Source organism: Salipiger sp. ABF4_146 (assembly GCF_056161345.1).
The window spans coordinates 1-52,001 of the sequence record NZ_JBSWYX010000022.1 but is presented as its reverse complement, the minus strand read 5'-3'; the positions used below and the strand labels follow the sequence as shown (position 1 = coordinate 52,001).

Here is a 52,001-nt window from a genome sequence, read left to right as displayed (position 1 = left end):
AGGCGGAGGCGCTTCCAACGGCGGGCCCGATGTGGGTTCCGGGTAGAGCAACCAATTGCGACATGATGATTGCCTGCGGCACGCGCCGCACGTGAAGAGCCCGGTTCGAGACCAGTGCCGGGTGACGCGATCTCCTGCCATCTACGATCGCCGGCATTGTGCACAGTGGAGTCATGCCAGGATCGCCAGTGCTCCATGATTTCCGTTTGCATTCAGACTGTTACTTCATCGTTTGGTATAACCAGTCGTTAAGGTAGGACAAATTTCTACTGGCGTGCGCCAACTTCATGCCTCCCTCTGCCATCTCCTTGCGCTGCGCAGCGCGCACATACGTCAGCGCTTCCCGTGTGGTCTTGTGGCCAAGGGAATCCATGATCTGCAACTCATTCTCGCCATTGTTGGTAAGCGGCGTAGCGCCACGCTGGCGCAGGCCGTGGGCGCGGCATTTCTCAGGCCGTGAATAGTTTTTCGGTCTTCCAAGCCCAGTTCATCACAAGCTGCCCGAGTGGCAGCTTGTGGATTAGGCGGTCTGTCGGGAAAATACTGTCGAAATCCAGAACGTAGTCACCGGCACGCAGCGTGTTTTCCTCGCCTTGCCCAGCCTTCCAAAAAAACACTGCGCTGTCGGAGAGCGTTTCAAGGTCTAGGCCGTGAGGGTGCTGCGCAAATTTAACTCCCATAATGCAGTTGCCGATGGCGCTGGCGTTGAGCAACCCGATGTCTGAAAGGCTTCTCATAAGTCCGATACCGATAAGGCCGTCGCGGGTTACGAAGTAGCGCCCGGCTAACTTGATGGGCGGCGCGGGAAGGATGTCTCGCTGGCGCCAGTTGGCAATCTCTTGCATGGACGCCCCCGTGACCTCCGCCGCAACTGGTACGGGAATGGTGTACGAAGTCCGGCCCAGAAAGTTGTTAACAATCTCCTTTCTTTCTGGTTCCATTGTATTGCCTTTGAAATGTTGCAGAAGATGTTGGCTGTTACGGAAACAGTTAGGCACAACGCCGCGTGCGTTGCAAGTATTCCTTTTTTGCCTTGCCTAGTTCCGCGCCGCGCCCACGCTTTAACGGAGGAATTCAGGACCGCGCGGTGTCGAATTGCACCGGCTGCCCCAGCTTCTGGGTGGCTACTTCTGCAATCATTGAGGCAATCGGCTGTAGGCCCCACTGCGCCAGATGGCGCTGGGGCTCCCGTGCAAGTGGCCCGGCCGTCTTAGGTGAAGATAGGTCGGGCAGGATGCCAAATGCTGTGTCGATCGCATTGCGGTTTCGCAGGCCATACTCCGTGAAAGGTCCGTCATAAAGTCATGGGGCTTCCAGTCCTGCCAGAAAGCGGATGCGCTCGAAGAACTCGAGCTAGGCGTTCTCATCTGGCGCGACCTTCTGGATCTCGGCGAAAGTGATGTTGTCAGGAGCTTTGCGACCTGAGCAGTGAGACGTGGCCAAGTAATCTTGGCTGAGGTCTCAGATCGAGAAACGAAAACACTAGATTTTGTGGCGCGGGATAGTCTTGACCTGCTTTGACTTTCAGCGATTTCCGGAAGGGGCGCTCCTTCGTTGGCAGAGGCTCGGTAGCATAATGTCGCCGAGCAGGACCAAGTGTCGAAATGACAATTCATGAATCAAAAATGTCGGTTAGGCTAATTGGAGATGCGAGCGCGCTCTCCGGGGTGATGTGGGAGGAGGGAAGAGTTACTTGGATGGAATCATGAAGACGCCTAGAGAGTGTGACCGTTGCAGGGTAGGAGCGCGGACCTTGTGCAAAATTGCGTGCACTGGTGGCAGGCGCTGGAAGCCTCATGAGCGCGGGATCCGGTCAATTCCCGACGACGGGACAATCGTCCACCAGGGGGGGGAGGGCTCTCTGGTGGTATGCATTGGGGGGGGGGTTGCGGCAAGCGTTGCGAGCCTGAAGGGAGGTCGAGCTCAAATCGTGGCACTTCATTTCCCTGGAGACATCGTCGGGGGCTCCCGAAAAGGCATGTCGATGACTGAGCTGCGAGCTGTAAAGGGCTGCCAAGTCTGCATATTCGATGCGGCTGTATTTGCGGGGATGGTCGAGAGCAACGTTGAACTGAGATCAATGTACATCGAGCGCGCAAGCGACGACCTTCGTGCCATGCGCCAGTGGATGACGGTCTTAGGGAAAAGGAGCGCTCGCGAACGTGTGGCAAGCCCAGCTTGAGCGCAGCGCTGATCGAAATGCGCGAACTCATTGAACAAGCAAAGAAGCAATGCGATCCAGAGTGGCCATCCTGGATGGAGGACCTCGCCATCTATGAGGCTCCGCCTGATGCGGAGGACCCGATCGAAGATGGGAGGCAGCTCTACACGACCAAGGCTGTGAACGTGCGCGCAGCACCCGAGGGGAGCGGTTGTGACTATTTCTGCGACTACGTACCGGGGGTGATGCGCGGATGATGAAACTTTTTGAATTCGAGCGCTGGGCACGGATCGTGAAAACTCTTCGGTTCGGCGTCCTTCTGATCCCTTTCACATTGGGCGTCTACCTGGGAGAACCACACGGCATTATTGGCCAGGCAGCCCTCTTCGCGCTGGGCGGGTGGTTCGCCATATGCGCGCTGATCTTCATGGGGTGGCCACAACGCACTGACAGAAGCCCTTCTCCGACAGTCGTCTACCGTCGTCTGCCCGAGCAAAAAACGCACCTGGCGATCGAGGACAAGCGTGAGAGCTTCGCGGATAGGTTCCGACGTACGCACGAGGGAACCGCCACGATCCAATAAAGGATTGAAGGGTTGCGAGTTATTCTTTTTCATGCCATCATTTGAGCAAGTAAAAGGATAGCTTCATGTCTGGTGATTTTAAGAAACGCGCCCTCTCACTTGAAGGCCACGTGGCCTCTTTTCGAGATGCTTGGGCAGATGAGCCCTCTATCGCGCCGCACATGGAAAGCGCGCCGGGAATGACCACGGGAGGGGTGCTCTATGTTTTCTCCGAAGGCTTGGCGCTCGTAAACGACCTGCTATCCGAACTCGACACCGCTCATGCGGAATCCCAGCGCTGGGCGAACCTTCTCGGTCCGGCGGACGACATGATCGCTGCGCTGGGAACAGTGCTTGTGGAAGCCGGGCACATGCATGCGGGAAATATCACCGGCACGGCAGAGGAAAGCACGACAAAGGATTATCAAGCGGCTTGCGCCAATGTCCTCGCTGGCGTTTCCAAGGCGCTCAATGAGAACGCTCTTCTCAAAGATGCGTCGCAAGCTCCGCTCGATGTCGCCAAGCGCATTGTGGCAGACGCAGCCTCCGTGATCGCAGCCGAAGAATGGGACAGCGAAATCGACGACGCTGACGATGTGGCTCAGTGGGCTCATCTGTCTCAGCGCAATCGCGACCGGATCATGAAGAACGTGCTCGGCGCGATGTTCAGCGACATGGACTCCTCCGTCCACCGAGCCAAAGAAGCCGAGGTTCCGCCCGCAAAGGTCTTCTCGCCCGATGACGTTGTGAAACTCGGGAAGAGCCAGGTAGATGGCAAATATCATCCCTACACCTGCGCGAACCGCGGTGATGGAAAGCACGGTACCGTTTATGGTGATCTCGGGGCCCTCATTCCCACCGTGAACGGGTGGATTTGCCCGTTCTGCGACTACAAGCAGGGCTGGGCACATGGCGTCGCAAATCCTGAGCAGGAGGATAGTCAGCACGTGACGCAGTCCGTCGTCGATAACGGGGATGGGACCAGTGATGTGACGATGAGTCTGCCTCGCGTAGCACAACCGAAGACGAGCCAGCCAATGCGGCATGATATCGAACACGCGGCAGAGATCGTGGCTCTCCATAACCGCGCGTCGACCTCCTTCGTTCAGATGCGGATGAAGTGCTCCAATGCGTATGCGCGCCTTCTCATTGAGGCCCTCGAGAAGGAGGGCATCATCGCTGCGCCGAACCATGTCGGAAAGCGCGAGGTGCTCGATTTCAGCCCTCTAACGAAGGCGGGTGGCTTTCGTGCGGTGAGCAATCTGTAAAGATCACGGAAGTACGAGATCCCCATGAGCATTGTGCAATCTGCCCAGCGCAGTTGGTCGAGCTACGTTGTCGCTGTCGAAGCGGAAGCTTTCGAGACGCTGAAGAAGGCTGAGCAAAGATTCAGGATCCGCTCTGAAGACAGCCTTCACGCGCGCCTCGAGGGTGGCGGACCGGCTGGAGGTACCCGAGAGGTCGCGGGGGTCTTTGACGTCGACTACAGCGGCCATTCAGGGCCCGAGATCCACTACAGCGTAGACGCAAAAAACGACACCGACGCACTGCACGTTGCTGTCGAGGGGATCATTCAGAGCCAACTTGATAGGGCCAAAAGCCTGCCCAAGTCGGTTCTCCCATGGCGCCGCAAGCAGAGCGTCGCAGCATCCTGAAAATGCGAGAGACACCGCTTACCAGAAATTCAGGGACTTGGTTCCCGATCCCAAACGAGAGGACATCCGAATGACCTACAAGCTCCACTACCCCATGCTGCTCCCGATCAAAGGCATGATCGACGAGGGCGGTGTTGGCTTCACTGCTGAAAAGGCGTCTGCAGCCCTGCGTGCCATGGCCGATCGCCTGGAGGCAGACCCGAGCATGCTGCAAGAGACATTTGGGCGCCAACCGGTTGCCAGTGACCGTGAAAACCGCTGGATCCTTCGATCAACCACGAAGCCGAATGTGGTGCGCAAGGCAGACCGGAGCTGGGTTGAGGTCGCCCCCAAGGATATCGATCTGGCCGATACCCTGAATGCCGACGAGGTCGCAAACCTGAAATTCGGTTTCTACCAGGCCGACGAGCACAGTGTCTGGGTGCGCCCAGAGGATATTGGTGGCTTGCCGGTTCTCGCAACACTACTCGGAGAGCAGGGCGAGTTTCTCGGACAGGTCGACCTGCGCAGTTGGCTTGCGTGGGAAGAGGAGGAGAACATCGAGGTCTCCATCGCTGCGGGATGGGATTTCACGGAAGCCGTCGAGGAATCCCAGTGTGACGAGGCTGACCCGTTCTACGATGATGCGAACCTCGTGAGTTTGGTGCGCCGAGACCTCTCCTTCACAGCTCGTGTGCAGGAAGACATGATCCCACGCGCCATCGCTTACCTCGATGAGTTGCGCCCTGGCTTCATTGACCTGATCGGCGCGCGTCCGGCGGATGGAGGTCGCCCGAAATGAGCACGAGCGACCTTTATATCGTCAACGGAAAATCTCTGACCCATCTGGCCGAGTTCGACAACGGCTGGGGGTCGGGCCCGGCCTGCTGGGACCATCTCTCTGAAAAGTACCTTGGGGACCGTGCCCCCCTGGGAGGAAAGCGTTCCGAGAGGCTCTGGGACCTCTTCGATGAAGGGCGCCTCGAGGTGCAAGAGATGATCGCCCTCATGATGACCCGGGAGCTGTCCTACATTCCGCTGGGAAACCTCGAGGATGCTGCTCAAGCTTGTGCAGAGTTTGGCGATGAGTGCCAGCGGGAGGGCGAGGTAAACCACTGGCCTGCGATCGCCGAGGAGCTGCGGAAGGCTGCCACGCTCAAGCACAGCAAGCACGCCCGTGGCATCTGCCTTATCTGTACATCATCAGGGTCGGATTGGGAGGACGATCCCAAAGCCTTCGAGAAGGCATGGCCCATTTTTAAAGAAGAGACCGCAGCATGAATCAGTATAAATTTTTCAGAACGTTGCACGATGCTGGTGGTCTCCCCGCCGTTGCGTGGGCCGGCTATTTCCTTGTAAAGATCGGAGCGGGGGCGCTATCGATCCTCATGGTCGGTCTTGCACTTTGGATTTGCATTGCCTGGTATCATGAAGTCGTCCTTGCAGATGACCCTAAAGCAGATGTCGGGACTGATGCGGTCTACCGCTATGTGGAGGCCGTGCTCTTCACTGGTATCTTTGTGTTCGCCCTTTTTCAGGGAATTTTTCTGCTCGCTGGTATGATGGTGCTTGCAATCTTTGGGGCTGCTGGACTCGGCTGGTTGGGTGGCGGAGCGAGTCACATGAAAACTGTTCTTAAAAAGTCAGAATAGAATGTTAACCTTTGCTGGTGGAGTGCGTATTCAGGCAAGGAAAGACGAGCTTCGTGCCTTGATCTTGTAAGAATTCAGAAAGGAATACTTATGTCTACCCTCGTCAAAGTCGCCGCCGGCATCGCTGCCCTGGCGGCTGTGATCGGCCTCACTGTCGGGCTCTGCCGCCAATACTGCGGGCCACCTCGTCGCAATAGCTGCCGACCCGTCCCGGGATGGACGCCCAGCGCGAGTTCAGACCATTTTCCTGCGCCCCGCGCGGCTCTCTCATTGCTCAAAGGCCAGAGCTTTCCAGCCCGATCCCGTCCGGTTGTTCACAGGCCCGCACCTGCGTTCCCGAGGTCGTTCTGGCCCGGCGCTCGCCAAAATATTGAGCGTTGTCAGGTAATATGCCGTCAAAAAACTTGACTCACATGCAGTCCGGCATCATATTCGTCCGTGAAGGCTTTGGAACGGTGACGTTGCATTGCCTTTTTTTTATTTCGCCATCGCTATGCTAGCTCCTAGCTCGCGCGGTCTGAGGTCCTGCTGAATGCAGCCCTCAAGGATCACGTAGCTGCCACCCACGCTGTCTGCGACCATTTCACAGTATCCCACCGCATCATATCGCGGGACCGATTGAGCATGCGCTGGCGAGAGTGCCAAGCCAAATCCGGCAGTGACGACGAGACCAAATATGCGTTTCAAAGTGGCTACCCTCCAACGAACCTGTCACAGGAATGCCACTTTACGTGCTCTACGCAAGCCCAGGCACTATCGTCTTCCGCCAGCTGTGTTCATAGAGACGCGTGGTGCACGTTCCCTCGTGCGCTGAGGCCGACCTTTTCCCCAGATTGCTCGGTCGCCCGGGTGCCTACACCGTCCCGTGAGGCGCCCGGGCTTAGCTTCTGGCGAGGCAGCCTGAACCGGAAGGGCTCTGCTTTCGCCAAGCCGCAGACGTGCAGGCCATTCATGAGGCGGCCCCTGGAGGACGTGTGATGGTGTCCGTGAACGATCATCTTCGCCCCCATGTCGTCCGCCAACTGGTCTAGGGCCATGAAGCCGAATTTCGTCATGTTTGAAGGTGCTTCGTGCGTCAGAAGAATGTCCGCACCCAGGTTGCGGATGCGTTCGGCATCAGACGGGAAGATCGAGCTCCAGTGGCGGAGTGGAAGGTCGCCTCTCCACCGGGTCTCCGTTTCCGACATGAAATGCTCTGGGCTGTCGTACCGAGCTGCATCCTCGTAATCCATCTCCGGAAACCAGATGGCCCCGCGGAACACCCCGCCCAGCGCGCCCACGCGCAGTGATGAGCCCTTGAGCGTGCGGACGTCGCCGTGCAGATGGCCCTCCGGGTAGCTTCCGAAAGTGGCATCGAAGATTTCTTCGGAGTCTGTGTCGTGGTTGCCGTGGGTCCAGATGACCTCGACACCATCACGCACCAGCGGGTGTCAACGCCGTCTTAATTTTCCCCAAAAGCGCCGAAGTAAAATTCCCCACTACGGCGGTCGCTGCGATCAGCCGGCTTCAGAGATCGGCGCCTCCGTTGTGATGCTTTGGAGGACGCCCGCGACGCTTGGGGGGTGGCGGCGGAGCGATGGGTGCGTTTGCCCTGACATGCTCTGGAATGAGCTCGGCATGGGCGCGTAGCCGATAGCTGGCCCCTTCGATCTGGATAACGACCGCATGATGCAGGAGGCGATCCAGCAGGGCTGTCGCGACGACCGGATCTCCGAACACCTCGCCCCATTCGGCGAAGCCACGGTTGGAGGTCAGGATCATGGCGCCCTTTTCGTATCGGGCATTGACGAGCTGGAAGAACAGATTGGCGCCGCCGGTGGTGATCGGCAGATAGCCGATCTCGTCGACGATGAGCAGCGCAGCCCGGGCATAGAACCGGATTTTCTCAGCCAGTCGTCCCTCGCGTTCGGCCTGGCTCAGCGCGGCGATCAGCTCTGCGAGGGTGGCGCGATATACGCTTTGCCCGGCCTTGACGGCCGCGACGCCGAGAGCGGTGGCGAGATGGCTCTTGCCGGTGCCCGGCGGCCCGAGGAAGTGAACGACCTCGGCGCGCCGGATGAAGTCGAGCTGGGCCAGTGCCGCGATCCGCTCCCGATCGAGCGAAGGCTGGAAGCGGAAGTCGAAGCCTTCGAGCGTCTTGACCGGCAGCAGCTTGGCCGTGCGTAGCGCGACGTCGATCCGGCGCGTCTCGCGGGTGGCGTACTCCTCGCTAAGAAGCCCGTCGATCGCTTCGATCGCGGTGATCTCGCCCGCCTCGAGCTGCCGCACCGTGTGATCGAGTGCCTCCAGCGCACGCGGCATCTTCAGGCCGACGAGGGCGCCGCGGATGCGGTCCAGAAGATCGCTCATGATTGCGACCCCGCAGCGGCCAGGCGTCGGCCTACCGCATCATAGAAGTCGAGCGGGCGCCGAAGCCCTTGCGATGACGGCGGTGGAGCGGGTCTCCTCGGCGGCGCCTTGCGATGAGCGGGGTCAATACGACGGCGAGCCTTGCCTTCCAAGATCGGGTGGCGCGCAATTAGCTGCCCGTCCTCGAAGATCCGAAGCTCTTCGGAGTGATGCTGGACCTCGAGTGTCCGGCGGCGGGTGGTGTCGGGCACGGAATAGAAGTTGCCGCCGACCGAGATCATCCCCTCCTTGCTCACCCGCCGCTCGACCGTCAGCACGGCGCTGTAAGGGATCGCCGGGAGCGGCTTCAGGCTTGGCTGCTCGTCGGCGAAGGCCGCGTCCACCACGCGTCGGGTCGTGGCATGAACCCGGGAATTGGCGACCTCGGTCCGCCAGGCCTCGAACTGGGTGTTGAGATCGTCGATGTTGCGGAATGTGCGAGCCAGGAAGAAGTCCTGCCGGATGTAGCGGAAGGGCCGCTCGACCTTGCCCTTGGTCTTGGCCCGATACGGCTGGCAAGCCCGCGGCACCGCGCCGTAGTGGTTCAACAACGCGACCAGCGCGGCGTTATAGGTGACCACTCCGGCCTCGTCTTCGCCGATCACCGCAGTCTTCATCCGGTCATAGAGGATCTCCTCCGGCACGCCGCCGAGCGCTGCGAAGGCCGCGATATGGCAGCGCAGCACCGATTGCAGGTTCTGGCTGGCGACGAACCGGCCCCAGAGCCAGCGGCTGTGCCCCAGCACCAGCGAGAACAACCAGACCTTGCGCACCACGCCCGGCTCGTCGGTGAACTCCACCGTGAACTCCGCGAAGTCGACCTGGGCCTGCTTGCCGGGTGGGGTCTCGAACCGCCGCTCGAACGGGGTGTGCCGCGTCGGGCGCACCTCGCGCAGGAAGTCCGTCACCGCGGTGTAGGCGCCCTCATAACCCAGTTCCCGGATCTCGCGCAGAAGCCGTGCGCCGCTGAGATCGGGAAAGGCCTGAACGCGTTCCTGGAGATAGCGCTCATAGGGTTCGATCACTCGGGCCCGTGGCTGCCGCGGCCCATAAACCGGAGCTTCCAGCCCCAGCTCGAGATATTTCCGCACCGTCTTCCGGTCGCAGCCAACCTTCCGCGCGATCGCGGTGATGCTGAGACCCTGGTTCTTCAAATCCTGGATCAAGACAATCTCCCTCAGTCCCTTCACCTGCCTGCCCCTGTCGTTCTCCGTTCGGAGCATCAGGCCTGTGTCCCGCGACAGAGCCAATTCCGAATAGATGAAGTTCGGAATTGGCCCTGACGCTCTCGTCTGGGGAAAATTCAAACGGCGGTTTCGGGGAGATTACGTCCGGCGGTTACAGCGGGTCGATCGCTTCCCGAATGGGGACGATGCGGTCGGGCCCATCCTTGGGGCCGGTCATGTCACCGGCAATCAGAACTGTATCGGGTCGCTCTTCCAGGCAGGCGGTGATCAGAGGGGCGTAGTTGCCGTGCGGGTCTCCGTAGAACAGGATGTTGTGGTCGTCATTCTTCATATTCTTGAGCTTTCCTAGTGCTCAGGAAGATGACACAGCGAAGTAAATTTCTGATTTCGCACGCAGTTTGATTGGGGAAGGCAGTCCTGGAACTTCTCATCAGGCAACGCATATGCTCGAGCAGAGACAGAGAGGCCACATGAGCAACGTGAACACCGCAGAAGATATTCTCCAGGCGATCGAGGCGCGCCTGCGTGGCGATTGGGACAATCCGAAGCTTGCGCAGTTTGGTCCCCACATGGCCGATACGATGGCTGACATCCGCGATTTGATTGATCAGCCCCGGGTCACTGAGGCGGAAGTGGCCGGCGCGCGCGAGGGGGTGGCTCAGGTCTTCATCGTCAATACATCGGACCGCAACGACGAAGAAACCATGAGAGCCTTCGACGATCGCCACAGCATGGTTGTCTATGTGGCCAACACGTTCGCCTACGACGGAGATGCCGAGCTCGACACGGGGGAGTTCTGGGATGAGATCTCAGAAAACTACGACCTTGGCGAATGGAAAGCGTTCCACATCGGCGTGATGGACCCGAAGACTCTGAAAATCGAGACCTTCCAGCAGCCGACGGCCTTGCGCTTCGCGGCCGGCATGTGACGCGTCTAAGCCTTCATCAGCCTGAGGGATGCGCGTAGACATTTCCTGGAGAGAGAGCCTGAAAACGACCCCGAGGGATGCCTGCAGCCTCTAGGCTTTGCGCGAGCAACTCAGCTGGCTCATCCCGCGGCTCATCGGTGAGCTGGAACGTCCCCCAGTGGAAGCCAAGTGCCTGGCCAGCACCGATGTCATTGAAGATCTGCACGGACTCTTCGGGAGCAACATGCTGGGGGGCCATGAACCACCGCGGCTCGTATGCGCCGATCGGGATAAGGGCGATTTCCGGAGAGCCGTAGCGGCTGCGCAGACTCTGAAAAATGGAGCCATCCCCGTAGCCGGTGTCCCCGGCAAACCAGATGCGTTCTTGCGGGGTCTCAATCCAGAAGCCGCTCCACAGCGCCATGCGGCGATCGCCTAGGCCGCGGGCCGACCAGTGGTTTGCGGGAGTGAGGGCCACGGTGACACCATTGCCGATCTCGAATTGGTCGTGCCAGTCGCCGGTACTGATCTTGGCGCCTCGCACCGCACGGCCGACGGTAACGTCCGTCCCGAGTGGCATCACCATCTGCGGGCTGTGGCGGACCTGCAGACGCTTCAGGGTGGCGACATCCAGGTGATCATAGTGGTTGTGGCTGACCAGGATGACATCGATTGGAGGCAGCTTGTCGAAGTCGATCCCGGGTGCAGTGACCCGCTTGGGACCAATGAAGCTGAAGGGGCTGGCACGATCTGACCAGACAGGGTCCGTCAGGATGTTCAGGCCGGCAACCTGGATGAGCACCGAAGCGTGGCCGATCATCGTGATCCGTGGCGCTTGGCTGCGCTCCACAGGGATGGCCGGCGTGATTGAGACATGCGTCGGCCACTTTGCCCGCTGCCCACTCCGGTGCCATTTCAGAAGGTCCTTGAAAGAGCGATCGGTGCGGTGAGCTGGTGTCTGGAACCTCTTCCCATCAAAGTGGGCGCTGACGGGGCCGGAGTAATAGCGATTGCGGGGCATGAGGATCCTGAATTTTGGTACCTCATTCATGTGGTAGCCTGGCAGGGCCGCGCAAGTGGGGAGGTCAGATGACCTCGCCCGCGGTCAAAATCCTGAAAACACCATGTCCAACGCGCCACGGATCTCATAGTCCCACCCGGTAAGGTCGGTGACGGCGGGTCCTTGGATCAGGGCTGCCGGGATTGCGGTCATCTCCCCAGTGTGTAGGACGTAGCGCTTCCCCTCGACTTCCAACACGGGCTCAAGCCGCGTGAAGGCTTTCGGCCCCTCTCCCTCAAGAACGAGCGGGGCTACTATGCGAGCGGCGGTCTCGATGAGATCAGATTGCAGGTCCAACACAAGAGCACCACCCGGAAGGCGATAGACATGAAACTGCACTACTCGGTCTTGAATACTTGGTATTTGGCCAGAGGCATCCCGTTTTTGTCGATCCATTTGCGGCGCTCGTCCAAAGCTTCGGCGTTCTCCTGTTTCCAGGACGTCGCATTGGTCTCCCGCACGGCGCAAGCTAACGCAGCTTCACTAATGGCAGAAACGTTCAACTTCAGCGCGCGTGCTGCGGAAAGAGTATGTGCATCGACCGAAATGTTGGTGCGCGTTTTCTCAGTGGGACGGTGCATCCGAATACCTCCTTGTTCACTCGCACGATACACACGTTGAATGTGCCTAGCAATGCGCACGTTGTGATGCCTACGAGTGATGTCAGTGTATCTCCCTCGACGACAGCTTGTCCATTTCACGCACACGCCTGACCTAGGAACTCACAGTCTAAATGGAGAAGGCGTCGCGCTTATCGACCCATCTCCTGAGACGCCCGAGCCCTGGCCGCCACAAGGAGGACACCGCCATGGTCGATTTCCGCAAGATGATCTCGGCGAAATCCCGTGCCAAGTACGATGCCGCCCGCGAACAGATTGCGGCTTTCCAAGACCTGGACCTCGCCGGTATGGCGCAGGCTCTGCTGGAGGCGCGCGACACGCTGGTGAGCAGCGGCACTCTGAAAGCTGAGACCGATTGGAGCTACGACGAATGGGCCCTCCATGCCTGTGTGCCGGCCCTCGCGAAGCGCCTCGATCCATCTCTGGGGCTCCAGCTGCGTGAGGACTTGATTTCCGCACGGGACGATGAGGATCTGGTGCACTCGATTCAGCTGGTCTTGCCGCACACCCGTTTCACGCAGGCCACGGAATCCTCGGATGAAGCTAAGGCCGCCGTCGAGTTCCTCTTTGGTGGACGCATCCACGGTGGAGCTCTCGCTCTCGCGCTGGATACCATCGTGCCAGGATACCACCCAGGCCGGGTCAAGGTTGACTCGCGCGCGCCGTTCTCCGGCGTGCAACTGATTGGATCCTACGGGGATCACGACCGGGTTCTGTGCTATGCGGAAAGCGAAGAAAAACTCGATGATCTCTACCAGGCGGCTGCGGCTAAGCGCCAGTGCGAGGACCTATCTGGTGAAGAGGAGGCGCTTCTGCGCGAGCTTCGCTGCTGGCCGGAGCGGCTGGATTTCGATACCCTCAGCATTCAGACCTTCAATGGCACCGTGCTCCGCGAGCAGAACTTCCTGCGTCAAGAGTTTAGCGTGCCGTATATGTGATCAGAGGTATGGCCAGCGGTGCTGATGGTGCTAGTGATGTGTGTCGCCGGAGGCATGGCGGAGTTCTGCCTGCGTAAAAGAGTGACCTCAAATGTCTCTTGCTGCACTGCAGCGCAGTGAGCACACTCATTCGAGACTACCCATCCAGATTGAGGAGCTCGTCATGGGTACTGCTACTGATTTCACCAAAGCCTTTTCCAGCCTTCCCAACGTCTACGATAGTGATGCCTTCAAGGGCGCATTCGCTTCGTTTTCAGACTTTCAGGGGAAGTTCTCGGAGATAGCTATCGCTTCGGCGTCGAAGTCCACGGATGTACTTCTGAAGGGAACGAAAGATGCCTTGGAAAATGTCAGGACGCTCACCAAGGCGCGTGATCGATCCGACTACGCCCAAGCTTTTTCAGATTTTATGCAGGCCCAGGCAAAAGTCGCGCAGGACACTGCGGCGTCCCTTTCCGAGATAATGAAAGGAAGCGGCACGGAGATCGGTGAACTCTCTACTGAAGCTGTTGAGGAAACGTCTGAGGTTTTGACCGAAGCTCTCGAGGGGTCGGTTGAGGCGACGGCGAAAGCGCACGACGTAGTCGAAAAGCCTGAGCCTGAGGGTGACCATACCGTGAAGTCGACGCCGGTCTAAGAGGTCGCCGCGAGGGCTCCATAGCTCCGCGGCGCTCAAAACGAATTCAGGAAGTTGCCCTCAGGTGGTTGAAATGCTGCGCTGCAGCATCCAGGTTTTGGCGTGACTTGAGCAAACCACGAGGAGGTAACCAATGACTGCACAACCCGATTTCACCAAGTTCTTCAGCGCGATCCCCAATGTTTGCAACCCGGATGCTGCCAAGGGCGGTATGGCCTCGGTTGCCGAACTCAACGCAAAGGTTGGCACCGTCGCATTCGACGCAGCGGAGAAATCGACCGATGTGATGACGTCCTCGACGAAGGAAGCGCTGGGCAACATGCGTGAGCTGGCAGAGGTGCGTGAACCGGCAGCATATGGCGAGGCCTTCACTGGCTTCATGCAGGCCCAGATGCAGCTTGCACAAAGCACGGCCGCCGCTCTCTTTGAGGTCGCGCAGGGTGCCGGCGAACAGATGGGATCTGTTGGGAGCAACGCAGTAGATAAGGCGACGACGACAGCCAAGAAGACTACCGGGACATCGTCGACACGGAAGACGTCTGCTACGGCCGCATAAGGCTGTTTCAGAGCAGTTTTACTGGGGGCACGTCCGCGCTGGGCGTGCCCTTTTGGATTCGACCCTCAAGGTTCCGGTTCAAGCCTCACTTTGACAGTGGTGTTCCCGAGGTACAGTGTCAGAGATCGATTTCGGAAAGGACCGCGAGATGAGTGCCAAGCTGTCGATTTCTCTTACGGATGAGCAGGCGGCATACGTGAACTGGCTCGTAGAGGCGGGGCACTTCCCCAGCTTGAACTCAGTGATGCAGGAAGCGGTCGAACTGATGCGACAGCAGAACGAGATTGCAGACACCCTCAGTCAGCTCCTCGAGGAGCGCCGTGCCGGAGAGTTCATCGAGAGTGACGAGGGTAGGCCGCAGAGCGAAGAGATGATCAAACAAAATCGGGCGGAAAGAGATCAGGGGAAATCCTGATAATCAGAGAGGTTCGTAGCTTCCCGCAGGCGGTTCATTCCTCAGAAGCCGTGAAGGATGCCAGGGGCACGCCACTTGCATTCGTCAGCTCGAGTTCGGTGCCCGACAGCTGGTAGCCTTCCGCCTCGCCCATCACGTCGACCATGTCTTGTTCCAGTTGGGTGCGCCAATCTTCGAAGCAGAGTTTTCGAGTGCTCGCCATGGGGCCATCTAGCATGAACGTTGTCTCTCCGATCACGGCTTTGCCGTGATGGGTATTGCAGCCGGCGAACATCGAGAAGCTGCCGTCGTCTTGGAATTGGACGGTCGGAGGCTGCCCAACCTTCAGCTCGTTTCCTTCCACCTTTGTGGCGATCCAGGTTGTCCTGGAGAGCGAGAGCTCGTCAGTCCCCGGGGTGCAGGTCGCACCTGAGAGGGTCGTCACGGCCATCGACAAGAACGCCACGACTCTGAAAATCTCGGCCATCTCTGCTTTCTCCTCCTACCGCATTCTCTCCTAGATCTTCAGATGGACACCCACTCCTCTACGTCAATGCATCGCTCGCCATGATGGGCGGCTGCAAGAGCCTAGCACGGTAAGGGCCAGCAGCCTATGTAGAGAATAGGAGCTCACCAATGCCGGACGCAAACGCCCACATCGAAAATTCTGTCAGAAGCCGCACGGTAGCCGCTGTCATTGCCCGGTTCTGCCGCCAAAAGAGCTTCGTCTCTGAGGCCACCTACGGACATGTCTTCGCGAAGAAAGTATCCGAGCTGTCGGGGGACGATGTCGAACTGGACGAGACAGAAGAGGTCCTCGTCACCTTGAAGCGAGGTAAGGTGATCACCGGGCGCCGGATGGTCTCCCTCCTTGGTCAGCACCAGCGCGAAGTTCGAGAGCACCGCAGATGAGCAGGCATCACTCGGGGAACGCTGAGCGGCATTGAGCGACCTGCGCCTGATAGGTCACCTGCTCTTGGGCAAAGGCCTCTCGGAGTTGCTCTAGCTTGGCGCGCTCTTCGTTGACGTTGATCGCCACGGCCTGCTCGCGTGGTCCGTTGTCAGTGCCGATGCACGTCGAGATGCCGATGTTACCGTGGTAACCGCGGCCGTATCCGTTCCCGGTACAGAAGCCCACGGAGGCTCTGGGCTCCTCTGAGACGTGGATCGCATATCCGCGGGAGATGTTACCCTCAGCGGTCTCAATGCGCTCCTGGATGGCGTTCAGGCGCTCTCCTGCGCGATCGATGCAGACCTCTTGCGTAGAGGCACAGGCGCCCAGCGCGAGCATGAGGGGGAGAGCGAAGTACTTCATGGTTTCACCTTCGGAGCCCGTTCACGCACTTCTTGGAGCAGGTCCCCATCTTCAGTTTCCGCGTGCCGATAGATTTGTATCGCCTTCCAGCCGGTTACCAGGCAACCCCACCTTTGAAGGCTAACTTTGCTTCCTAGGTACTCGACTTTGGCGTCTTCAACAATCATAGCCTCGCTATTAGGATGGTTCCTGATGCGAAGCGTTTGTCCTTCTGATAGAAGCCCTAACTTAATCATGTCCGGTACACGTATATCGGAACGTTCGGTTTTGCCTCGACGCCGAGAAGGTTTCGGGGCAGATTTGGAATGGGATTGCGCTTCGTCGGCCAGATTGGCTTCGAGGCTGGAGCACCCATCTCTCTGTACTTCTTGAGCTAGGCCTATCGCTGGGAAGAGGTCGCTATCACTCCGCCAGTCAGCTCGAAGTCTCAATCGTCTCAGTGCTGACTTGACCTCGCCTTCTGATAGGTTTCCACCGGATGCCTTTGCCATTGCCCGGACCGCACTGCGGTTCTCGGGCAGCTCGTCGATGATGCGCCGCATTTCGTGGTCAATCGATGTCTCGCGCCAGAGCTGGTCTAGGGCTCGAGTTGGGGACATGCGATCCCGACCGAGCATGGACATCCGTCGTGCCGCCGCAATCGCGTTGCCTGTTATGTCCACTGTGAAGAAGAGCTTTTCTTCAGCCTCGGCCTTGTGGTGAACATTGTACACCCTCCACTCGCGACCGTTGGTGAGTGCCGCCCACTCAACGTTGCAGACGTTTGCATAATTCAGGGTTTGAACGATCCACTTTCGGTCATCGAGATCCTTGTCGAGTGACTTCACTTCGACGAATAAGTTGGGAGTCCCATCGATCAGTAGAGCGAAGTCTACTGGGTTATCTGAGGACTTGTGGCGATACTCACTCTGAACCTCGTCCAAGTCGTGTATTGGCCAGCCCAAAGCTTCGATCATGGGTGTTACCAAAGCCCTGATCGTATTGGACTCGTTCACCGTTCCTGGTCGGGAAGCGTAGGAAGCTATAAGGGAGCTAATTCTCTCGATTTGGATAACCAGATTGCCGTCTGGTGCCTTAGGATGGGCCATTCTGTCTTTCTTCACCATCACTACACGATGGTCGCAATCAGTTAACTGGGGATTTCTCGTGCCAATAGACCGATCTAGCGATCCCTATACAAGGGTATGGTGCGTAAAAAGTTCTGGCAAAGCGTGTTACGACGACTCTAGCCGCTAGAAGGTTCTGAACTGAGCAAGCTGCAGGCCTTCGCGAGCCACCTCATCGGCGTAGGCCTCTAACGCCTCACGGTTCTCCTCGCGCCATCTTCGGTTTAACTCGAGCTTCGATGATCGCCGCTTCGGATATCCTCGACATGTTCAATCCTAGATCTCGCGCGGCCGCGGCTACGTCAGTATCGAGCGTTAGATCTACCTTATTGCGTGCCATCGAGACCTCACGGTGCATTCGTATGAAGCAGGATCATATGCTATGGCGCCAACCGAGCAAGTCCAGGTCCAGAGCGTCTCGTGGTCAAGGTGAGGGGGCAGCCGGCGCGGCAGTAAGATCGCGCGCCTTTTCGATCTGATCACGGATGATTTCGCGGACCTGCTCGTGAAGTTCCGGCGTGTCGTCCTCGTCATCGACAGCGTAGAAGATCGCTGGGCCGAAGTGACCGTCGTACTCGACACTGTGGACGTGTTTGACCTCAGCCTCTTTGGCAGTGCCATCGCCCTGGAGTCTGAAAACGAGGTGGTCGTGATAGTCGAGGAGGAAGTCGAACTCGGCCTTCAGGATGGCTCGCATGTCGGAGACGTCAATATCGACGCAATAGGACCTCTTCTGAACCTCTGGCTGCCCGATCTGAATATCAGATGTCATAGCTGCGGCCTCCCTTGGCATAGTGAGCCCGCAGCTCCGCCGGGGTCGGAACCTTGCTTTTCTCGGGATCTCGTTTCTCTAGGCGGAAGGCACCAGACCAGGACCGTGTCGCGCGGTATTGGAACCGTTTGGTTGCGTTTTCGAATTGAACACCTTGCGCCAACCGGTATCGCGCTGGGCGCCTGGCAGTCATTGCGATGGTGACGCCGTTGCGGGCGGCACGGGTGGTGTCGAACAAGGTCTGCAAAGAGAGGTCCGCACTCATCAGAACCAGCTTGTGGCAATCGCCTTGGGATCGTTTCTCGCGAGCGCAGAGAGAGTTGAGTGCCGAGGCCTGGTAGCGATCACCTCTGAAATCAATGAGCTCCCAGGGGCGATCGTCATCATGCTTGCTGGCGACTGCGTCCAGCAGGGCAGTTTTGGCGCCCTTGAAGCACAGGTCCGGTGGCCGCACGAGGATGTGCTGACCAACCATGCCTGTTTGCTGATGCCGGCGGAGAGGATTCAGAAGACTCTGAAAAATCATGCGGCGGTCCGGACCTTGTGCGCGTCGTAGCCCTCCCGGTCGATGCTGATTTCTTCTTCTCGCGGGACGTGCACGCTGAAGTATTCGGCGGAAGCGCTATGGGAGATGTGCGCGTATAAGATGCCTTGTGCGAGTTCGAGCAGAACTTGCCGACCGTCATCCAGCTTGAGCTCGAGTCCTGTGTCCAGAAGGTGCAGCTCAGCGCCCACTTCAGAGGGGATGCCGGCGGAGGGCTCTTCGTCTTTGACGGTAACTTTAGCTACGTAGGACATGGGTTCCTTTCTTTGGATCTTGGGTGGTTTCAGAATTTTTCAGGTTCGTTCCCATTCAGGGCGCTGGGCCAGCTGACGCCTCGAGTTCGGGCGCGGTCACATCAACGTCCAGAACGACGGTGTCCTCGCTGAAGGAGATCGGTTCCGGGGACACAATCAGCGACCGCCCACAATGGGGGAGGTCCGCCTTGAGGCCACTGCGTTCACAGGCGACGTCGAATTGGTCGATGCTGCGGCCGTGGGGGAGGTAGAGGTGGACGCGCTCGGGAAGACCCTCGAAGCGGAAGGCGTCGGCGTATTGTCCTTCAGATGCCTCTTTCAAGATCGCCTGTGCGTCCTCACGGCTCACGTCCTTCTGCGAACAGACGAGATTGAGAAGGTGTTCTTCAGAGGCGATCGTGAGGCGCTCCAGCCCGGAGCCATCCAAAATCTCGAAACGGGAGTCTTCAGGCAATAGGTAACCGCGTAAAAGGTCTTTGTCGCCCTCAGCCTCAAGCTTGCTCGCCTCGTCGGCACTGACGACCTCGCCGTAGTTGAGTAGCATGACGCGGCCGGTTGCTTTCTCGCGCACGGGCTTCGGGAAGTAATCCCCAAACGAAATCCTCATCACGCCAGTCTGCTCATAGGTCTGGATCGACCACTCGAGAGCGCCCACGTCAGCATTGAACCTAACGGGAAGGTCCATGTCTTTGACATGTGCCGCATGGAGCGCTTCGGTGAAGGCCTCCATGTCTGAGGCCGACAGAAGGTAGAATGCCGACCCCGCTTCGATCTCCATGTGAACCACTTCGGGGAAGCGCTTATGGAGTTCCAGCGGTCGGCGCTCAAAATTGTCCTCTGACCGGGTGGTGTAGAATTTCAGATTCCAGTCCTCGAAGTCGGCATCCAGGTGCTCGCCGGCTTTGAAGTCCCAGTATCCGCCATGGCTGGTGGTGATCTTGTGAAGTTTGTCGCTCGGCATCTGCCCGGTCGAGATGCAGAAGTTCGTATGCGCCGTAATGCCAGGTAGCTCGTCTTCAGAGAGTTCTTTGAGCTTGAAGGACGTTGATGCCGCCTCAACAGCACCCCTCACGATCGGGATGAGCTCACTTGAGAGCAGGCCGGTCTCAACGAACGTGTTCCAGCTTTCCACGGCGCGAATGCGCCCCGGATCGACGCCTTCAACCTTGGAAAGCTTCCCCTCGGCTTGGCGGCACATCAGCTCACCGAGAGCGGTCGCCATCTCCGGGCACTCTCCAAGATCTTCACTGTGAGGCACTCTGCGGAAAGAGAACTCGCCGACCCAGTGAGTGAGGTCTTCAGGCGTGAGTGTGCGGCGAACCGGCGGGACTGAAGCGAGGAGATCGGTGTAGTTGGGGCCGAGCTTCCAAACACCTTCAATTTCGATGAAGGCTCCTTCTTCGACCAAGGCGTCGAACATAGCGCGAGCGCGTTTGCCGTCGCCATGTTCACCAAAGAGGAGGGCCTCCAGGTTCTGCAGCGCCATGCCGAGATAGATGCTGCGCGCACCTTCTTTCCCGAATTCTTGGGCGCCCCATAGAAGCATCTGTCGACGTGCGATCGCGTTTTTGTCCATATTCTATTCCTGCTTGATGTTTTGTGGGGCGCGGGTCGGGATCACGGCGTCGGGAGGGCAAAATCTTCTGTGGGGCTGTGGTCTTCGCTCACGGGTCCCAGCGTGTAGATGTCGTGGAGGAAGCGATCAATTTGAATGCCTCCCTCAGCGGGGACCTCAAGGATCAACGGAACTTCCCTGGTCGCGTTGAAGGCTTGAACTCGAACATGGCTCACTACCAGATCGAGTGCGACAATTCGACTTTCACCGATCCGAACGACCAACAAGTCATCGTGGCTTTGGGAAAGCTCGACATTTATCGCCTTAGAATGAGGAACCCGTTCGTCGGACAGCGTAAACGGTCCTTTATTCTCGGCATGGTAGGGCCCTTGGTAAAGGGTTCCGGCCGCATCGATGAGACCACCATATTCTTGACCATGACGGTATTCAGGAACTCTAATAGCCCAAGGGGATACCGGGGTGATGTCGCCCTCAAGGTCGTACTCGTTTCTATCGACACGAATATCCCCATCGACAGGGACATCTAGCGTCATGGGAGCGTCTTTTGTTGAGTTGAAGGCGTGAATGCGGACATTGTCACGGTCCATTTCGAGCCGGACAGCGCGGCTGCTTCCGATGCGGAGCAAAAGCGTGCCTTCAGTTTCCTGAGAAGCCTCGACGTTCAAAACGTCAAGGGGTGCATCTTCAGAAAGTTCCTTAAGTTTGAACTGGTTATCTGTGGTCATCGTAATCCCCTCATCTTCATTCGGTAATTTTTGTAGTAGATGTCACCGCATATGCAGTAAGCAACGTGGCTTTACAGCTTGGGCGCTGCGGCCGGCTCGGCGTGGATGTCGTAGTCGTGCCGGTCGATCTGGATCTCGCCCTCAAGCGGGATCTCGAGGTTCATCGGCGCATCGTTCGATTGGTTGTAGGCGTGAACACGCAGCGTTCCGTTCTGGAGCTCGACCCACACTGAGCGACCATCGTCGGTATGCACTTCGATTGCGTCGTCTTTTAGAGACAGATCGACATCGAGGCTCTTTGGGGCACCTTCGGCGGTGCGTCCCTCAGCCTTGTTGTCCTGAAGCCGTAGTTTCGCTGCTGTAGTCATCGTTGAATTCCTGTTCTTTGAAAAAGATAGGCGAGGTCTCGCCTCTGTGGATGTAACCGAAAATATGAATTGAAGAGCGTCAGGGCGCGGGAGAGGGGGCTGGTGTGCGTGTGAGGACAATGGGCTCGACGAAGCTCTTGGTGTAGGCGCTATGGTCGGCGTTGTTCCAGACCTCTTTCCCGTGAGCTTTCCAGTGCTCTGTAATCTCTGAGTTGGACATCAACATGCCCTTGACGAGTTCGGGCTCTTCTTCACGCCAGCTCGCTGGCTGCGATCCGTTCCACGAGCGAGTTGACCGCCAGCATTCGGACGATCTGATATCTGAAGGCGAGGATGTCAGTGCCCTCGCGATTCTGAATTTCAACGATACCAGAGTCCACGGAAGTGCTTTCCTGCTTCACGATGGACAGATAGAGAGAGCGAACACTCAGGTCGGCATCTCTGCTGGTCGGGCAACTCCATGACAAGCGTTCGCCAGATGTCGCGAGCAGAGAGCAGTTCCAATTCTCAGCGGCATCCTTCTCAACCGAGAAGCTTCCGATAAGCGTGTCGAAGCTGACCTTATCCTAGACATCGCGAATGCCACTCAGGGCTTTGAGCTCTTTGAAGGCCCGGAGCATGGACGCAGCGAATTTAGGCTTCTTGGGATCAGTGATCACGGATTGGTTCTCCCCGGGTATTGGGCGCTCAGGATGAGGGCAGGATGCCGCGGGTCGTAGAAGTCTTCTGCCTCGGCCGGCACGACCCCCTTAGGTCTGGCGATTGCTGCATGGAGGGCGGTGCGCAGCCTCTCATTTTCAGCTCGCAAGCGGGCGGCTTCCTCGCAGGTATCGCAGCTCACGTGGGGGCCTCTTCGTTCTGATCGATGGGTCCGAAGCCGATGGCAAAAGGCCCCACATAGATGCCGCAACCGCCTTCCCATCGCTCGAAGCCGAGGCGACGATCAGAAACCAGGGTTTGATGAGTAGCGTGCAGCCGAGATTGCCGGCCACTCGGAAGGCCGCAATCCCCCGGAAGCCGGCGTGTCGGAAGGTGGTAGTCTCGTTCCAGGCCATTAAGGCATCCTTTCTGGGCGTGGTGTTACCGTGGAAACAGGGCGCGCTGGGCGCGACCTGTAGGGGTCAGCGGCCTTCGCCTTCTCGACCACTCAAGGCGCTGAGGGCGGTAACGCCCAGTGCCGCCATCGCGAGGCCGGGAGACGTCGACTGTTCGGCAGCGAAGTCCGGGCTGGGGCGCTGCTGGTGGGAACGCTTGCCTTTGTTGGCAGCCTTCTCCTTGAGGCGCAGGCGTTCTTTGCGGGCACGCGGGTTAGGCTTCTTGCGCGGCATCTTGGCCTCCTTCAGGTATTCACGGACAGGCAATCGGTGCAGAGGTCTGGACGCAGGGGCGCCTTCTCTCCGCAGCCCGGACAGTAATCGGTGGGTTCCGGTGAGACGTCCAAGCGTTCGAGCCCGATCTTCAGCGAGCGTTCGAAGAATTTGGAGGCGAGCATGTCAAACTCGCCTACCGTCATGCCTCCGAACAGATCATCGGGATCGGCGTCGCCGTGCCCGTGGGTGCCGCCCTCGCTCATGGCGTGACCGCCCACGTCCCGGGCACCGGGATGTCGTCTTTTTCAGGGTCGGTGAGCGGGATGGTCTCCTTCAGCAGTCCAATCTTGGCCTTGCGATAGAAGGAGTCACGGCAGTCATTCCATTCGGCGATGAGCTCAGCATCCGTCATGTGGTTGAAGCCCGTGCAGCCTTCCAGCTTGGTGTTGCTGATGAAGTCGGTAGCCTGGTGGTCTTCCCAGGAAACGATAGCTTCTGACACTGCGGTGATATCCAGCCGCGTGATCAGTAGATTGCGCTCGATTTCGATCTCGGCGTCGTCGAGGCCCTTGATTTTCAGGAAGTGTTCAGGGAACTCGGCGGGGACGACCTCAGGTTCTTTGTGATCGAACACAAGGGTGCCAGCTGCGCGCATCCGCTCGTATTCTTCCCAGATGTCTCCCCACTGTTTGGCGAGCGCCACGTTATCCCATCTCGCAAAGCCTGGCGTACCTTGGTCTTCGATCATATGCAGAAGGCCATCATACTCACCTTCTTTGGCGGCCTGAAGCAGCGAGGTCACTTCGAAGTTGGTGCACATCTTGATGATGTCTTCACGTGCGTAGCAGACGAGGTCTCCCTCGGGAGAAGTGCAGGGGATCGGGGATTTGGGGTGCATTCATGCCTCCGTTCGTTGGGTCTATTCATGACATATGCTTGAGGCGGTCGCAAGTAATAAGAATAGAGTTGACTTGCGGGGTGGGTTCGGTGTGTAGCGGAGAAAGAATAGATGTGGAGGGGCGCATGTCGGACCTTTCGAAGAAATCCAAATTTATCGCGCGCGTCCTTCGACATGACCCTAGCCTGATCGAGGTCGAGTTAGATGAGGGTGGATGGGTCTCAGAGGCTGATTTGCTCAACGGTATGCGAGGCGCTGGCATTCAGATCACGCGCAAAGAGCTCGGAGAGATCATATCTCTGGATGAGAAGGGGCGCTTCACCAGAGAGGGCATCCGTATCCGGGCGGCGCAGGGGCATTCGATCCCGGTCGATCTCGGGCTCGTATCCGTCAAACCTCCGGCAACGCTTTGGTATGGGGCCGACGCGGCTAGCCTGAGTGAACTGTTTAAGAGAGGGCTGGAGCGTCGTAAACGCAATCATGTTCAGCTGCACGGCGATATCGCGAGTGCTCAGCGGTTTGGCCAGCGGCACGGTTCCCCAGTTGTTGTCAAAGTCGATGCCGAAATGATGGCCAGCATCGGCTTCGAATTCTACCGCTCTGAAAACGGTGTGTGGTTGACGCAGGAGGTGCCGGCGAGCTTCTTGTCGCATCACACTGACGGTGGAGAAGTGGCGGCCTGAGAAAGCTACCGGCGCGGCACCTATCGTCGGCGGTAAACCGCGGGACTCTGAAAATGACTTGGAGCGGCTGCCTGCTCGTAGTATTTTGTTTGACAACCTTAAATCTGCCTGGGGCCAAGATGATCAGATCAGAACTCATCGATACGATCGCCGAAGAGAACCCGCATCTCTACCGCAAGGACGCCGAGAGGGTCGTGGATACGATCTTTACAGAAATCGTTGAGGCCATGGCCAGGGGCGGTCGGGTTGAGCTTCGAGGTTTCGGTGCATTCTCCGTTAAGGATAGGGATCCTCGGCAGGGGCGCAATCCGCGTACCGGCGAGGCGGTCGACGTTGAAGCCAAGAGCGTCCCATTTTTCAAAGCGGGCAAGGGAATCAAAGACCGTCTTCAAGAGGCTGCGCTAAAATCCGGTGCGCTCCCAGTTTCCGACAAAGACTAAGGTTGCGAGGAGCCCGTGGGCTCCCCGCAAGTTAGCTCACCTGGACATGCCCGGAGTGCTGTTGTTTTCGGTCACCATGCTTTCATCGAATTCGATAGCAATTCGATTGTCGGGGTGAAACGAGAGGCTTTCCGGATCGATGGCAACCCGATCGGTCTTCATCTTGACCTCCTGCTTGGTGTGATCCATCGCGACCTCCAGCTGTTCGGCGTCTAGGGTGACCTTTTGGCCAGACGGTTCGTCATCAAAGCTCATGGCCGCGAACTGTTGTGCGCCCGCCAGTTCGACACCGAACTCCGCTTCGAGTTCAGGTCCAAGAAGTTTCGCAATCTCTTCGTAGCCTTCCGTTGGTGAGAAGGTTTGGGTGTCCAGATTTCTGGCCTGCGTACTCACATCGCTCGGCACGCGGGGGCTGTCCTCTGTCGGAGGATCTAGCTGAGCACTGTTGGATTGGTCGGCGCCCATGTCACCGTCTAGGGGGACGTAGCGTCCATTCCATGCTTCGGAAGTCCCCGGATGCGCAGATGCGATGGCGTCTTCTTGCGCTGCGGTGAGCCCTTCATTCTCATATTGAGCGACGGCTTCATTCACGCTCTTAACAAGAGGATGCTCCGCCATCCTCTTCGAAGCACGGTCTGACGCCTCATCGTGGGTCAGGAAGCTGTCCATCGAGGCTTCGTTGGCCCCGTAGTCGCCGATGTAGGTGGTTGTCAGGTACGTCGGCGCCTCACCGGTCAGCACCGGATCGGAATTCGCGTGCGAAAAGGATGTCTTGATGTTGGCGCCGTCGCTCTCCACGGTAAGGACATCGTCGTTGCGGAACATCTTCATCATGACGTTTGCGTTTTCGCCAAATTCTTGGGTCCAGCTATGACGCAGCTCTTCGGTGTCGGTCATGGCGCGCTCGACGTGGGCGCCGGTGAACTCCGAGCTATATGCCGCGGCATCTGACGCCACGCCGGCCAAGAACTCATCATTGAGGCTGCCGGTCATCTCGTTGAAGCTTCGGTCTCCATTGAGATTGCGCAGAACGGTTACCTCGTTTCCATCGATCTGAGCGATGTCGATGTGGCCTGTTTGGTCATCATACATCACGCGTGTCATTGCAGGGGCAGAAGAGTCGAATGGGTTGTAGTCGTTCAGGGAGCCGGGAAGCGATGCAAGTGCCCCGATCGCCACTGCAGCAACAGAGACAGAACCAACGAGCTGCTGAAAGAGAGGGGACTTCGCAAAATTCGCGATCGCTTCTTTCAGTCGGCGCCCCAGTCCCGGCGCCGGACTATTGGTGAACATGAACGGACGCGTGCTTGCGGCCTGCTGCGCGATGTAGGCTTTCTCATCTCCGTGCTGAAGCGTCATCCACACCGCAGGAGGTCGCCACTCCCTACCGGTTGTCTGCTTTTCAACGAAGCAGGCTTCTTTGAGCATGTCGGCGATGCGGTTCACATCTCGGGAGCCGGCGGCGACGCTTCGTTGTCGGATGCTCTGCAGAGCGTCGGCGCTGGACATATCCTGAACGACGGAGAATGCCTCGTCAGAGACCTCCGATGCCACAGGGCGGTTTGCGCGATGTGAGTCATCCCGCTTGAGAGACACCTCTCCAGAGGTGCGGATCGAGATCTCGTCGAATGCGCCATTGGCGTGCGCCAGATATGTCTTGCCTGATTTCCCTAGGAAACCAACCGTACCGTCTAAGTGATACTTTTTGGCCAAGTCTGCAGACACCTGAATATCAGTTGTCGCCTGCCAGAATTTCTCGAGCTTGAAGAAATTTCCCTGCTCTTCCGGGCGTCGTGCACCTCGAGATGTTTGCTCGGCATTGAAGCGTTGGCGCTCGGACTGCGTGTCGAGAAACATTTGTCGTGCGGTGGCGGGTGTCAGTTGTCTAGCCATGCCGGAAACCTCTTTTCGTTCCCATGAAGATGGGAACGAACCTGCAAGAAAGGGTTTCGACTGCGCCTTTGGGCTACTCGCGGCCGCTGCTCGAAGTGATCATGGCGCTGTAGATCGATGGGTTGGTGACCTTCACGTTGCCAGCGTCGTCTATTTCAGCCCCCGCCACGTAGCACTCATCCCTCTTCAGGCAGTCTTCGACACTGTTGCGTCCTTCATGAAGCGCCAAATTGGACGTGCGCTGGGCGGCCTCGTTCACCCCTGTAGAGAAGAGGTTCCAATTTTCAGAGTTTCCCTTCGTCGACATGGATGGGGTTTGGTCGCGTCCGGCACTGGCCAGAGACGTCTTGGCTGATGGGCGCCGGGGGATGTCTTCCGGCGCAGGGACGTCGTTCCCTTGAAGGTGGGCGATGTCATCAATCATCTGCTGCAAAACGCCGGAATCCTTGGCGTAGAAGTTTTCAGGAAGTTGAGCGAAGAGAAGGGGCTTCTGTGGTGGGCTGATGTCGTCCCCCCGCGGGTCGACCGGGCGCAGTTGTGGATGGAGATCAGAGCTCCATGAGACCTGGACCGGTTCCACCCAGACCTTCCGATCGAGTTCGGCCATAACCCTGCGGCCGCTACTGGCTCGTGGGAACGTCTGGGTCATGAGGCTCGCCATTTTATTGTTGCGCTGGCCCGATGTGCTGGCGCCAACGACCACTGCGATCAAGTGGCGACCGGACTTCTCCAGGTTAGTCACCAGATTGAACCCAGACGCGCGCGTGTAGCCTGTCTTAATGCCGTCAACGCCTCTCCATTTTCCAAGAAAGGGGTTATGACCTCCGATCCAGTGACCGTGGTAATCGAACCCAGTCTTACCGAAAATCTTGTACTCCTCAGGGAAACGATCCTGCAGCGCGAGGCCGAGCCGGTACATGTCGTAGGCTGTCGTGATCTGCCGCTCGTTGTGAAGTCCCGAAGCGTTGGTGAAGGTGGTGTCTCTCATCCCAAGCTGGTGTGCGGCCTCCGTCATGGTGGAAGCAAAGGCGCTTTCAGAGCCAGAGTAGTTCTCGGCGACCACGGTCGCCACGTCGTTTGCCGACTTGATTGCCAGGGCGTGGATAGCATCTCTCACAGAGATACTGGAGCCGGCTTTCACATAGAGCTTGGATGCCGGCTTGGCAGCGGCGTTGTCCGAAACCCTCAGCGGCGTGTCCATGGTCCAGCGCCCCTTCTCGATCGCATCAAGGGCCATGTAGATGGTCATCATCTTGGTGAGAGATGCCGGATGCCGCGGTGCCCGGGCATCATGTTCGGCAAGGATGCGCCCTGACTTCGCGTCCACGGCGATCCACGCAAGACTCTTGGGGGCCGCATGGGCTACGCTTCCGGATGCCGCCACAAGCGCTGCTGTGGCTCCAGAAATCAGAATCCGTCGAATAGCGGGTCGCAGTGGCATAGGTCCCATCCTTTCGGGCGGGAACCTAGCCCGGTGATGCTTCCAGCGGGTAAACGGGAGGATCAGGGGATGAAGTTTCCGATCCAGTTACCGTGGGCCCATCCAAGAGTGTTGTTGGGCCCGAAGCTTATGGCGTGCCACGCCCCGCGCTTCCCATAGGTCCCCACAATGTCGCCGTTGTGCACTTCTCCGATCTTTCGGTACTGGGAGCCCGGTCCGGTGCGGACGGAGAGAAATCCATCCCCGTTTGGATTGAGCCCCATAACTTCCGCGCGGCCGAAGCACTCGATTTCAGAGTCTGGAGGGCAGTAGGTGTTAAAGGGAACATCCAGCTGCTGAGCAAGCGCTGGCAAAGAAAGGGCGGCGGGGAACAGGAGGGCGGTAATGGCCCACTTCGCAAAGCTTTTGGTCATGAGCGTCTCGCGTAAATGTCGAAGAGGAATGCGCCCAATGTAACTGGGAAAAGGGATTCGATGAAGATCTTGTGGCGAATGAAAAGAGCCCGGCGCTGGGCACCGGGCTCTTTCGGACAGATTATGGTTACGATCAGCTTGCGCCGAAGCCGAACTTGCCCACCTTAGTGATCGGCTTGTTGTCACTGGCCAGCTTGAGTCCGGCGATGCAGCGCATCAGGGTCCAGACGATCCATGCCAGGCCAACGAGCCAGCCGATCAGGACGAGCGAGAGGACGCCGCTGACGAGAAGCCAGAGAAGCCCATACCAGAAGGTCTGGATAGCGAAGGACATGTGGCTGTCGCTGCCCTCACCTTCGCCTTTCGACATGTATGCGTAGACCAGCCCGCCGAGTGCGACGAACGGCAGGAAGAAGCCCACCAGGTAGAGGATGTAGACGATTTTGGCTGCAGAATAGCCCGAGGTCGCGCTGGTAGCGGGGGCGGTGGCTTCGGGGTTAGTCGACATTAGGTACTCACTCCATGTTGGTCATTGGACCTTTATTCTTTTTGAATAGTTTATCAAAGATAAAATTGATTTCGCGGCACATCTCTTTCGCAGGTCGTCTCTTCTTCATCATGGTGCTGTCGGCGTGACAACATTGCGTGGCCAAAACTTACAATTTTCTTTGGAACTACCGCCTTTCGACAGTCGGCATCTAATCTCTCTCAGTGGCCGGCGCCGACGTGATCTCTAGGAGGACCGCCGCCGGCAAAACATGGAAGAGCTCATGCAGCAGGTGTCGGATCGCAACGCGTTCAGAAACTGCAGGCAGCGTCAGGGACACCCGAAAGCGATCATCTGCGCCGACTTTGAGGTAGGCGTCCTGGCCAACGGCGAGAAAGACTTTGTCGAACACCTCATAGAAAGCGCTCGTTTGCTCTTCCTTTGTTTCCCGACCGCTGATCCAGGGAGCTTGAATGAGAATGCTCAAGTCGAAAGATGTTGTCTCGGTCATTGGTAAACGATCCTCAGGTTTGTCTGGACATGTGGGCAGACGGCTTCTGGATCAGATCCTTCGACCCAGAGTTTCTTTCCCACGGCGATTTCAGTTGCACCGAGCGCATCTTCTCCGCTCAGCAGCCCAACGCAGGCGTCCCGGTCTGCCGGCACGCTGATGCGAAGCAGCCCATTCACGCCTGAGATGGAGATGGGCTTCATGTTTTCAGAGATTTTGATCCCGTCTTGATTGGTCTCAAAGCCGGCGCTGGCGAGAGCGTCGGAGGTCTGCTCGTGGAGGTCGCCTGCCGGGAGGTCACCCTCGAACTGTGTTTTGGCGATATCTCGAATTTTCAGAATGTCCGCGATTTCAGAGTCCATGCCCGCGACTTGCTCAACGATGACATCGGTCTCGCTTTCGTCCTCTGGAAGCTCAGGGATCGTGCCATATCGGGCCGTTTCGACCTCTCCGAGGCCTTTTAGGCGTCCTTCTGCATCGACTTCGAGCCAGGACAACTGCATGGACTTGGCGGTCTCAGCTGACAAAGCGATGGCTTCGTCCACACAATCGAGATCGTGGGTTTTGGAGCAGGCATCCTTCAGGTTCTTGTATAGAAGGTCCGCGTAGTCGGCTGTGTAGGTCGCACTGAGTGCGTAGGTTGCTGTGGCCAGTGGTTCCGAAGCTTCCTCCCGGCAGTCATCCTGCAGGCATTCCTCCGATTCAAGGGCCTCCATCGCAACGAAAGCGAGCCCAGCTCTTCGCGCGACCCGGTGCCGAAGAGAGCAAGCATTAACGATCCGGTGCACATCTCTGCGGCCGAGGGCGCCGGTCTCCTCAGTGGTCGAGTTCACAAGGCCATAGATGATGTCAACGTCGCCAGAGCACCTTTCCATGACAGCTTGTTTGACCGCAAATACGTAGGCCGCTTTGGGCGATGGTGATGCCACCGAAGGGGCGGCGGTCGTCATGGCCGCGGCTGCCAAGACGGCGAGAAGGGGGGCTGTTCTTGCAAACATGTGGCTTCCGTACATTTGAATGCCGTAAGCAATAGAAGAGAATTCCTAAGAGGGATGAAATGGTGGCGCCCCTGGAATGTTAAACCGCCTTTAGAGGTCTCCGAAAATCTCCTGTGCGTAGCTCGATGAATAAAGAATAGGAGTCACTACGATGAAGAGCCCGAAGAAGACCCTGAAGTGGGCAGCGATTGCAGCTCTTCTGCAGGCAGCCGCCAGCCCTGCGCTGGCCCAATCAGAACCCGGTACAATCGGCGCTGTCTTCGACAAGCTGGCGCCACAAGCGCGCAGTGCGGCGGATTTTGCGTTGGCCGCAGCGTTTGCCGCAGGCCTGTTCTTCGTTGGTATGGGGCTCGCGCGCCTCAAGGCCGCGTCGGATAGCCAAGGACAACAAGTCCGTTACGGCGAGGGTGTCTGGCGCATCGCGATCGGCTGCGGCATGGCGGCCATCCCCGCCGTGATCGTTCTCACTCAGCACACCTTCGGTCTTTCGGACTTGACTGGGATCAGCTTCGCGAACGGCTTCGCAAACTAAATCTCAGGGGCCGCGTTCTCTTAAATCCATTTAAGGAACTCATTCGCATCTCCCGGGCATGGCTCGACGGCGAGAAGCCAGGATTTATACAGGAGATGACAGTATGAAGAGCATGATTTCGAAAGTGCGGAACGCCCCGCTGACCGCGATGACGGCTATGATGGCGTCCTTTTACGCAGGGCAGGCAAGTGCTCAATCGGATGAAGGGACGATCGGCGCGATCTTCGATGGAGGTGTCGATCAAGCGGAAAGTGCTGGCACGTTTGCCCTCGCGGCTGCCTTCGCGACCGGGGTTTTCTTCGTGTTTATGGGGGGGCTGAAGCTGAAGGCCGCTGCAGACACTCAGGGGCAGCAGGTGAAGTACGGGGAAGGTATCTGGCGTTTGGGCGTGGGAGCGCTTCTCGTTGCGATCCCGAGTGTTATTGCGATCACCCAAACGTCGGTTGGTATCGACGGCAACGCAGACATGTCGTTCAGCAGCGGCTTCTCCGGCGGCTAAAGTACCGAGATCAATTTGAGTTTGTGAAAGGTCGCCTGCGGGCGGCCTTTTCTTATTTAGGGGAGAAAATCTGGTTTAACCACGGCCTGTCATCCTGTTCTAAGAATAGGCCGCAGGTAAAACATGCCCATCTTGGAACTCGCTGGCTCCGGTAATGAGGTTTCGGAGAACCTCTTTGGAGGAAATATCCTCGCGCATCGGGACACCCTCGATGACGTGGTCAACTATGATGAGCTCGTGGAAGACCTTGGGGTTCACACCCTCCGCTACCCGGGCGGATCGGTGACCGAGACCTACTTCGACTTCGCAGAACCCGATCGGGCATGGGTCGAAGATCGCGATAGTGGCGATGGGCGAGACTTCATTCCAATTTCAGAGTTTATGGGTTTCGCTGAGGAGGAGGGGCTGAATGCGGTGCTCGTGCTGAACACCCGAGACCAACTGACCCAAGAAACCGACGCGAACGGGGACAGGTATGCGGACATCGATGAGGACGGGCTTCGGCAATTCGTGAGTGATGCTGTCTCTGGCAAGTGGGGAGACGTGAATATCTCGGGCTTCGAGATCGGCAACGAGTACTGGGGCTCCGGGCGGATGACCGCGAATGAGTACGGCAGGGTCGCCAGCGAGATGACTAGGATCGTGGATGACCAGCTCCGCCAGCTCGAGGGCGATTTCCCCCAAGCGGCGGAGAGCGACGTGATCGTTCAGATGGGCACGAACTTCAACTATTCCAGCTTGGGCGATGACTTCGACGGCATGACCTCAGAGGAGACGCTTGATGCTCTGAATGATCGCTACGATCTGGACCTCGATCGACTGCCCAATTGGACCGACGTCAACAACGAGATCATCATGTCTCACTTCGACACCCCCGAAGAGATCGATGGCATGGATGCGGTCAACGCCCATGTCTACTCAAAAGGGGAAGAGATGGCGTGGCAGCGCAGCTACATGCTGGACTCCATCGACAATACCTGGGGGCAGGACGAGCGCTTTGCAGACAAGGAAATCCACGTCAGCGAATGGAACCAGTCGGGTGTCAGCGGCGCTTTCGAAGATGACGACTATGGTCTGAAAAACGGCCATGAGCTGCTCAACATCCTGGAGGAGTTCGCTGACCATGGCGTGGATTCCGCACAGGTATGGCCACTCCTTCAGTGGAGCGACAACACAATGAGCCAAGGCTTTGAGCACGACGGTCTGACACCTACGGGCACTATGTACTCGATGCTCTCTGAAAACCTGCCTGGAAAGAGCGTGCTGGATTTCCGCGGAGATGGCGAGATGGCCGATAACGCATCGTTCCCCGATATGGATGCGCATGGCTTCTACGGTGACGGCGAAGCTGTCTTCTACTTCGCATCCAACAGTGAGAGCGACATCCGCCAGGAAATAGACGTCTCGGGCATTTTTCAGGATGTCGGAACGCTGGAAGCTCAGGTGCTCGGTGTTGCCGACGGTGAAAACCCAGGCGACCCCTCTTCGGCACCGATTGTGCGCGATCTGGACCCAGAGGAAGTTTTCGGCGACGGCTTCATATCTGCCGACCTAAAGCCCTTCGAGATCATGCAGGTGAAGGTGACAGAGTTCATGCCGACCGAGCCAATGCAAGCCGCCATGGATTCGATCGACAACGGCACAGAGGATGGCGAGGAGGTTCCGGATCTTCCGGTGACCGACCCAGATCCAGAAGACGAGCAGGGGGATGAGCCAGACGAGGAAGAGCCCGAGGAGGAGGGGGGCCTCGCCGGGCTCGATGGGATCGCCTGGGCTGCAGCCTTACTGCCTCTCCTTGGCCTCGCGATGCTCGGTGGATAGGGGTCAGGCGGCCCTTGTATCGGTTTGACTATGCGGGGTTATGGCGGACACCATAACGCTCAGGCGCATGATTTCGTAGAAGTCCCGGCGTTCCAGGATTTCCCGCGGCGAGCGATTGCCCAGCGCCGCTTGAGGGGAATTTAGGTAGGCTCGTTCCAAGTCTGTTGCCCCTAGCTTGAGGCGCAGCAACTTCCGCAAGGACCGAACCGTATCGAAACCAACCGTCATCATATCACCTCCCTTGTGCAGGCACCTCCTCCGTACCTGCGTACCGCTACTTTAGTATGACACATGACCATGTCACGCCGCGCCGCAGCGCCGCGATGTGGAGATAGGCGGGCCTCTGCCGGCGGACATTGATCGAGGTCAAACAGACCTATGAGACAGCGCTCACAGTCTCATAAAGGCGGATTTGTGGCTGTCCGGCATATAGGGTTAATGGTTGGCTGGTCGGCGCATCGAGGAACGGAGGCGCGGCATGAGTGCAGGTTGAAAACCTCTACACAACAATGTATATGTTCTAGCATATACAGCTTTAGCTGGAGGGGCTTTCATGCCGCATCCGCACCCAGATTCAGAGCCTCGTGAAGCCAAGCTATTCCGCAACAACAAGAGCCAAGCCGTACGTATTCCCGCAGACTTCGAGCTGCCGGGAGATCGGGTGAATATCTATCGTGACGGGAACCGACTTATCATCGAGCCGGTACGCCGCAAGAACCTGCTTGAAGTACTGGCCGGACTAGACCCGCTCGGTGAAGAGGATCAGTTTCCTGATGTGGACGAGACGCTTCTCCCGTCCAAGGAAATCGACCTTTGACCCGCTACATGCTCGACACCAATATTGTCTCCGATCTGCTGCGGCATCCTGACGGCGGTGCGGTAAAGCGAATTCGCGAGGTCGGGGCGGATGCGATCTGCGTGAGCATTATCACAGCCGCAGAGCTACGGTATGGGTGCGCCAAGAAGGGGTCTGCGAAGCTAAAGCGGTTCTCGGATTTTGCCATACCAACACACTACCCCCCCCCCCAGACGAGCTATCCTTCAACGAGTTTGCATTAGCTACATAATTCCGCGCGGGATTAATTGAGTGAGGGCACGTCGATTGATCTTCCGTGAATTCGGCATTGATTTTGAGCGCAAATAAGAATAGATGCTAGGTCATGACGCGCATGATGACCCCTTCGACCTTCTGGTGGCTGGCTTCCTAATACAGGCGGCCAGATAACTCATGCATGCAACACTGGGCCGCCGCATTGGCGGCCTTTGTGTTTTCAGAGTCTTCTCGTGCGGTGTCCCTCCACGCCAAGAAAGGGCACCCCCAAAATGACTAAGAAAACCATTCTCACCGGAGACCGGACGACCGGGCCACTGCATCTCGGGCACTACGCCGGCTCACTCAGAAACCGTCTGAGGTGCCAAGAGACCCACAACCAGTTTCTGCTGCTCGCTGACATGCAGGCGCTGACAGACAACGCGCATGACATTCGCAAGGTGCGCCGCAGCGTTCTGCAGGTGGCCATCGACTACCTCGCTGTCGGCATCGACCCCGAGAAGTCCGCCATCTGCCTGCAGTCGCAACTCCCGGCGCTGGGCGAGCTGTCGATGCTCTATCTGAACTTCGTGACCCTGGCTCGGCTGGAGCGGAACCCAACGATCAAGGAGGAGGTCCGCTCGCGGGGCTTTGGCAGAAGCATTCCTGCAGGATTTGCTTGCTATCCGGCTGCCCAAGCTGCCGACATCACCGCCTTCAAGGCGGAGGTCGTGCCCGTCGGAGAAGATCAGGCGCCGATCTTGGAGCAGACCAACGAAATCATCCGGAAGATCAATGCAGCTGCCGGCCGCGAGGTGCTGCCGGTTGCCAAAGCCATCATCCCGTCAGCGGGTCGGCTTCCTGGTATCGACGGGCGCGCCAAGATGTCGAAGTCCGGGGGTAACTCGATCCCGCTGTCTGCCTCTCGGCGAGCTCTGAAGGACGCAGTGAACGCGATGTACACGGACGAAAACCACCTAAGGGTATCGGATCCGGGCAGGGTAGACGGCAACGTTGTCTTCACCTTCCTGGACGCGTTCGATCCGGACAATGAGGCCGTCGAGGAATTGAAGGCTCACTACCGCCGTGGTGGGCTCGGCGACGGAACTCTGAAAAAGAGACTGCTGTCGGTTCTGGAAAGCTTCCTCGGGCCGATCAGAGAACGCCGCGCCCAGCTGGAGGCGGATCCTGATTTTGTTCGGGATGTCATCCGTGAGGGGACGGCGCGATCTCGAGAGGTCACGCAGCGAACGAGAGATGAGGTCTTCGACGCGATCGGGATGTTCCCCTTGTGACGTTTGCGGTCCCGGCCTTGCCGCGCTACAGGGAGCCATGATGGATGATTTTCAGACTTGGCTCGCTCAGCACCGTAAGCGCCGCAAACTCGCAGCCCGTGCGGTTGCTTGGTGTTGGATAGGGATCGGCCTGCTGACCCTCAGCATCTTCTTTGCGCTGTTCGGGTTTGGGCAACTGCTCTCGCCGCTCATGCGGGTAGTCATTTCCCTGATTGCGAGCGGCATGGGGACGCTGATGGTCACGACACTGATCAAAGCGAAGACCCTCACTCGCAGCCTAGACGACCTCGAGGCCTCGCGGCGGAAGCTTGAAAGAACGATCAGCGGTCAAAGTGACTGACTGAACCGGCCCTTCAGTACCAACCTTAGGTGGTAATTCCCGGGAGAATTGTAAGATTCCCTGCCCTTGTATGGCGGGGGACATACAGAGGCGCTTTAAGTGAGACCGACAGAATTTCGCTTCAGGGTCCTCATGTATCGTTCTCTTCTTATGTCCGCCGCCGCCATCGCGCTGAGCCAAACCTCTGCTTTGGCTGCGCAGGAGGCTCACTATTCAGGTCAATCGTACTGCGGCAGCAATTTCCGGCACACCTATGTCATCTCGTCTGGGGACGATGGATTCCAGGTCATTCGGGAGAAAGACTTTTCAAGATATGATGTGACCTCCTACCCCGAAGCCTTGGGATCGATGCGGCACAGCTACGGCAGAGCGAGCTTTGAAGTTCAAAGTGCAGATGACGGTAGCCTGGCTCTGTATTGGATGGATGGTCGGTGCCAAGGGAGTAGTGTTCTCGCCCCGATGCCATCTGACCCCGTATCGGCTTATCAGGAGGTCGTCAGCTTTGCGTCTAGCAGCGAGACAAGTCCGAAGAATGCGGTGAAGCTTAGCGATATGGTCTACAACCTGCCCCCGAGTGGGTTGCTGCCCGACTTGGACCAAGCAACTTTGCCCAAATCCACCTATGACGCCGTGAATGAGTTTTACGGGGAGTATCTGACCCAGCAGGACGCGATCATTGATGAGATGCCGGTGACGAGCGAGGACGAGGCTAAGGCGCTCCTCTCCAAGGTAGCAGAGGTCTACGATCCCAAGCTTGGCTTTGATCTCAATATTTTCGAGGAGCGGAGCCTTAAGGATCGCTACCAGAGGAAAATGGAAGACGCCGCCTTCCGGGTCGCTTCCGCCGGATACGAAGTTGCTCCTATGAGCGGTCTCGAAGAGGAGCGGTTCTGTGCGCTCGTCGACACGACGATTTTCAATCGTGCCGATCGGATGGAGCCTCTCTTCGGGCTTCCTTTTGCCTACTGGGATCGGGAGTTTACAGAGGGCGCAATGGCACGGCTCGAGGAGTGCGGGAACAAGTGGGGTGCAGAGAAAGCAAAACGCCTTGCCAAGCACTACCCGCGAATTGTGCAAGCGTCTGAAAACCTCTCCGAGCGCTTGGCAGCTGCAGAGAAAGACAGGGAACTGCTCGCCGAGATCGAGAGCAATGTGTCTGAAATCGATAAGTTGCCCAACGAGATCGGGGCCTACCTCGATACGAACGGCTATCGGGATTTTCAGAACATCGAGGTGCCTCGGGGCTCGAGCCGCGAGGTGCGGGAGGCAAGTTCTCAGCTGCACAAGCTTGTCCGAGAGCGTCAGAAGGCGGCGCTTCCGGTCATCGGCGCCTACGCTCAAAAGGAGCTCGAGTTTTCTGAGGACCAGTTCATGTCCGACGATTGGGAATTCTCCGCAGCCTACGACGACCCGCGCTGCGAAGTGCCGGGGCTCCCGGCAGACCTTGACTTTGACGCTAAGAACATCATCCGCGGCGTTTGCAGCAATGCGATCATCAAAGCCAACGGAGAGCGCAATGAAAGGCTGTGCGAACTCACCCAAGAAAAAACCGGTCTGAGTTCGGAAGAGCTCGACACACTGCTGATCGTGAATGCCGCAGAAGGCGCCGAAGACGTCGACAACGTGAAGCTGGGAAAGCTGATTTGCGAGCTTCGCGGGCGCACCGAGTTCTCCTGGTCCGAAAACAGCGGGTTCTTCTCGTCGGGTTATACCCTCGAGGCCACGGACAAGCACGACCAGTCCCTCACGACGACCGTCACCTTCGAGGAGGAGGAGGAGCTCGGTGGCATGGTGCCCCAAGAGTACATCCATTCCACCGGAGGTAACCTGGAAGACCGGTCTGTCCGAGATCAACTGACCTGCATGGCGAGCCCGGGCTACCAGGGGTGTGCAGCCAGCTAATCTGTGCAAAGAACTTGTCCGATCCTGAAAACGCGCCATCCTCTAGGCGGGAGAATTCAGGATCGGGTCCATGTGCAATCTCTATGCTTCCACGATGCCACAGGACGCCATGCGAAGCCTTTTCAAGGTCGACGCTGGCAACGACGCGCTGGGCAACTTTGAGCCCCGAAAGGCAATCTTTCCGAAGTACGATGGTCCTGTCGTACGCGTGAACGAAAGTGGTGAGCGGGAGCTTCTGGACATGCACTGGGGGTTCGTCATGCCTCAGAAGTCGAAGAAGACCGGCAAGCCCATCCAACCGAAAGCGATCAACAACGCCAGGGACGACAAGTTGCGCTCGAGTGGCTTCTGGCGCGGTAGCTTCGAGGAACGCCGGTGCCTGATCCCTGCGACGTCCTTCTGCGAGGCCAAGGGGCGCTCGCCGGCGACCTACTTCTGGTTCACGGTCGTAGGTGAGGATGGAGATCCAGAACCTTATGCTTTCGCGGGCATCTGGCGGCAATTTAAGGGCTACTACAAGGATGACCCGGTAGAGATCGATACGTACTCGATGGTCACGTCCACGCCCAACGCTCTGGTCAAGGACGTCCATCCGGACCGGATGCCGGTGATCCTACCGCGGGAGGACTACGACATCTGGCTCACTGGGGCGCCGGATGACGCCTTCGAGTTACTTAAGCCGTTCCCGGCCGAGCGCATGAAGGTCACGGGGCAGGGGGAAGATCTCAAAAGTGAGCCAGCATGATATTCTTGAGGCCCCTTGGTCATCCTTTCAGGGACGGGCCTCATTCGTCTGCAGCCGTCCTGCGCCGTTCCAACCGGCCCGAGATGCGCAGTGCGTTCGCCTCGATCAGTTCTGCAACTTCGCCAACATTTCCGGCTGTCGCACCGGAAAAGGACGTTACCTCGGAGGTCGTCTTCACCCGAGCCGCGACTATCCGATCTACGAGCAGCGGACTTCTTCGAAGCTCTGCTGAGCCCGGTGCCGCGGGAGAAACCAGCGAGCCAGCAGCCAACTCGCTCCGTCGCTATGGGATCTAGGTCGTGGCCGAGTTGTCGGGCGCGGCGCTCAGTGTCGGGATGGCCGACACATCGACGTCGCGGGTTGCATGCCAGGCATCATAGGCCCCCTGCATCCTGATCCAGACCAGTGGCGCGGTGCCGAATAGCTTACCAAGCCGCACGGCGACTTCCGGGCTGACGGGCTTCCGTTCGGCCAGAAGGTCATGCAGGTGCTGGCGCGAAATCCCCAGAAGGCGCGCGATTTCGGACTTGGATTTCCCGGTCGCGGGGATCACATCCTCGCGGAGCAGTTCGCCCGGATGCGTCGGGCAGCGGTTGGGGTTGCGGCTCATCCTCGCCTCCTAGTGATATTGCTCGTAGTCCAGCACATAGGCGTCGCCGTCGCGGAACTCGAAAGTGATGCACCACGGGCCGTTCACATGGACGGTGTAGCGCGTTGGAGTGTGACCTCGCAGACTGTGAAAGTCGAAGCCCGGCAGGTTCATGTCTTCGGGAGCGGTGGCGGCGTCGAGCGCATCCAGGCGCCGCAGAATGCGGCTGTGCATGCGCGCCTCGATCTTTGACTTGCCAGTCTCCCAGAGGGCTTTCAGTTGCTTGTGTGCGAAAGTCTTGATCATGACCTTATGTAAGCTGATAGGCGACAGGTGTAAAGTGGTTCACTACAGGTTCTAAGTCGCGAAAGACCATTCGCGGCTGTGCAACGATCTTGGCGATGTGTTGCAGCTTTCGCCATCCCGGCCGAAAGGGTGCCCTCTATGCAGGTCCCTCGCCAACGCGCAAAATATCACGCGTAAGCATTGCCCGTCTTCACTGGTGCGCAAGGCTGGTACCTCTACGGCCGTCAGCTTCCCATCCCCGGCAGAAAAGTCTCCGCAATCCCCCGCCGGCCATCCTCCCTTCCCAGCTGGACCACCACATCGATGCTGTGGGCGCAATAGCGGCGGACCTTTTCGAAACTCATGTTGAGCCCGGTGCCAAGCACCATCATCGCCAGCCGATCGATGATCCTCCCGCGGGAAGATTACGAGACCTGGCTCGGGGGCTCGTCTGTTGATGCCTTCGAGTTGCTGAAGCCGATCCCGGCTGAGCCGCATGTAGGCAATCGGTCAGGAGGAAGCTATAATTCGTCTTTAGACGCCGGGCGCCGTTCCAACCGGCCCGCGATGCGCAGTGCGTTCGCCTCGATCAGTTCTGCAACCTCGTTAACATATCCGGGTGTCGCACCGGAAAAGGACGTTAACTCGGAGGTCGTCTTCACCCGAGCCGCGACCATCCGATCTACGAGTAGTTGCACCCGACCCATCACGTCCGCTGGTCGAAAACCGGACGTCTCCGCGATCACCTTCCAATGACGCGCGGCCATGTCACCGGGCTTCCGGCGTTTGCCAGCAAGCGACTGAGCAAACTTCTGCACGACGTGTGGCCAGGGAAGAGCCGTAGAGACATCATAGAGCGGCGACAGGTGAGGGGCATCGCGTAAGGGAAGGAGCAGCGAGTAGTTCTTCGCGTGTCCGTCCGTGTTCGCAATGAGGGCGTTAAAGATCACCTGATCCAGGAGGGCTAGGACGCTGCGTGGGCCCAGGCGGCGACCGGTCTCGAAGAGATCATGAAGCGAAAGGCCCGGAACGGTACCGTGCTCATACTTGCGGCCTGGTGGTAGACTGTTGGCCTGAGCGAAGTCCTCTTGGTGAAGGCGCTGAATGGCGCCGGTTCGCGTAAGGCGGCGGTCGTATCGCAACACGCCAATGGCCGTCCGCGCCGGGGTAGCAATGATTGCGGCTTCTGCGGCCGGGATCCCAATCGCGGCTGCTAGGCGCAGGCAATATACCACGTTCTCCGCAATGCCGGGAAGCCGTGGGTTGTCTGGCTTCACGATGATCGTGGAAGGCGCCCCGGCAATTGGAACAGCCAGCTGGTCCCCCTCTCGCGGAAGTCTCAGTACCGGGTTTCCATCAGCATCGAGGACCGCCAATGCCGTCTTTTTCTGGCCGCCGGCCAAGGACCAGCGGACGCCTTCTTCTCCGGCGAGGAATGGCCTGTTATCGAGGTCCGCGAGATGCTTTTCAAGAGCTTCTGCGGCGTCTTTTGTCTCGTAAAACTCGGTAAGCGGGCTATACCGCCAGGCGTTTGGATCGCTTGGATCTCGAAACGACAGCGCCCCAGCTGTATCACCGCCGATGTCGGAAAGGAGGCCCAGAATATCCGCTCGTGATCGCCCCAGAGAGCGCGTCAGCATGTCGAGTTGCTCTTCCTCGGGAATGAGGTTTGCAAGCCAGGGCGAAATGATGCTTGACGCATAACCTGCAGAGCTTATCGGCATGCTGAGCGAGATCGGGAAGGTGCCTTCGGTGGCTTGCCACGCGGGCTCATACGAAAAGCTCAGGTCGCCTTCCGGATCCACACCAATGCGCCCCACAAGGAGGCGGGCAAAGTAGACTTTGACCACGGTCATTCGAGGCCACTCAGATCATAGCCTGGGCCCTTATCCCCGACCTGAGCAGGGCCGGCTTCAGTCGAGCGGACGCAGAGTGTTGAGATGTCGGTGCCAAGTGATCGCGCGATCTTATCAAGAGTGCTCAGCCGGGCATCGCGTTTGCCGGTCTCAATCAGCGAGAGCGCCGAGCTCGAGATGCCGGACAAGAGTGCGAGGTCATGCAAGCTAAGAGCAGCGGCCTGTCGCTGCCGTCGGATTTCAGCCCCGACCCGCGTCAAGATATCTCCGTTTTTATTGATGTTCATGGCGCCGTCTCTTACCGAATACGGTAAACGGTAAGCGAGATCGCACCGAAGAGCAACGCACTTATCGTTTAAGGTAAAATTCGACGCTTACGGCTCGTTGCGAGGTGAAAATTCCTGTATTCGGTAAAGTATGGTGAGGTCGACCAGATAGCCATGGGCAGACTGGGCAAGATCGCACCTCGCTTGGCTTGTGTTTTCTTAGAGCGGGGCTGGTTGCACCCAAGCACGCTCACTTTGCCGATCGCCGGCACCGATCTGAGCAGTAGATGACGTGCTCCCAATCCCGAGCCCACTTCTTGCGCATTTTCATGAGCGTACAGATTAGGACTTTGCCTAGGACGAGAAAGTAGTGACGCTGTGGCACGGTCGACTACCAGCCCTGAGCTGCCCTCCGAGCTCGCCGCAGCATCACGCCAGGCGCCGGTAAAGAGGGCGGATGTGGCGGAGGATCAGCCGTCGGAGCCGGGCTTTGTCACGGGCACCGCCCCTGCACCGCGCGCCTGCGCCACATAGATCGCCACCGCCAGAAGGTCGGGCGCGGAAGTGAGCCAGTCTTCTTCCATGATCTGCGCAAGCAGCGGCGCCTGTGACCAATCCTGCCGCGTGACGAACTGCCGGGCGACCAATGGCGCACCTTCCGGCCGTGCGTTGACGAACCGCTTCAGTGCGTCGGCGATCTGCGTGCGGACCTCGGGCGGCGCCGCGCCATGCTGGATTGCCAGAGCCTCGACCACCTGTTCGAGGTTGGCCAGCGTTTGGCGCGGGTTTGCAAGGTAGTGCTCTTCGAGGAAATCCACGCCCGCAACGCCGTTCAACTCTATCTCTGCCGTGGCAAAGGCGCCGAGGTTGTTCGCCCACTCCCAGTCTGCGACACGCAGCAGGAAGTCCCGGACCTCGTCTCGTGCCGCGTCGCTGTCGCTCAGGCCCAGCAGCAGAACCCGGATCGGCTGGTAGCCATAGGCAAAGGGGGACCAGAGGTCGCGTAGCAGGTCCTCGGGCGTAAGCCGAAGGTCCATTTCCCTGAGCATTCCATAAGGCGCCTTGTCGATCTCGTTCAGGGCCAGGAGGCGCAGATCGATGTCGGGGCTGTCCTGCAGATCGGCGAAGATCGCCAGCCGTTCGGCGTTATATCCACCGTCCCAGCCGGGCGCCTTCGCGAGGATCTCGGTCATGATGGGCCTGAAAGTCGCGTCAACATAGGCGAGGATCAGCCAGCTGACGCCATCATGCGCCAGCAGCACTGTGTCGTCGGGGTGGTTCAGCAACTTGCGGCGCAGATCGCTGCTGACCAGAAGGTTGATCTCGGGCGCTTCCCCCGCGGTATGGATCACCTTGGTGACGTGAAAGGAGAACTCATTGTCTGGATCGGGGCGGGCCAGCACGACCTCGGTGCCGTCGACCAACCAGTCGCCGACGGTCTGCTCCGGCAGGTCGGTGTGGAAGGCACAGGCGGCGGTCTGCGGCGCCGGCAGAAGCGCCAAGGCGGAGGCCAGCAGCACCCCGGCGATACGCGGCCTGATCCATGTGGAAGTGGTGCGGCTCATGCGGTACTCCCTTGGGCTGCATCCAGCTTGCAGCGTTCTTCAGGCCTTGTCCATGTCCAATCCTTGTCGAACTCTGGACCGCGCCGCGCGGAGCCCGGACAGTCTCAGCCCTTGTAGGGCTCGATCCTGTCGGCCGAGAGCGCATAGCCCACGTCGGCCAGTTGGGTGGAGGTGGCGGCGGTGCCGAACATGCCGGTGACCGTCACAGCCTCGAAGAGGCCCTCCGACTCGTAGGGCTCTTCGGTGGTGACGAAGACGAGCTGGTTGGCTGGCGGCGGCGGCACGTGGACGCAGGCCCCGACGTAGGGCACCAGCATGAAGGCGGTGACCCCGGTGCCCTCGTAGTCGAGCGGAACGATGAAACCCGATATTTCCACCGTCTCGCCGTTCCAGTCGGTCCGCACCCCCGACGACTCGGGCTGCTGGGCCGCCAGCGACGCCTGATCGTGCTGCACCAACCCCTGCAGCCCGGGCGGCAGCGCGGTCTCTCCGTCAGGCAGCAGGTCCTTCCACGTCAGCACCGTGGCACTGGCCGCGCGCAGCGCAGTGGCTGGCAGCGCCGCGACAAGCGCCAGTCCGGCGCAGAACGCGCGCCTTGTAACGGGTGTCTGCATATCGTGCTCTCCATTGTGTCCACGCAGATCAAAAATCATATGCGCACCATCATGCCATCGGCGAGCGACAGGCGATAGGCCCTGAGCGCGGGCAGCAGGCTGGCCAGTGCCGCCGCGCCGATCACGGCCAGTAGCCCCCAAAGCTCGCGCAGCCCCGGCGGTTCCAGCGGCAGCCAAAGGCCGAACGCCGCATCTATGAGAGGCCGCGCCAAAGCCAGCGCCCCGTAGAGCAGTGCCATGCCCAAGAGCGCGCCCAGTGCCGCCATCAAGACCGCCTCCAGCACCAAAAGGCCAAGGATCACCGCCGGGCGCGCACCCATGGCGCGCCAGATCGCCATCTCGCGCCGGCGCTCGTTGAGGCTCGAAAAGATCATCGCGGTCATGCCCAGCAGCGCCGTGACCACGACCATGGCCGAGACACCCACCAGCGCGGTCTCGGCGATGCCGACAATTTGCCACAACTCCTGCAGTGCGACGCCCGGCAGCACCGCCAGCAGCGGTTCCTCGGGATACTCGTTGATCCAGCGTTGCAGCGCAAAAACCTGCAGGCGCGATTTCACTCCGACCATCGCGGCGGTGATCGCCTTCGGGGTGAGGTCCATCTGCCGGATTTGCTCGACCGGCGTGGCAGCGCCGGATCGCTGCGCACCGCTCTGCCAGTCGACGTGGATCGCCTCGATCGCTTCGAGGCCGACGATCACCGTGCGGTCCACCGGCGTGCCGGTCTTGGCGATGATCCCCGCCACGCGGAAGGGCTGGTCGTCATGTTCGGTGAAAGAGGCGAGCCCGTGCGAGACCACGATCGGATCGTCCACCGCATAGCCGAGCGCCGCCGCCACATCCGCCCCGATCACTGCATCATAGAGGTCGTCCAGCCCGTGCCCCCGCGCGATCTCCAGCGCGCGGCCGCCGCGGTACTTGTAGTGCTCGAAGAATCCGGGCGTGGTGCCCATCACCCGGAACTGGCGATGGCTGTCGCCGAGGGAAATCGGCACGATCCAGTCCACTTCGTCGCGCGCGGCGAGGTCCTGGTAGCTTTCCCAGGTGACGTTGTTGGTGGCATTGCCGATCCGGAACACCGAGTAGAGCAGCAGCTGCACAGAACCCGAGCGCGCCCCGACGATCAGGTCGGTGCCCGATATCGTGTCGGCAAAGCTGGCGCGGGCCCCGGTACGCACTTTCTCGACCCCGAGGAAGAGCGCCACCGACAGCGCGATGGCGAGTACCGTCAACCCCACGGTCAGGGCGCGGGCCCGCAGCGAGCCGAAAGCGAGACGCAGGATCATGCGGCGGCCCTTTCGGTATGGGCGATGTCCTCGAGCCGCAGCACGCGGTCGAAGCGCGGGGCGAGGCGCTCATCATGGCTGACCATCAGCAGGGCCGAGCCCGCCTCGCTGGTTTGCTCGAAGAGCAGGCCGAGGAAATTGTCCTGCGTCGCTGCGTCGAGCGCCGAGGTCGGCTCGTCGGCGACGATCAGCGGCGGGCGCCCGATCAGCGCGCGCGCCACGGCGACCCGCTGCTGCTGCCCGACGCTGAGCCGCCCGGCGGGGCTGGCGAGCAACCCGACCGGCAGGCCAAGGGCTTTGCACAGATGCTCGGCCCCGGCGCGGGCGTCCCCGGCACGCCGCCGCCGCTCCGGCGCGAAGCTGAGCGGCAGCAGGATGTTGTCGGCCACGCTGCCGTAGGGCAGCAGGTTGAATTGCTGAAAGATGACCCCGATATGCTCGGCCCGGAAGCGGTCCCGCGCCCCGGCCCGCAGGGTCGCGAGATCCGTCCCGCCGACGGTGACCTGTCCGCTCTGCGCCGTCACGATGCCGCAGATGAGCGACAGCAGCGTCGACTTGCCCGAGCCGCTTTCCCCCAGCAGCAGCACGCTCTCGCGGCGCGCGACCTGAAACTGTGGCACCTCGAGCGCAAAGCCCGAACCTCGGTCCCAGTGGAACCGTACCCCGTGCAGCTCGACGGCCGGCTTTTCCAGTTCAGAGCTGTCCGGCAAGGTCGAGCACCGGGCTGCCTCGGTCGACTTCGAAGGCCTGCGCCCCCTTGTCGGTCAGCAGCTGAACTTCGATTTCGCGCGCATTCGGGAACATGTCGAAATAGGCAAAGCCGATCTGGGAAAGGTCAGAGGGGGACGCGCAATCGAGGGCATATTCGGCATGGAATTCTGTGTGCCCATCGTCGGCGTGGTCGTCATGGTCGGCGTCATGCGCGTCATGATCGTGATCATCATGGTCATGCCCCTCATGATCTTCCTCCGCATGCTCCTCGTGATCGTGGCCTTCTTCATGCACGTGCTCATCCGCCTCCAGCGCGGCATGCGCCTCAGCCACGGTACAGCCGGCGGCCTCGGGCATCACGAAAAGCTCGAGCGGGCGCTCGAGCACTGCCAAGGCCGTGTCCACGGCCTCGCGGTCCGCCGCAGCGCTGGCCGCATGTTCAAAGCCGACGATATCGGCCCCGGGCGCCTGCAACTCCATAGAGATGCGACCGCCTTCGATTGCCATGTTCAGCTGCCCGATGCCGTGCTCATGCGCGCCAAGCTCGCGGTGGTCCTGCGCGAAGGCAGATGTCTGCGGGACGGCCAGGAGGCTGGCGACCAGAGAGATGTGAAGTGTTTTCATCGTGAGTCCTTTCGCAATCGATTAGGGACCTTCAAACGCTAGAATGCAACAATGCTATAACATTGCGCTGTGAGGTTGTCTTACAAGTCAGTCGCATCGCGAGCAGCGCTGACAAAACGCTTAGGGCGGAAATATGTTGTTTCATGCGTGGCGCAGCGTGCCATTCTCGGGCTCCTCGGGCCTCAGGAGGCGATCGAGCACCTGCAGCGAAAGTCCGGAAGGTCCGCGCACCGCCGCCCTATGCTCTCGGGGTGAAGGGCGAGTTAAGGGCTGGCAGCGGTCGAATGCATCCGCAGCGAAGCTCCCGCTCTATCTCGGTGAGTTAGGGCTCGGAGCGGCCGATCGCTGCGCTTAGCCGCCGGAGGGCCAGCAACGGAGGGCCAGCAAGAGTTCAGCAAGTGAGGCTGCACACCCTCCATGGTGCGCCTTCGGTGGTGCAGTGTTGAAGCCGCACATTTGGCAAAGGGCCGCCCCAGGTTTGGATGGCCCCTTTGCTTCTCTACTTGGCTCGCCGTCCAATCTCTCTGACGATGTCTTCTGGATGCGAAGCTGGCTGGCGATGATCTCGCCGCGGTATGCGTGGCGATTGGCTTGCGTGTCGAAGCTGCCGACGCCCCCGGTGGAGGCCTTCCCAAAGCAAACCAAGCATCACAGCACCCGCGGTCGTTCGGCGTGCTTCCATACATTATCGGACATCAGGTCCTGTGGGGTACGCTATTGCGAGAGATTTGTTTGGCCCATAGATAGGGCGTAGGGTTCGGAATTGAGCCACAAGCTCATCTTTCCCTACCTCCGTGTTGAACTTTGGCCGAGCTTGTCTCGGCCATTTTTCGTCTGCAGCGTCTTTTCTGTGGTGTGTCAGCCTTAGCTGAGCGCCTGTCGCGCCAGCGCGGCGATCAGGTCTGTGCGCGTAACGATGCCGACGATGCGTCCGCGTTCCAGGACTGGCATGGCATCGACGTCCCCATCCGCCATCATCGGCAGCAGCGCGGCGACCGGCGTTGCGCGCGTCGCACGCGGGCCGGCAACATCCATGATGTCCGAGGCGGTCACCGGGATCTCGCGCTGGAGATCGACGAGCCGCCGAAAGGCGGGCAGGAGGCCCCGTTCAAGCCGCTGCGCATCCTCGCGGGCGCGGGTGATCAGGTGGATCTGGAAGATCACCCCAAGAAACCTCTGCTCGGGCCCGACCACTGGCAGCGAGGTAAACCGATGCCGCCGGAACAGGTCGGCGACCTCTGCGAGGCTTGTGCCGCCACCAACAGTGACCAGATTGCGCGACATGATGTCCTCGGCATTGAGCGGGCCTGCATGGTGACTCGCGGCTTGCAGCTCGGCGGCGCCGATGAGCCGGGCCAGGTCCTCGACCCCGAGGTTGAAGGACTGCCGGTAACGCTCCAACAGCCCGGAGAGTTCGGTCTCGGAGAGCCCGAGGCGGTCGGAAGGGCTGCGGTCCTCGGTGCCGTGCTGGCTGGGGGCGTCGAACTGCCGGAACGGGTAGTGCCGCCCGGTCAGCCGGGCGTAGAGCGCGGCGAGGACGACCAGCGCGGTGGTGCCCGCGGCGATCGGGGTCAGCGCGAACCAGAAGCCGAGATGGTCGATAGCCTCGGGGCTCATGGCGGCGGTCATCGCCACCGCCCCTGCGGGCGGATGCACCGCGCGGCAGACGATAGTCGCGGTGATCGCCAGCCCCACGGCGAGCGCGATGCGCAGCGCTGGATCGGCGACCAGCAGGCAGGTCGCAACACCCACCAGCGCCGCGACGGTATTGCCGACGATGGCGGACCATGGCTGGGCGAGGGGGCTGTTGGGCACTGCGAAGAGTAGCACCGAAGAAGCTCCGAAAGGCGCGACGAGATAGAGCCCGAGGCTCAGGTCGACCTGCGGCGAGAGCAAGAAGAGCCCGGTGACGCCGAGGCCGAGCAGCGCGCCGAGACCGGCGCGGAGCGCCTCGGCGAGGGAGACGCGCGCCACGGCGGGCCCGAGGGAACGGAGAATCTGCATGGCGGACTTCCTTCTGTGCATGCCGCGGAAAAATTCAGCATTCTGCGAAGAGTTCAACCGTAGGCCTGTGCGAAGAAGATGACGGTGGTGACCAGCCCGACGGTGACGATGAAGGTCCGCAGTAGCGAGAGGTCTTGGACCTTGCGGGCGATATGCGCCCCGAGGCGCATAGAGACGGAAAGGCTTCAGGTATTGGGTGCGGCTTCGACTATGACTGGTACGATGCGGTCTAAGAGGATTTCCAGCGCGTCGCCGAATTCCTCAGGCTGAACCTCAAGCCCCGAACCGTCCGGCTAATGGGCGGCGGCACACGGCAGGAACCCTGCATCTGGTTCCGAGGCTTCTTGAGCCAGGGAGATGGCGCGTGCTTCGAAAACTTCTATGCGTACCGCAAGGGCGCCCCACGCCGGATCAGAGAATACGCGCCGCAGGACACCGAGCTGCAGGGCATCGCGGCCATTGGTACCATGAGTACTGCATGGCGATCCCGGTCGAGTGTGACAGCCCAAGCGGGCAGGACATGACCGCCGATGCCGAGGACACCATGATTGAGGCGTTGCGCAATCTCGCCTGCTGGCTCTACCGCCAGCTCGAGCGCGAGTACGACTATCTGTCCCCGGATGACGTCGTCGATGAGGCCGTCACCGCCAATGGTTACACCTTCACCGAAGCGGGCCAACGGTTCGACCTCAGAACTCCTCCCGGAACTCCGCATAGATAGCTTCGATCCGGTCGGCCTCCGCGTCGGTCAGACCAGCGAAGGAATTCGCTCTAGCGCGTCCGGAAAGCCTGCCACCGTTCTGCTGCAGCAAACGAAACAGCCGGTCGAGCAAGCGGTCCGGCATGTCGATCAGGCCCGAGACGCGGGACTTGAACCCGTCATAAGCACGTAGGAACCGGGGCTCTGCTGGCAGGTTATGGTCGATTGTCTGGGCCACGCAGGCGAAGAGGAATTCGGCATGGGGCGTGGCATCGAAGAAGCGACAGAAATCGCCGGTGTCGTTCAGCACCTCGACGTTCCCGCGATCGGTTGGGCGCCAGCTGACATGGGGCAGCAGTCGACGCGAATAGCTCTCGAGGACCTGCCGGTAGGCGTCGATGCGCTCGAGGATCACCGCCGACACCGGGAAAACCAGCCTGGGCGGATTGAAGCCGCGTGCAGCAAGCACGTGGTGGATCAGGTAGCGATGGAGGCGCCCGTTGCCGTCCTCGAACGGGTGGAGATAGACGAAGCCGAAGGCGAGGCCGGCAGCCGCCAGAACAGGATCGAGCCCCGGAGCAATATCGCGGTCGAACGCTTCGAGTCCGGCGATCAGCGCAGGCAGGTCTTCGTGCCGGGCGCTGACGTGATCGGGCAGGGCGGCGCCGGTCGTGCAGTCGTGCTCGCCAATGAAGCCGCCCTCCTGCCGCAGGCCCAGATGGACGAAGCGGGCATCGCCGATGACGATGCGTTGCAGGCGTTCGAGTTCTGCCCGGTCGATTGGATGCCGTCCGGCTTCACCGATGATCTGGCCCCAGCGCCGGATGCGATCCTGGGGCGGGTTCTCGCCTTCGATCTGGAAACTCGACCGTGAATCCTTGAGTCGCAGGAAGGCCGCAGTACGCGCGAGCAGATCGGCGGGCACCTCGGCCAGCACCGCGCGGGCCTCGGCTGCCAGGTCGCGGGCGATGAAGGCCTCGATTGCCGGGGTGCGGAAGATCATCGGGCAAAAATCCGGGGTGCCGGGCCAGCCCTTTGCATGTCGTGGTACAACTCGCGGCTGATATCCCTGCGGGAATGTCCTTACGACCAATACAGTCTCCCGAAGAAATCTTCGGGGGCCTTCCCCGCCAGAGGTCGGCATTGCGGACTTTTCGGTCATTCGCGAAGCGGCAGGTGCAAATGCAGCATGACGGTGGAGTTGTTCGCAGCCGCAGCAAGTGGCGTCCTGCGCCGCAGCGCAGATCACGAAAGCGATCGTTCAAGGATTCACCGGACCTGGGAGCCTAAACCCACCATTCGCTGCGCCTTGCCGCAGCGCCGCCGATGTGGACTTTGCTGCCATTCATAATGGGTGAGCAATTACCACCTCGCCGACCCGTTTATTTGATCAGCACCGGCTGCAGCATCGTGACTGCGGAACCACCAGAAAATCGTCGCTGGTCAGAGCGCGCGTGCTCGTCAGCGTTTCGGGGCGAACCTGAAGCGCCGACGCCAGCCGCAGGACCGTGTCTTCGGTACGTGTTCCTTCGGACGGAATGGCACCTTCAAGCCGCGCGATCTGCCGCTCTGTCAGTCCAGACAGTTTGGCAAGGCGCGGGCGCCCGACGCCGCGTGCCTTGCGGATTTCGGTCAGGCGTTTCGGCTGGATGGTGAACATCATTGGGCTCCTTGTTTGGCGGCACGCAGCACGGGGATGGGCATCGAAGACCCGCTGCGCCATTCGCGCGTTGCATCCCGCATTACTTGGGCGGCACCATGCAGGGCAAGGCCTGCCATCAGCGTGGCGACGATGAAATCGGGCCAGCCCGTGCCAGTGCCGAAAACCCCGAGCGCGGCCAGCAAAACCGCCACATTGGCGACCACATCGTTGCGCGAGCAAATCCAGACCGAGCGCATGTTCGCGTCGCCTTCGCGAAACGCGGTCAACAGCAGAAGGCAGATCACATTCATGATCAACGCCAGTGTCCCCATCACCCCCATCGTAGGCGCATGAGGGATTGAGCCGTGCAGCGCATGCCAGATCACCGTGCCCAGCACCCACAGGCCGAAAGCCCCCATCGACGCGCCCTTGACCCAGGCCGCGCCCGCCCGCCAGCGCAGGGTCATCCCCAGCACGGTCAGGCTGATTGCATAGTTCGCGGCATCCGCAAAAAAATCGAGCGCATCGGCCTGAAGCGCGGCCGAACCCGCAAGCATTCCGGCCGCGATCTCGGCCACGAACATTCCGGCGTTTATGGCCAGTACGATCCAGAGGACGCGACGGAAACGGTGAGATGATCCCGCGGTGGAGGAACAGGCATCGGAAGAGCAACAGGGCATGATCGACTCGCATTATGGTCCAGTTGCCGTCATATCTACAGTCTATAGCAACTATAGGGTCAAGACCATGAGTGAGACGTATCGCATCGCAGATCTGGCCCGCCTGACCAACACCAAGGTGGTGACGATCCGCTATTACGAGCGCATTGGTCTGATGCCCGAACCCGAGCGTAGCGCCGCGAACTATCGCCTCTATTCCAAAGTGCATCTTGATCGTCTGCGCTTTGTGCGGCGCTGCCGCGATCTAGGATTCTCGCTGGAGCAGGTCGCCGATCTTGCTGCGTTGTCCTCAGATCGACAACAGTCGTGCCGTGACGTGGACGATCTGACGCGGGTGCATCTGGCCGAGGTTGAGGCGAAAATCGCCGATCTTAACGCGCTTGCCGTAGAACTCCGAAGGATTGGGGCGCAATGCACAGGCGGCACAACGATATCCAACTGCCGCATTCTGGAGGCATTAGATCGGAGCGGAAGGTCAGCTTAGGGCTTATTTCGTTGAAAAACTCGGCTCGGTGATCGCGTTGCCGCTCGCCCAGGATTTGCGGTGCCTGTGCCTATCCTTCCTCAACAGGCGACCTGTGGGA

General features: G+C 59.5%; 67 protein-coding genes and 2 pseudogenes. 26 read left to right on the top strand and 43 right to left on the bottom strand.

The genetic code is table 11. From position 1 onward, the window contains the following. Positions 1-449 precede the first annotated feature (449 nt). A complete protein-coding gene (locus ACXAJT_RS22785; protein ID WP_475239517.1) occupies positions 450-941 on the bottom strand; it encodes a hypothetical protein in 492 nt (163 codons plus the stop codon). Between the two features lie 1,237 nt (positions 942-2,178). Between ACXAJT_RS22785 and ACXAJT_RS22780 the strand changes: the two genes are divergently transcribed. The 7 genes from ACXAJT_RS22780 (at position 2,179) to ACXAJT_RS22750 (ending at position 6,009) form a co-directional block, all read left to right on the top strand. Beyond that, a complete protein-coding gene (locus ACXAJT_RS22780) occupies positions 2,179-2,418 on the top strand; it encodes a hypothetical protein (RefSeq protein WP_475239513.1) in 240 nt (79 codons plus the stop codon). Continuing rightward, positions 2,415-2,744, top strand: a complete 330-nt coding sequence (locus ACXAJT_RS22775; RefSeq protein WP_475239511.1) for a hypothetical protein — start codon at positions 2,415-2,417, stop codon at positions 2,742-2,744. Before ACXAJT_RS22780 ends, ACXAJT_RS22775 begins: the two co-directional genes overlap by 4 nt. 65 nt (positions 2,745-2,809) lie before the next feature. Further along, on the top strand, positions 2,810-3,991 hold the full coding sequence (locus ACXAJT_RS22770; RefSeq protein WP_475239508.1) for a DNA translocase FtsK: 1,182 nt from the start codon (positions 2,810-2,812) through the stop codon (positions 3,989-3,991). Positions 3,992-4,015: 24 nt separating this feature from the next. Further along, positions 4,016-4,378 carry a hypothetical protein gene (locus ACXAJT_RS22765; protein WP_475239506.1) on the top strand — a complete coding sequence of 121 codons (363 nt, stop codon included), beginning with the start codon at positions 4,016-4,018 and terminating at the stop codon, positions 4,376-4,378. Positions 4,379-4,448: 70 nt separating this feature from the next. Continuing rightward, positions 4,449-5,159: a hypothetical protein gene (locus ACXAJT_RS22760; RefSeq protein WP_475239505.1), complete on the top strand. Its 711-nt coding sequence runs from the start codon at positions 4,449-4,451 to the stop codon at positions 5,157-5,159. Continuing rightward, positions 5,156-5,638, top strand: coding sequence for a hypothetical protein (locus ACXAJT_RS22755; protein WP_475239504.1), 483 nt, complete (start codon positions 5,156-5,158; stop codon positions 5,636-5,638). The genes ACXAJT_RS22760 and ACXAJT_RS22755 overlap by 4 nt, the downstream gene beginning before the upstream one ends. After that, positions 5,635-6,009 carry a hypothetical protein gene (locus ACXAJT_RS22750; protein ID WP_475239502.1) on the top strand — a complete coding sequence of 125 codons (375 nt, stop codon included), beginning with the start codon at positions 5,635-5,637 and terminating at the stop codon, positions 6,007-6,009. The genes ACXAJT_RS22755 and ACXAJT_RS22750 overlap by 4 nt, the downstream gene beginning before the upstream one ends. Before the next feature lie 776 nt (positions 6,010-6,785). On the opposite strand, the gene ACXAJT_RS22745 is transcribed toward ACXAJT_RS22750, so the two are convergent. The 4 genes from ACXAJT_RS22745 to ACXAJT_RS22730 form a co-directional block, all read right to left on the bottom strand. After that, entirely contained in the window at positions 6,786-7,430 is a 645-nt protein-coding gene (locus ACXAJT_RS22745) for a metallophosphoesterase family protein (protein WP_475239500.1), read from the bottom strand. 85 nt (positions 7,431-7,515) lie between these two features. Next, positions 7,516-8,358, bottom strand: a complete 843-nt coding sequence (gene istB, locus ACXAJT_RS22740) for an IS21-like element helper ATPase IstB (RefSeq protein ID WP_475239495.1) — start codon at positions 8,356-8,358, stop codon at positions 7,516-7,518. Beyond that, positions 8,355-9,587 carry an IS21 family transposase gene (istA, locus tag ACXAJT_RS22735; protein ID WP_475239624.1) on the bottom strand — a complete coding sequence of 411 codons (1,233 nt, stop codon included), beginning with the start codon at positions 9,585-9,587 and terminating at the stop codon, positions 8,355-8,357. The genes istB and istA overlap by 4 nt, the downstream gene beginning before the upstream one ends. 148 nt (positions 9,588-9,735) lie before the next feature. After that, on the bottom strand, positions 9,736-9,915 hold the full coding sequence (locus tag ACXAJT_RS22730) for a hypothetical protein (protein WP_475239492.1): 180 nt from the start codon (positions 9,913-9,915) through the stop codon (positions 9,736-9,738). Between the two features lie 139 nt (positions 9,916-10,054). Between ACXAJT_RS22730 and ACXAJT_RS22725 the strand changes: the two genes are divergently transcribed. After that, positions 10,055-10,513, top strand: coding sequence for a hypothetical protein (locus ACXAJT_RS22725; protein WP_475239490.1), 459 nt, complete (start codon positions 10,055-10,057; stop codon positions 10,511-10,513). Between the two features lie 16 nt (positions 10,514-10,529). On the opposite strand, the gene ACXAJT_RS22720 is transcribed toward ACXAJT_RS22725, so the two are convergent. Genes ACXAJT_RS22720 through ACXAJT_RS22710 form a run of 3 tightly spaced genes read right to left on the bottom strand, consistent with a single transcriptional unit; the run spans position 10,530 to position 12,133 of the window. Continuing rightward, on the bottom strand, positions 10,530-11,543 hold the full coding sequence (locus ACXAJT_RS22720) for an MBL fold metallo-hydrolase (protein WP_475239488.1): 1,014 nt from the start codon (positions 11,541-11,543) through the stop codon (positions 10,530-10,532). 54 nt (positions 11,544-11,597) lie between these two features. Continuing rightward, complete coding sequence (locus ACXAJT_RS22715) at positions 11,598-11,948, bottom strand: CcdB family protein (protein ID WP_475239485.1); 351 nt, start codon at positions 11,946-11,948, stop codon at positions 11,598-11,600. Next, positions 11,891-12,133 carry a type II toxin-antitoxin system CcdA family antitoxin gene (locus tag ACXAJT_RS22710; protein ID WP_475239482.1) on the bottom strand — a complete coding sequence of 81 codons (243 nt, stop codon included), beginning with the start codon at positions 12,131-12,133 and terminating at the stop codon, positions 11,891-11,893. Before ACXAJT_RS22710 ends, ACXAJT_RS22715 begins: the two co-directional genes overlap by 58 nt. Positions 12,134-12,360: 227 nt before the next feature. On the opposite strand from ACXAJT_RS22710, the gene ACXAJT_RS22705 reads away from it, so the two are divergent. The 4 genes from ACXAJT_RS22705 (at position 12,361) to ACXAJT_RS22690 (ending at position 14,718) form a co-directional block, all read left to right on the top strand. After that, a complete protein-coding gene (locus tag ACXAJT_RS22705) occupies positions 12,361-13,110 on the top strand; it encodes a hypothetical protein (RefSeq protein ID WP_475239480.1) in 750 nt (249 codons plus the stop codon). Between the two features lie 163 nt (positions 13,111-13,273). Continuing rightward, the gene (locus tag ACXAJT_RS22700) at positions 13,274-13,747 is read left to right on the top strand and encodes a phasin family protein (RefSeq protein WP_475239477.1); all 474 of its coding nucleotides are present in this window, start codon (positions 13,274-13,276) and stop codon (positions 13,745-13,747) included. A gap of 133 nt (positions 13,748-13,880) precedes the next feature. Further along, positions 13,881-14,303 (top strand): phasin family protein, encoded by a 423-nt coding sequence (locus ACXAJT_RS22695; RefSeq protein WP_475239474.1) that lies wholly within the window; start codon positions 13,881-13,883, stop codon positions 14,301-14,303. A gap of 148 nt (positions 14,304-14,451) precedes the next feature. Then, a complete protein-coding gene (locus ACXAJT_RS22690; RefSeq protein WP_475239472.1) occupies positions 14,452-14,718 on the top strand; it encodes a ribbon-helix-helix domain-containing protein in 267 nt (88 codons plus the stop codon). Between the two features lie 34 nt (positions 14,719-14,752). Here ACXAJT_RS22690 and ACXAJT_RS22685 read toward each other — a convergent pair whose 3' ends face one another. Then, entirely contained in the window at positions 14,753-15,184 is a 432-nt protein-coding gene (locus ACXAJT_RS22685; RefSeq protein WP_475239469.1) for an META domain-containing protein, read from the bottom strand. 149 nt (positions 15,185-15,333) lie between these two features. Here ACXAJT_RS22685 and ACXAJT_RS22680 point away from each other — a divergent pair, with 149 nt between their 5' ends. Further along, positions 15,334-15,609 (top strand): hypothetical protein, encoded by a 276-nt coding sequence (locus tag ACXAJT_RS22680; protein WP_475239466.1) that lies wholly within the window; start codon positions 15,334-15,336, stop codon positions 15,607-15,609. A 7-nt stretch (positions 15,610-15,616) separates the two neighbouring features. Here ACXAJT_RS22680 and ACXAJT_RS22675 read toward each other — a convergent pair whose 3' ends face one another. The 14 genes and pseudogenes from ACXAJT_RS22675 to ACXAJT_RS22610 form a co-directional block, all read right to left on the bottom strand. Next, complete coding sequence (locus tag ACXAJT_RS22675) at positions 15,617-16,012, bottom strand: hypothetical protein (RefSeq protein ID WP_475239463.1); 396 nt, start codon at positions 16,010-16,012, stop codon at positions 15,617-15,619. Next, on the bottom strand, positions 16,009-17,100 hold the full coding sequence (locus tag ACXAJT_RS22670) for a type I restriction endonuclease (RefSeq protein WP_475239460.1): 1,092 nt from the start codon (positions 17,098-17,100) through the stop codon (positions 16,009-16,011). Before ACXAJT_RS22670 ends, ACXAJT_RS22675 begins: the two co-directional genes overlap by 4 nt. Positions 17,101-17,244: 144 nt before the next feature. Then, positions 17,245-17,301: pseudogene (locus tag ACXAJT_RS22665) on the bottom strand (hypothetical protein); the annotation flags it as partial. A gap of 13 nt (positions 17,302-17,314) precedes the next feature. Continuing rightward, positions 17,315-17,458, bottom strand: a complete 144-nt coding sequence (locus tag ACXAJT_RS22660) for a type II toxin-antitoxin system CcdA family antitoxin (RefSeq protein ID WP_475239457.1) — start codon at positions 17,456-17,458, stop codon at positions 17,315-17,317. Between the two features lie 84 nt (positions 17,459-17,542). Then, positions 17,543-17,890, bottom strand: a complete 348-nt coding sequence (locus tag ACXAJT_RS22655) for a hypothetical protein (RefSeq protein WP_475239455.1) — start codon at positions 17,888-17,890, stop codon at positions 17,543-17,545. Then, the gene (locus ACXAJT_RS22650) at positions 17,880-18,416 is read right to left on the bottom strand and encodes a hypothetical protein (protein ID WP_475239453.1); all 537 of its coding nucleotides are present in this window, start codon (positions 18,414-18,416) and stop codon (positions 17,880-17,882) included. The genes ACXAJT_RS22655 and ACXAJT_RS22650 overlap by 11 nt, the downstream gene beginning before the upstream one ends. Further along, positions 18,413-18,688, bottom strand: a complete 276-nt coding sequence (locus ACXAJT_RS22645) for a hypothetical protein (protein WP_475239450.1) — start codon at positions 18,686-18,688, stop codon at positions 18,413-18,415. The genes ACXAJT_RS22650 and ACXAJT_RS22645 overlap by 4 nt, the downstream gene beginning before the upstream one ends. A 55-nt stretch (positions 18,689-18,743) precedes the next feature. Continuing rightward, a complete protein-coding gene (locus ACXAJT_RS22640) occupies positions 18,744-20,264 on the bottom strand; it encodes a hypothetical protein (protein WP_475239447.1) in 1,521 nt (506 codons plus the stop codon). A gap of 41 nt (positions 20,265-20,305) precedes the next feature. Further along, on the bottom strand, positions 20,306-20,989 hold the full coding sequence (locus ACXAJT_RS22635; protein ID WP_475239444.1) for a hypothetical protein: 684 nt from the start codon (positions 20,987-20,989) through the stop codon (positions 20,306-20,308). Between the two features lie 71 nt (positions 20,990-21,060). Next, on the bottom strand, positions 21,061-21,357 hold the full coding sequence (locus tag ACXAJT_RS22630; protein ID WP_475239441.1) for a hypothetical protein: 297 nt from the start codon (positions 21,355-21,357) through the stop codon (positions 21,061-21,063). 251 nt (positions 21,358-21,608) lie between these two features. Continuing rightward, complete coding sequence (locus ACXAJT_RS22625; protein ID WP_475239438.1) at positions 21,609-21,737, bottom strand: hypothetical protein; 129 nt, start codon at positions 21,735-21,737, stop codon at positions 21,609-21,611. 741 nt (positions 21,738-22,478) lie between these two features. After that, the gene (locus tag ACXAJT_RS22620) at positions 22,479-22,685 is read right to left on the bottom strand and encodes a hypothetical protein (protein WP_475239436.1); all 207 of its coding nucleotides are present in this window, start codon (positions 22,683-22,685) and stop codon (positions 22,479-22,481) included. 11 nt (positions 22,686-22,696) lie between these two features. Next, on the bottom strand, positions 22,697-22,930 hold the full coding sequence (locus tag ACXAJT_RS22615; RefSeq protein ID WP_475239434.1) for a hypothetical protein: 234 nt from the start codon (positions 22,928-22,930) through the stop codon (positions 22,697-22,699). Beyond that, positions 22,927-23,565 carry a hypothetical protein gene (locus ACXAJT_RS22610; protein ID WP_475239431.1) on the bottom strand — a complete coding sequence of 213 codons (639 nt, stop codon included), beginning with the start codon at positions 23,563-23,565 and terminating at the stop codon, positions 22,927-22,929. Before ACXAJT_RS22610 ends, ACXAJT_RS22615 begins: the two co-directional genes overlap by 4 nt. A gap of 125 nt (positions 23,566-23,690) precedes the next feature. Here ACXAJT_RS22610 and ACXAJT_RS22605 point away from each other — a divergent pair, with 125 nt between their 5' ends. Next, complete coding sequence (locus ACXAJT_RS22605) at positions 23,691-24,248, top strand: RNA 2'-phosphotransferase (protein ID WP_475239428.1); 558 nt, start codon at positions 23,691-23,693, stop codon at positions 24,246-24,248. Positions 24,249-24,367: 119 nt separating this feature from the next. After that, positions 24,368-24,688 carry an integration host factor subunit beta gene (gene ihfB, locus ACXAJT_RS22600; RefSeq protein ID WP_475239426.1) on the top strand — a complete coding sequence of 107 codons (321 nt, stop codon included), beginning with the start codon at positions 24,368-24,370 and terminating at the stop codon, positions 24,686-24,688. A gap of 36 nt (positions 24,689-24,724) precedes the next feature. On the opposite strand, the gene ACXAJT_RS22595 is transcribed toward ihfB, so the two are convergent. From ACXAJT_RS22595 to ACXAJT_RS22570, 6 genes are all read right to left on the bottom strand, one after another. After that, positions 24,725-26,581, bottom strand: a complete 1,857-nt coding sequence (locus tag ACXAJT_RS22595) for a hypothetical protein (RefSeq protein ID WP_475239423.1) — start codon at positions 26,579-26,581, stop codon at positions 24,725-24,727. A 73-nt stretch (positions 26,582-26,654) separates the two neighbouring features. Further along, complete coding sequence (locus ACXAJT_RS22590; RefSeq protein WP_475239421.1) at positions 26,655-28,022, bottom strand: D-alanyl-D-alanine carboxypeptidase family protein; 1,368 nt, start codon at positions 28,020-28,022, stop codon at positions 26,655-26,657. 62 nt (positions 28,023-28,084) lie between these two features. Then, entirely contained in the window at positions 28,085-28,435 is a 351-nt protein-coding gene (locus ACXAJT_RS22585) for an SH3 domain-containing protein (protein ID WP_475239418.1), read from the bottom strand. Positions 28,436-28,568: 133 nt separating this feature from the next. Continuing rightward, complete coding sequence (locus ACXAJT_RS22580; RefSeq protein WP_475239415.1) at positions 28,569-28,943, bottom strand: DUF4870 family protein; 375 nt, start codon at positions 28,941-28,943, stop codon at positions 28,569-28,571. A 190-nt stretch (positions 28,944-29,133) separates the two neighbouring features. Beyond that, a complete protein-coding gene (locus tag ACXAJT_RS22575) occupies positions 29,134-29,433 on the bottom strand; it encodes a hypothetical protein (RefSeq protein WP_475239412.1) in 300 nt (99 codons plus the stop codon). Further along, positions 29,430-30,431, bottom strand: coding sequence for a hypothetical protein (locus ACXAJT_RS22570; RefSeq protein ID WP_475239409.1), 1,002 nt, complete (start codon positions 30,429-30,431; stop codon positions 29,430-29,432). The genes ACXAJT_RS22575 and ACXAJT_RS22570 overlap by 4 nt, the downstream gene beginning before the upstream one ends. Before the next feature lie 151 nt (positions 30,432-30,582). On the opposite strand from ACXAJT_RS22570, the gene ACXAJT_RS22565 reads away from it, so the two are divergent. The 9 genes from ACXAJT_RS22565 (at position 30,583) to ACXAJT_RS22525 (ending at position 38,595) form a co-directional block, all read left to right on the top strand. Further along, positions 30,583-30,963, top strand: coding sequence for a DUF6750 family protein (locus tag ACXAJT_RS22565; RefSeq protein ID WP_475239406.1), 381 nt, complete (start codon positions 30,583-30,585; stop codon positions 30,961-30,963). Positions 30,964-31,066: 103 nt separating this feature from the next. After that, positions 31,067-31,462: a DUF6750 family protein gene (locus ACXAJT_RS22560; protein WP_475239404.1), complete on the top strand. Its 396-nt coding sequence runs from the start codon at positions 31,067-31,069 to the stop codon at positions 31,460-31,462. 123 nt (positions 31,463-31,585) lie between these two features. Further along, positions 31,586-33,283, top strand: coding sequence for a hypothetical protein (locus ACXAJT_RS22555; protein WP_475239401.1), 1,698 nt, complete (start codon positions 31,586-31,588; stop codon positions 33,281-33,283). A gap of 553 nt (positions 33,284-33,836) precedes the next feature. Next, positions 33,837-34,100 (top strand): antitoxin, encoded by a 264-nt coding sequence (locus ACXAJT_RS22550; protein WP_475239399.1) that lies wholly within the window; start codon positions 33,837-33,839, stop codon positions 34,098-34,100. A gap of 8 nt (positions 34,101-34,108) precedes the next feature. Further along, positions 34,109-34,342, top strand: a complete 234-nt coding sequence (locus tag ACXAJT_RS22545; protein WP_475239619.1) for a PIN domain-containing protein — start codon at positions 34,109-34,111, stop codon at positions 34,340-34,342. Positions 34,343-34,606: 264 nt separating this feature from the next. After that, positions 34,607-35,608 (top strand): tryptophan--tRNA ligase, encoded by a 1,002-nt coding sequence (gene trpS / locus ACXAJT_RS22540; protein ID WP_475239396.1) that lies wholly within the window; start codon positions 34,607-34,609, stop codon positions 35,606-35,608. Positions 35,609-35,648: 40 nt separating this feature from the next. Further along, positions 35,649-35,948 (top strand): hypothetical protein, encoded by a 300-nt coding sequence (locus tag ACXAJT_RS22535; RefSeq protein WP_475239394.1) that lies wholly within the window; start codon positions 35,649-35,651, stop codon positions 35,946-35,948. A gap of 132 nt (positions 35,949-36,080) precedes the next feature. Next, complete coding sequence (locus ACXAJT_RS22530; RefSeq protein ID WP_475239390.1) at positions 36,081-37,850, top strand: hypothetical protein; 1,770 nt, start codon at positions 36,081-36,083, stop codon at positions 37,848-37,850. Between the two features lie 70 nt (positions 37,851-37,920). Next, the gene (locus ACXAJT_RS22525) at positions 37,921-38,595 is read left to right on the top strand and encodes an SOS response-associated peptidase (protein WP_475239388.1); all 675 of its coding nucleotides are present in this window, start codon (positions 37,921-37,923) and stop codon (positions 38,593-38,595) included. Between the two features lie 292 nt (positions 38,596-38,887). Here ACXAJT_RS22525 and ACXAJT_RS22520 read toward each other — a convergent pair whose 3' ends face one another. From ACXAJT_RS22520 to ACXAJT_RS22470, 11 genes are all read right to left on the bottom strand, one after another. Further along, complete coding sequence (locus ACXAJT_RS22520; RefSeq protein ID WP_164213770.1) at positions 38,888-39,205, bottom strand: HigA family addiction module antitoxin; 318 nt, start codon at positions 39,203-39,205, stop codon at positions 38,888-38,890. A gap of 9 nt (positions 39,206-39,214) precedes the next feature. After that, on the bottom strand, positions 39,215-39,490 hold the full coding sequence (locus ACXAJT_RS22515; protein ID WP_475239384.1) for a type II toxin-antitoxin system RelE/ParE family toxin: 276 nt from the start codon (positions 39,488-39,490) through the stop codon (positions 39,215-39,217). 500 nt (positions 39,491-39,990) lie between these two features. After that, positions 39,991-41,325 carry a HipA domain-containing protein gene (locus tag ACXAJT_RS22510; protein WP_475239380.1) on the bottom strand — a complete coding sequence of 445 codons (1,335 nt, stop codon included), beginning with the start codon at positions 41,323-41,325 and terminating at the stop codon, positions 39,991-39,993. Beyond that, entirely contained in the window at positions 41,322-41,612 is a 291-nt protein-coding gene (locus ACXAJT_RS22505) for a helix-turn-helix domain-containing protein (protein ID WP_475239377.1), read from the bottom strand. Before ACXAJT_RS22505 ends, ACXAJT_RS22510 begins: the two co-directional genes overlap by 4 nt. Positions 41,613-41,841: 229 nt before the next feature. After that, a complete protein-coding gene (locus ACXAJT_RS22500; protein WP_475239616.1) occupies positions 41,842-41,916 on the bottom strand; it encodes a DUF2256 domain-containing protein in 75 nt (24 codons plus the stop codon). 145 nt (positions 41,917-42,061) lie between these two features. Next, positions 42,062-43,156 carry a hypothetical protein gene (locus ACXAJT_RS22495; RefSeq protein ID WP_475239374.1) on the bottom strand — a complete coding sequence of 365 codons (1,095 nt, stop codon included), beginning with the start codon at positions 43,154-43,156 and terminating at the stop codon, positions 42,062-42,064. 104 nt (positions 43,157-43,260) lie between these two features. Beyond that, positions 43,261-43,770, bottom strand: coding sequence for a DUF3299 domain-containing protein (locus tag ACXAJT_RS22490; RefSeq protein ID WP_475239371.1), 510 nt, complete (start codon positions 43,768-43,770; stop codon positions 43,261-43,263). Between the two features lie 35 nt (positions 43,771-43,805). Then, positions 43,806-45,056, bottom strand: coding sequence for an ABC transporter permease (locus ACXAJT_RS22485; protein WP_475239368.1), 1,251 nt, complete (start codon positions 45,054-45,056; stop codon positions 43,806-43,808). Further along, on the bottom strand, positions 45,053-45,766 hold the full coding sequence (locus tag ACXAJT_RS22480) for an ABC transporter ATP-binding protein (RefSeq protein ID WP_475239365.1): 714 nt from the start codon (positions 45,764-45,766) through the stop codon (positions 45,053-45,055). The genes ACXAJT_RS22485 and ACXAJT_RS22480 overlap by 4 nt, the downstream gene beginning before the upstream one ends. Continuing rightward, positions 45,750-46,391, bottom strand: a complete 642-nt coding sequence (gene zrgA, locus ACXAJT_RS22475; protein WP_475239361.1) for a zinc uptake protein ZrgA — start codon at positions 46,389-46,391, stop codon at positions 45,750-45,752. Before zrgA ends, ACXAJT_RS22480 begins: the two co-directional genes overlap by 17 nt. An 864-nt stretch (positions 46,392-47,255) precedes the next feature. Then, on the bottom strand, positions 47,256-48,395 hold the full coding sequence (locus ACXAJT_RS22470) for an HPP family protein (RefSeq protein WP_475239358.1): 1,140 nt from the start codon (positions 48,393-48,395) through the stop codon (positions 47,256-47,258). A gap of 152 nt (positions 48,396-48,547) precedes the next feature. Here ACXAJT_RS22470 and ACXAJT_RS22465 point away from each other — a divergent pair. Continuing rightward, positions 48,548-49,116: pseudogene (locus tag ACXAJT_RS22465) on the top strand (antitoxin of toxin-antitoxin stability system). Here the strand turns inward: ACXAJT_RS22465 and ACXAJT_RS22460 are convergent. The 3 genes from ACXAJT_RS22460 to ACXAJT_RS22450 form a co-directional block, all read right to left on the bottom strand. Further along, positions 49,085-50,098: a Fic family protein gene (locus tag ACXAJT_RS22460; protein ID WP_475239355.1), complete on the bottom strand. Its 1,014-nt coding sequence runs from the start codon at positions 50,096-50,098 to the stop codon at positions 49,085-49,087. The pseudogene ACXAJT_RS22465 and the gene ACXAJT_RS22460 overlap by 32 nt on opposite strands. Before the next feature lie 387 nt (positions 50,099-50,485). Further along, positions 50,486-50,755, bottom strand: coding sequence for a helix-turn-helix domain-containing protein (locus tag ACXAJT_RS22455; protein ID WP_475239352.1), 270 nt, complete (start codon positions 50,753-50,755; stop codon positions 50,486-50,488). After that, positions 50,755-51,417 (bottom strand): cation efflux transmembrane domain-containing protein, encoded by a 663-nt coding sequence (locus ACXAJT_RS22450; RefSeq protein WP_475239350.1) that lies wholly within the window; start codon positions 51,415-51,417, stop codon positions 50,755-50,757. Before ACXAJT_RS22450 ends, ACXAJT_RS22455 begins: the two co-directional genes overlap by 1 nt. On the opposite strand from ACXAJT_RS22450, the gene ACXAJT_RS22445 reads away from it, so the two are divergent. Next, on the top strand, positions 51,416-51,901 hold the full coding sequence (locus ACXAJT_RS22445; protein ID WP_475239347.1) for a MerR family transcriptional regulator: 486 nt from the start codon (positions 51,416-51,418) through the stop codon (positions 51,899-51,901). The two genes, ACXAJT_RS22450 and ACXAJT_RS22445, sit on opposite strands and share 2 nt — an antisense overlap. Positions 51,902-52,001: the final 100 nt, after the last annotated feature.

Coding starts and splice junctions, on each gene's coding strand:
- zrgA (WP_475239361.1), bottom strand. CDS start 46,391: ATGAAAACACTTCACATCTCTCTGGTCGCCAGCCTCCTGGCCGTCCCG.
- ACXAJT_RS22770 (WP_475239508.1), top strand. CDS start 2,810: ATGTCTGGTGATTTTAAGAAACGCGCCCTCTCACTTGAAGGCCACGTG.
- ACXAJT_RS22545 (WP_475239619.1), top strand. CDS start 34,109: ATGCTCGACACCAATATTGTCTCCGATCTGCTGCGGCATCCTGACGGC.
- ACXAJT_RS22570 (WP_475239409.1), bottom strand. CDS start 30,431: ATGTTTGCAAGAACAGCCCCCCTTCTCGCCGTCTTGGCAGCCGCGGCC.
- ACXAJT_RS22660 (WP_475239457.1), bottom strand. CDS start 17,458: ATGGCACGCAATAAGGTAGATCTAACGCTCGATACTGACGTAGCCGCG.
- ACXAJT_RS22655 (WP_475239455.1), bottom strand. CDS start 17,890: ATGACATCTGATATTCAGATCGGGCAGCCAGAGGTTCAGAAGAGGTCC.
- ACXAJT_RS22520 (WP_164213770.1), bottom strand. CDS start 39,205: ATGAGCCGCAACCCCAACCGCTGCCCGACGCATCCGGGCGAACTGCTC.
- ACXAJT_RS22615 (WP_475239434.1), bottom strand. CDS start 22,930: ATGAGCGAGGGCGGCACCCACGGGCACGGCGACGCCGATCCCGATGAT.
- ACXAJT_RS22535 (WP_475239394.1), top strand. CDS start 35,649: ATGGATGATTTTCAGACTTGGCTCGCTCAGCACCGTAAGCGCCGCAAA.
- ACXAJT_RS22605 (WP_475239428.1), top strand. CDS start 23,691: ATGTCGGACCTTTCGAAGAAATCCAAATTTATCGCGCGCGTCCTTCGA.
- ACXAJT_RS22650 (WP_475239453.1), bottom strand. CDS start 18,416: ATGATTTTTCAGAGTCTTCTGAATCCTCTCCGCCGGCATCAGCAAACA.
- ACXAJT_RS22595 (WP_475239423.1), bottom strand. CDS start 26,581: ATGGCTAGACAACTGACACCCGCCACCGCACGACAAATGTTTCTCGAC.
- ACXAJT_RS22620 (WP_475239436.1), bottom strand. CDS start 22,685: ATGCCGCGCAAGAAGCCTAACCCGCGTGCCCGCAAAGAACGCCTGCGC.
- ACXAJT_RS22765 (WP_475239506.1), top strand. CDS start 4,016: ATGAGCATTGTGCAATCTGCCCAGCGCAGTTGGTCGAGCTACGTTGTC.
- ACXAJT_RS22785 (WP_475239517.1), bottom strand. CDS start 941: ATGGAACCAGAAAGAAAGGAGATTGTTAACAACTTTCTGGGCCGGACT.
- ACXAJT_RS22715 (WP_475239485.1), bottom strand. CDS start 11,948: ATGGATCGACAAAAACGGGATGCCTCTGGCCAAATACCAAGTATTCAA.
- ACXAJT_RS22720 (WP_475239488.1), bottom strand. CDS start 11,543: ATGAATGAGGTACCAAAATTCAGGATCCTCATGCCCCGCAATCGCTAT.
- ACXAJT_RS22510 (WP_475239380.1), bottom strand. CDS start 41,325: ATGACCGTGGTCAAAGTCTACTTTGCCCGCCTCCTTGTGGGGCGCATT.
- ACXAJT_RS22645 (WP_475239450.1), bottom strand. CDS start 18,688: ATGTCCTACGTAGCTAAAGTTACCGTCAAAGACGAAGAGCCCTCCGCC.
- ACXAJT_RS22730 (WP_475239492.1), bottom strand. CDS start 9,915: ATGAAGAATGACGACCACAACATCCTGTTCTACGGAGACCCGCACGGC.
- ACXAJT_RS22775 (WP_475239511.1), top strand. CDS start 2,415: ATGATGAAACTTTTTGAATTCGAGCGCTGGGCACGGATCGTGAAAACT.
- ACXAJT_RS22495 (WP_475239374.1), bottom strand. CDS start 43,156: ATGAGCCGCACCACTTCCACATGGATCAGGCCGCGTATCGCCGGGGTG.
- ACXAJT_RS22700 (WP_475239477.1), top strand. CDS start 13,274: ATGGGTACTGCTACTGATTTCACCAAAGCCTTTTCCAGCCTTCCCAAC.
- ACXAJT_RS22670 (WP_475239460.1), bottom strand. CDS start 17,100: ATGGCCCATCCTAAGGCACCAGACGGCAATCTGGTTATCCAAATCGAG.
- ACXAJT_RS22455 (WP_475239352.1), bottom strand. CDS start 50,755: ATGTTCACCATCCAGCCGAAACGCCTGACCGAAATCCGCAAGGCACGC.
- ACXAJT_RS22460 (WP_475239355.1), bottom strand. CDS start 50,098: ATGATCTTCCGCACCCCGGCAATCGAGGCCTTCATCGCCCGCGACCTG.
- ACXAJT_RS22470 (WP_475239358.1), bottom strand. CDS start 48,395: ATGCAGATTCTCCGTTCCCTCGGGCCCGCCGTGGCGCGCGTCTCCCTC.
- ACXAJT_RS22675 (WP_475239463.1), bottom strand. CDS start 16,012: ATGAAGTACTTCGCTCTCCCCCTCATGCTCGCGCTGGGCGCCTGTGCC.
- ACXAJT_RS22635 (WP_475239444.1), bottom strand. CDS start 20,989: ATGACCACAGATAACCAGTTCAAACTTAAGGAACTTTCTGAAGATGCA.
- ACXAJT_RS22515 (WP_475239384.1), bottom strand. CDS start 39,490: ATGATCAAGACTTTCGCACACAAGCAACTGAAAGCCCTCTGGGAGACT.
- ACXAJT_RS22630 (WP_475239441.1), bottom strand. CDS start 21,357: ATGACTACAGCAGCGAAACTACGGCTTCAGGACAACAAGGCTGAGGGA.
- ACXAJT_RS22580 (WP_475239415.1), bottom strand. CDS start 28,943: ATGTCGACTAACCCCGAAGCCACCGCCCCCGCTACCAGCGCGACCTCG.
- ACXAJT_RS22695 (WP_475239474.1), top strand. CDS start 13,881: ATGACTGCACAACCCGATTTCACCAAGTTCTTCAGCGCGATCCCCAAT.
- ACXAJT_RS22550 (WP_475239399.1), top strand. CDS start 33,837: ATGCCGCATCCGCACCCAGATTCAGAGCCTCGTGAAGCCAAGCTATTC.
- istB (WP_475239495.1), bottom strand. CDS start 8,358: ATGAGCGATCTTCTGGACCGCATCCGCGGCGCCCTCGTCGGCCTGAAG.
- ACXAJT_RS22610 (WP_475239431.1), bottom strand. CDS start 23,565: ATGCACCCCAAATCCCCGATCCCCTGCACTTCTCCCGAGGGAGACCTC.
- ACXAJT_RS22585 (WP_475239418.1), bottom strand. CDS start 28,435: ATGACCAAAAGCTTTGCGAAGTGGGCCATTACCGCCCTCCTGTTCCCC.
- ACXAJT_RS22450 (WP_475239350.1), bottom strand. CDS start 51,417: ATGCCCTGTTGCTCTTCCGATGCCTGTTCCTCCACCGCGGGATCATCT.
- ACXAJT_RS22750 (WP_475239502.1), top strand. CDS start 5,635: ATGAATCAGTATAAATTTTTCAGAACGTTGCACGATGCTGGTGGTCTC.
- ACXAJT_RS22565 (WP_475239406.1), top strand. CDS start 30,583: ATGAAGAGCCCGAAGAAGACCCTGAAGTGGGCAGCGATTGCAGCTCTT.
- ACXAJT_RS22685 (WP_475239469.1), bottom strand. CDS start 15,184: ATGGCCGAGATTTTCAGAGTCGTGGCGTTCTTGTCGATGGCCGTGACG.
- ihfB (WP_475239426.1), top strand. CDS start 24,368: ATGATCAGATCAGAACTCATCGATACGATCGCCGAAGAGAACCCGCAT.
- ACXAJT_RS22530 (WP_475239390.1), top strand. CDS start 36,081: ATGTATCGTTCTCTTCTTATGTCCGCCGCCGCCATCGCGCTGAGCCAA.
- ACXAJT_RS22755 (WP_475239504.1), top strand. CDS start 5,156: ATGAGCACGAGCGACCTTTATATCGTCAACGGAAAATCTCTGACCCAT.
- ACXAJT_RS22445 (WP_475239347.1), top strand. CDS start 51,416: ATGATCGACTCGCATTATGGTCCAGTTGCCGTCATATCTACAGTCTAT.
- trpS (WP_475239396.1), top strand. CDS start 34,607: ATGACTAAGAAAACCATTCTCACCGGAGACCGGACGACCGGGCCACTG.
- ACXAJT_RS22590 (WP_475239421.1), bottom strand. CDS start 28,022: ATGCCACTGCGACCCGCTATTCGACGGATTCTGATTTCTGGAGCCACA.
- ACXAJT_RS22485 (WP_475239368.1), bottom strand. CDS start 45,056: ATGATCCTGCGTCTCGCTTTCGGCTCGCTGCGGGCCCGCGCCCTGACC.
- ACXAJT_RS22705 (WP_475239480.1), top strand. CDS start 12,361: ATGGTCGATTTCCGCAAGATGATCTCGGCGAAATCCCGTGCCAAGTAC.
- ACXAJT_RS22575 (WP_475239412.1), bottom strand. CDS start 29,433: ATGACCGAGACAACATCTTTCGACTTGAGCATTCTCATTCAAGCTCCC.
- ACXAJT_RS22680 (WP_475239466.1), top strand. CDS start 15,334: ATGCCGGACGCAAACGCCCACATCGAAAATTCTGTCAGAAGCCGCACG.
- ACXAJT_RS22760 (WP_475239505.1), top strand. CDS start 4,449: ATGACCTACAAGCTCCACTACCCCATGCTGCTCCCGATCAAAGGCATG.
- ACXAJT_RS22640 (WP_475239447.1), bottom strand. CDS start 20,264: ATGGACAAAAACGCGATCGCACGTCGACAGATGCTTCTATGGGGCGCC.
- ACXAJT_RS22560 (WP_475239404.1), top strand. CDS start 31,067: ATGAAGAGCATGATTTCGAAAGTGCGGAACGCCCCGCTGACCGCGATG.
- ACXAJT_RS22525 (WP_475239388.1), top strand. CDS start 37,921: ATGTGCAATCTCTATGCTTCCACGATGCCACAGGACGCCATGCGAAGC.
- ACXAJT_RS22725 (WP_475239490.1), top strand. CDS start 10,055: ATGAGCAACGTGAACACCGCAGAAGATATTCTCCAGGCGATCGAGGCG.
- ACXAJT_RS22505 (WP_475239377.1), bottom strand. CDS start 41,612: ATGAACATCAATAAAAACGGAGATATCTTGACGCGGGTCGGGGCTGAA.
- ACXAJT_RS22490 (WP_475239371.1), bottom strand. CDS start 43,770: ATGCAGACACCCGTTACAAGGCGCGCGTTCTGCGCCGGACTGGCGCTT.
- ACXAJT_RS22555 (WP_475239401.1), top strand. CDS start 31,586: ATGCCCATCTTGGAACTCGCTGGCTCCGGTAATGAGGTTTCGGAGAAC.
- ACXAJT_RS22710 (WP_475239482.1), bottom strand. CDS start 12,133: ATGCACCGTCCCACTGAGAAAACGCGCACCAACATTTCGGTCGATGCA.
- ACXAJT_RS22690 (WP_475239472.1), top strand. CDS start 14,452: ATGAGTGCCAAGCTGTCGATTTCTCTTACGGATGAGCAGGCGGCATAC.